The following is a 57,671-nucleotide window of genomic DNA, read 5'->3' on the forward strand; positions in this document are numbered from 1 at the left end:
CGGACTCCCCCGCCCCCCCCGCCCCAGCCGATCTATTCACGATCATCGTCGGCGACCACCAGCCGATCGGCTCGGTCACCGGCCCGAATCAGCCATGGGACGTGCCCATCCACATCGTCAGCCACAATCGCAGGCTGTTGGCGCATTTCGAGGCCGCAGGCTTTGTCCCTGGCCTGGTGCCGCCAGCGACGCCTTTCGGCCCCATGCACGCCATCACGCCGCTGCTCATCGAGGCGTTTGCAAGCCCACCCTGACACAGCCACAGCGCAAGCCAGCCGCATGCATAAACGCGCCAGGCGCTGGCCGCTCAGCCCGCGACCGGCCTGACCCTGCCCGCTGCCCGCTTGGCGCGCGCACGCGCCTCCTCGACGTCCGCGCCGTTGGCGACTGCGACGCCCATGCGGCGCTTGACGAAGGACTCGGGCTTGCCGAACAGGCGCAGATCGCTGCGCGGCACGGCGAGCGCCTCGGCGACGCCCTCGTAGCGCAGCGCCCCGGCATCGACGCCGCCGTAGATCACCGCCGACGCACCCGGCTCGCGCAGCGCGGTATCCACCGGCAAGCCGAGGATGGCACGGGCGTGGAGCTCGAACTCGGAGAAGCGCTGCGAGCACAGCGTGACCAGGCCGGTATCGTGCGGCCGTGGGCTCACTTCGGAGAACCACACCTGATCGCCGCGCACGAACAGCTCGACGCCGAACAGCCCGCGTCCGCCCAGGTTGCCCGTGACCGCAGCGGCGATCTCTTGTGAGCGCGCCAGCGCCGCCGGGCTCATCGCCTGCGGCTGCCACGACTCGACGTAGTCGCCCGCCACCTGCACATGGCCGATCGGCTCGCAGAAGTAGGTGCGGACCTCGCCGCCGGCATCGCGGGCACGCACCGTGAGCAGGGTGATCTCGTACTCGAAGTCGATGAAGCCTTCGACGATGACGCGCCCCTGATTGACCCTACCGCCGGCCGCGGCATGGTCCCAGGCCTTCTTCACGTCGTCCGGCCCGCGCAGCAGCGACTGCCCCTTGCCCGAGGACGACATCACCGGCTTGACGATGCAGGGATAGCCGATGCCGCCGTCGATTGCAGCCTGCAACTCGTCGAGCGAATCAGCGAAGCGGTAAGGCGAGGTGGGCAGGCCGAGGGTCTCGGCAGCCAGGCGGCGGATGCCCTCGCGGTTCATGGTGAGCTGGGTGGCGCGCGCCGTGGGAATGACCTCGGCGAGGCCGGCGGCCTCGATCTCGGCGAGCATGTCGGTCGCGATGGCCTCGATCTCCGGTACGACCAAGTGTGGGCGCTCCTGCTCGATCAGCGCACGCAGGGCCGCGCCGTCGGTCATCGGGATCACATGGGCACGATGGGCGACCTGATGGCCGGGTGCGTTGGCGTAGCGATCGACGGCGATGACTTCGACGCCCAGGCGCTGCAAGGCGATGATCACCTCCTTGCCGAGCTCGCCGGCGCCGAGCAGCATCACGCGCAACGCGGAGGGTGAAAGCGGGGTACCGAGGTCCATGCGGGCTCTCCTTGTCGGTATGGGGAACGCCGCATGTTAATACGCCACGCGTTCAGGCACGCGGAATCTGCGCCGGCTGCGAGGCTCTGCAACAGAGGCGCCGAGCTCGAAAGCTCGCGGCTTGCGCCGCTTCTACACGGGACGCATCGTGCATTTGGCTTTGCTGTGGGAGCGGCGCGAGCCGCGAGGGGTTAAAGGCGACGCGCAGCGCATACCCAGCGCAAAAAAAAAGACCCTGCGCGCTGCGATTGCCCTACTCGCGACGCTCGGCCGAATCGAGCGGCCCCCAGTGGGCATCGACGGGCACAGCCTCCTCGGCAGCCTGAGGGCGCTCGAAGCGGTACAGCAGGGCCTTGCACTTGGCGCAGGACACGAAGCGCTGGCTGTCCTTGCCGTGGCTAAGGCCTTCCTCCTTGAGATCGACAGCCCCGCAGGCGTGACACGAGGGCTCCGCCTGGCCGTGCGCCTGCAGGTAAACGTCAAGCTCGGGGAGCGCGCGCTTGGCTTTCTCGTGCTTGTGAAAAACGCGCATGATCATCCACATGGAGAAGAACACAGCCATGATGAAGAGGACCGGCAGAGGGAAGTCAGACATCGTGAGGGCAATCCGGGCGGGTTCTTGACCCCGCCGACCTTAGCGGAAGGCTGCTCCGCATTCCCTGTTCGAGGTCAAGTTTGGCGGCCCCCGCCAGCCTCCCCAGTCTCGCCATCTTCAAGCTGCACCGACTCGATCTTCTGGAAGTGCGCACTGATCTTGCGGCTGGAGGTCTGCACGTCCTGCACGTCGCGGCTGGCCTGCTCGATGTGGCGGGCGAGCGCCGCCATGCGCTCGTCGAAGCGGTGAAAATCCTTCGCCAGCTTGCCGAGCGCGTCCTGGATGACGTGGATCTGCTTGCGCGTCTCGACGTCCTTGAGCACGGCACGCGCGGTGTTGAGGACCGCCATCAGCGTGGTCGGCGACACGATCCACACCCGGCGCTGCTGGGCGTGGGCGACGAGCTCGGGGTGGTAGGCATGGATCTCGGCGAACACCGCCTCGGCCGGCAGGAACATCACCGCACCGTCCGAGGTCACCCCGGGCAGGATGTATTTGTCGGCGATGGCGTCGATATGGCGACGCACATCGGCGCGGAAGGCGGTCTGCGCGGCGCGCCGCTCCAGCCCGCCCGCATCTGCATCGAACATGCGCTGGTAGTTCTCCAGCGGGAACTTGGCATCCACTGCTACATCCCCGGTCGGCGCCGGCAGGCTGAGCAGGCAATCGACACGGCTGCCATTGGGCAGCGCTGCCTGGAAGGCAAAGGCATCGGGCGGCAGGATGTTCTGCACCAGGGCCTCGAGCTGGACCTCGCCGAAGGCGCCGCGGGCGCGCTTGTCGCCGAGCAGCGCCTGCAGGCTGACCACGTTGGTGGTCAGGCCGTCGATCTTCTTCTGCGCTTCGTCGATGGTGGCCAGGCGCGCCATCACGCTGGCGAAGGTCTCATTGGTCTTGCGAAAGCCCTCGTCCAGGCGCTGGCTGACCTGGCCCGACAAGGTGTCGAGGCGGCCGTCGACGCTCTGCGTCAACGCCTGCATGCCGCGCGACAACTGCATGGAGGCGGCTGTAAGCCCGCGCTGCAGCAGTTCGCGGTCGGCACGGGCGTGCTCGCCGATGCGATCGGTCTGGCGCGCCAGACCCTCATGCAGATCACGCAGGATCTCGCGGTGCTGCGCGCCTAGGCGCTGCTCGAGCTGTTCGGCAAGCACCTCGGACAGCTCGCCCTGCAAGCGGCGCTCGCTGCCGAAGCTGCGCGCCAGCAACCACGCCAGCGCAATCAGCGCCAGCAGCAACAAACCACCCAGCAGCATCTCCGCCTGGGTCAGCGTCAACGTCCCGATCTGCAAGCCCGCGCTCCTCAGGCCAGCGCACGCAAGCTGGCCAGCGGCGGGCGCGACAGCAGCTTGCGCGTACCCAGCCAGCCGCCGGCCACCACGCCAGCCGTGCCCAGCAGCACGGCCACCACGACCGGCGCCAGCGCAGGGACATAGGCCATGCGGAAAACCTGCTCGGCGAGCAGCCAGCCGATCGCGCTCGCCCCCACGCCCGCGAGTATGCCCGCCACGCTGCCGAGCACGAGGAACTCGGCGAGCAAGGCCTGGCGAACCTGGCGGTTGCGCGCGCCCAGCGTGCGCAGCATGGCGAGCTCGTACTCGCGCTCGTCGTGGGTCGACTGCAGGGCCGCATACAGCACCACCAGTCCCGCCAGCACCGCAAAGCCGAACACGAACTGCACGATCAGGATCAGCTTGTCAGTCATCGACTGCACCTGGGCGACCACCGCGGCGATGTCGATCACGGTGAGGTTGGGGAAGGCGCTGATCAGCCGGGTGGTGAAATCGTGGCGCTCGGCGGGCAGATGGAAGCTGGTGATCAGGCTGGCGGGATACGTCTCGAGCAGCCCCTCTGAGGCGATGAAGAAGAAATTGACCCGCATCGAATCCCACTCCAGCGTGCGCACGCTGGTGATCGGAGCCTCGACGCGCTCACCGGCAATCTCGAAGGTCACGCGGTCGCCGAGCTTGAGCCCGAAGGTCTGCGCCAGGCCGACTTCGACCGAGAACTGCGGCTCGCGCGCAGCGCCATGCCAGCGCCCGGCGCTGACCACGTTGGCGTCCGGCAGCGCGGCAGCATAGGACAGGTTGAACTCGCGCTCTGCCAGCCGCCGGGTGCGCTGGTCCTCAAACGCCTCGGGCGCGATCGGCGTGCCGTTGATGGCGACCATGCGGCCACGGATCATCGGCTGAATCGCCGGCTCGGGCAGCCCCTCGGCACCGAACAACGCGGCCACGCCCTGACGCTGGTCGGGCTGGATGTTGATGACGAAGCGGTTGGGCGCATCCGCCGGCGCCATGGCGCGCCAGTTGTCGAGCAGGTCGCCGCGCACCAGGGTCAGCAACAGCAGCGCGGTCATGCCCAGGCCGAGCGCCGCCGCCTGCACGACGCTGCCGCCCATGCGCCGGCCGAGCGCAGCCACACCGTAACGCCAGCCGCCGCCACGCAGGCTGCCCTGCCCCTTCAGCCGCCCGGCCAGGTGCAGCACCCACCACGCCGCAAGCGCGAACACGCCGAGCGCGAGCGCAAAGCCGAGTGCGACCATCAGGCCAAGCCGCATATCGGCGGCGATCCAGAAGATCAACCCGAGCAAGGCCGCCAGCCCGAAGGCCCAGGCCGCGCCCGACAGCGGTTCGGCGATCTCGAACTCGCGGCGCAGCACCCTCAGCGTGCTGACCTTGTGCAGACGCAGCAGCTGAGGCAGCACGAAGCCCGCCAGCAGCGCCATGCCGACCACCAGTCCATGCGCGATCGGCAGCAAGGAGGGGGCTGGCAACTCGGTAGCGAGGATCTCGCGCAGGCCGCCCGCCAGCCCCCATTGCACGCTCCAGCCCAAGGCGGTACCGGCCAGCGCTGCAGCCAGGCCGAAGATCAGGAACTCGCCGACGACGATGCCAAGCACCTGTGCCTGGCGCGCGCCGAGCACGCGCATCACCGCGCAGCCATCGAGGTGGCGTGCCATGAAGCGGCGCGCGGACAAGCCGACTGCTACCGCGGCGAGGATCACTGCCAGCAAGGCCGCGAGGCGCAGGAAGCGCTGCGCCTGGTCGAGTGCCGCGCGCACTTCGGGGCGGGCGTTCTCCACCGTCTCCACCGCCTGCCCGCGCCCCAGGTTGTCGCGCGCCCAGCGTTCATAGGCGTCGACCGTGGTCTGCTCGCCAGCAACGTGCAGGCGCCAGGTGGCACGGCTGCCCTCGGCGATCAGGCCGGTGCGCTCGAGTTCGTCCAGGTTGAAGATCGCCCGCGGCAGCAGGCTGAAGAAGTTGGCGCCACGGTCGGACTCGAAGCTCACCATGGCGCCGACGCGGAACGCCAGCTCGCCCATGCCGACCACGTCGCCGACCTTGACCCCAAGCTCGGCGAACAGGCGCTCGTCCAACCACAGCTCGCCCGGCGCCGGCACCCTGCCCGCGACGGCATCGTCCTGGTTGGGACCCGCTGCGATACGGATGGCGCCACGCAGCGGGTAGCCATCCTCCACCACCTTGACGCCGGCCAGCGCCGCGGTTTCCTCTGTGCTCGCCATGCTGGTGAACAGCACGGTGGTGGCGACCTGCAAGCCACGGTCGCGCGCCTCGTCGGCAAACGCCGCCGGCCACGGCCGGTCGGCACGCAGCAGGAGATCGCCGCCGAGCAACTGGTTGGCCTCGCGGTCGAGCGCACGACCGACGCGGTCGGCCAGGAAGCCAACGCTGGTCAGGCTTGCCACCGCGATCACGATCGCCAGCCCGAGCAGGTGCAGTTCGCCTGCGCGCAGGTCGCGCAGCATCATGCGAGCAGCGAGCAGCAGGGTACGCATCATGTCGCCGGCCTCACTTCGCGTTGCCGAGCAGACGCCGCGCCAGCTCGCACCAATAGGCAACGCCCGCCGGCATCACCCCGTCGTTGAAGTCGTAATGCGGGTTGTGCAGCATGCAGCCACCCTCACCCGGGCCGTTACCGATCCACACATAGGCACCTGGCTTCTCCTGCAGGAAGTAGGCGAAATCCTCCGCACCCATGCTCGGTCGGCGGTCGGTGAACACGCGCTCTGGCCCCGCCACCGCACGCGCAGCCTCGGCGCACAGCGCAGCCTCGGCGGCGGTGTTGATCGTCGGCGGGTAACCGCGGCGGAACTGGAAATCCACCTCCACGCCATGGCTGCGCGCGATGCCCTCGGCAACCTGGCGCAAGCCCTGCTCCAGGCGGTCGCGCACCGCGGCGGAGAAGGTGCGTACCGTACCGCACAGCTCGGCGCGGTCGGGAATCACGTTGTAGGCCTCGCCGGCGTGGAACTGCGTGACCGACACCACGCCGGCATCGATCGGGTCGAGCACCCGGCTGACCAGGGTCTGCGCGGCCTGCACGAAGGCTGCACCCGCCACTACGGGATCGACCCCCAGATGCGGCATGGCCGCATGTGCGCCCACACCGGTGAAGCGAATATCGAAGCGGTCTGCGCTCGCCATCACCGGACCGCTGTGGATGGCGAAGCTTCCCGCCTCCATGCCCGGCCAATTGTGCATGCCGAACACGGCCTCCATCGGGAAGCGCTCGAAGAGGCCGTCGGCGATCATCGCCGGCGCCCCGCCCTCGCCTTCTTCCGCCGGCTGGAAGATCAGGTACACCGTGCCATCGAAATCCCGCCGCGCAGCCAGCGCCTCGGCCGCGCCGAGCAGCATCGTGGTGTGGCCGTCATGGCCGCAGGCGTGCATGCAGCCCTGTACGGTTGACTTGTGTGCGAACTCGTTACGCTCGGTGATCGGCAGGGCGTCCATGTCGGCACGCAGGCCGATCGCGCGCAGACCACGCCCGCCACGCACCACGCCGACCACACCCGTACCCCCGATGCCACGATGAACCTCTATGCCGAGCGCCTCGAGCTGGCGCGCGACGAGCTCGGCCGTGCGGTGCTCCTCGAAGGCGAGCTCGGGATGGGCATGGATATCGCGCCGTATGGCGGTCAGCTTGTCCTGAAGGGGGCGTACACTTTCGATGAGGCTCATGGCTGCACCGTATCGTTGTGGGTCGTTGCGGGTGTCCGAGTGTATTACAGGCGGACGGGACGGCGGCTTGCGCGGCGCGCACTTTGCCTTGCTTTCGCGGTCTGAAGCCGGCACGCAGGCGAAGTTCCCGCACCTGCAGCAACCGCGGCAGCAGACTGGCGACCCGGCAACATTTCTGCTGACTATCGCGCTTCAGGACCGATAATTGCGCATGAACGAGATGACCACCCCTTCCGCCGGGCTCCCCGCCGCGGCCTCCGACCTGCCCTTCGACAGCCTCCCACTCGCCCCAGCGATGCTGGACACCCTCCGCCAGCTCGACTACCGCACGATGACCCCGATCCAGGCCGCCAGCCTACCGCTTGCGCTTGCCGGGCACGACCTCATCGCCCAGGCCAAGACCGGCAGCGGCAAGACCGCAGCTTTCGCCCTGCCGCTGCTGGCCCGGCTGGACGTGCGCAAGCTCGCCGTGCAGGCCATGGTACTGTGCCCGACGCGCGAGCTGGCCGACCAGGTCACGCAGGAGATCCGCCGCCTGGCGCGCTTCGAAGCCAACATAAAGGTGTTGCCGCTGTGCGGCGGCACGCCGATGCGGCCCCAGCGCGACAGCCTGGAGCACGGCGCCCATGTTGTTGTCGGCACGCCCGGACGAATCATGGACCACCTTCAACGCGGCAGCCTCGTGCTTGACGAGCTCAGCACCCTGGTGCTGGACGAGGCCGACCGCATGCTGGACATGGGCTTCCACGACGACATCGCCTTCATCGCCAGCCGCTGCCCCTCGGCACGGCAGACTCTGTTGTTCTCCGCCACCTACCCCGAAGGCATCGCCACCCTGGCCGCACGCTTTCTGCGCACTCCACAGGAGGTGAAACTGCTCGAGCAGCATGCGGGCAACAAGATCCGCCAACGCTTCTACGAGATCGAGCATCCGGCGCGCCTGCAGGCGGTCGCCCGCCTGCTGCGCCACTACCGCCCCGCCAGCGCGCTGGCTTTCTGCAACACGCGACAGCAATGCCGCGAGTTGGTCGATCTGCTGCGCGCCCAAGGCTTCGCCGCCCTGGCCCTGAACGGCGAACTCGAGCAGCGCGAGCGCGATCAGGTGCTGATCCAGTTCGCCAACCGGAGTTGCTCGGTGCTGGTCGCCACCGACGTCGCCGCACGCGGGCTGGACATTGCCCAGCTCGAAGCGGTGATCAACGTCGATGTTACCCCCGACCCCGAGATCCACATCCACCGTATCGGCCGCACCGGCCGCGGCGACGAGGACGGCTGGGCGCTGAGCCTGTGCAGCAGCGCGGACAAGCGCCGCATCTCAGGCATTGCACAGGCCATGGGCTTCGAACCCGAGTGGCATGCGCTTGACGAATTGCCCGAGGACGAAAGCCTGCCCGTGCCGGCGCCGATGGTGACGCTACTGATCCTGGGCGGACGTAAGGACAAGATCCGCCCCGCCGACGTGCTCGGCGCGCTCACCGGCGAGGCTGGCTTCAGCCGCGAGCAGGTGGGCAAGATCACCGTCACCGACCAGACGACCTATGTCGCCGTCGAGCGCGCGATCGCAGGCGAGGCGGTCCGTCGCCTGTCGGCCGGCAAGCTCAAGGGAAAGAAGGTGAAGGTGCGCGCACTCGAGATCTGAACCCTTCAGCCGGACGCCAGTCATCTTGAAGCTCTACTACGCGGATCATTTCGTCCTGCCCTTGCCCGACGGGCACCGCTTTCCGATGGAGAAATACGCACTGCTGCGCCAACGCCTGCGCGACAGCGGTTTTTTTGCCGAAAACGACTTCCGCGTGCCCGCCGCGGCGAGCGACACCGAGATCCTGCGCGCCCACGACGCCGGCTACCTGGCGAGGGTTGTGGCCGGCACGCTGGACGCAGCCGAGGTGCGGCGCATCGGCTTTCCGTGGACTGCCGCGATGGTCGAGCGCTCGCGCCGCTCGGCCGGGGCCACGCTCGCTGCTTGCCGCAGTGCGCTCGATGGCGAGGGCGGCAGCGCCTGCGCCGCCAACCTGGCCGGCGGCACCCACCACGCACACCGCGACTTTGGCTCGGGCTTCTGCGTGTTCAACGACGCCGCCATCGCCGCACTGGCGATGCGCGCCGAAGGCCGCGTCCGCCGCGTCGCCATCGTCGACTGCGACGTTCATCAGGGCGACGGCACCGCCACCATCCTCGCCGACTCACCCGAGATCTTCACTTGCAGCCTGCATGGCGCGAAGAACTTCCCTTTCCGCAAGCAGGCGAGCGACCTCGATATCGAACTGGCCGACGACACCGGCGACGAGGACTACCTCGCCGCGCTCGACGATGCGCTCGACACCGTGTTCAACCACGCGCGCCCCGAACTGGTGATCTACCTCGCCGGCGCCGACCCCTACGCAGGCGACCGCCTGGGCCGCCTGGCGCTCAGCATCGAAGGGCTGAAGACCCGCGACGAACGCGTACTCGGCACCTGCCGGGCAGCCGGCGTGCCGGTTGCGGTGGCGATGGCAGGCGGCTATGCGCAGCCGATCGAGGACACGGTGACGGTACATTTCAACACCGTGCACACCGCGGCGCGCATCTTCGGCGGGCGCCGCTGAGCCGGTCCGGCCCCTTGCGTCAGCCATAGCCATGGCTTCAACCCGGCCGACCGGTCTGCACACTCAACAGGAAACTGCCCGTGACACTACCTGCGCTCAGGCTGCTCGGCGTCGACTTCACCTCCGCGCCCCGCCGGGCCAAGCCGATCACTGTCGCCCACGGCCACCTGGCCGGTGCAAGTGTGACGCTCGACCGTTTCGAATTGTGCGAGGACTGGCCCTCCTTCGAAGCCGTGCTGGCGCGCCCTGGTCCCTGGCTGGGCGCCTTCGACTTTCCCTTCGGCCTGCCACGCGAAGCCGTAATCGACCTCGGCTGGCCGCAGGTCTGGCCGGCACTGGTACGCCACTGTGCAGACCTCGGCAAGCCAGGCTTTCGCGCCGCACTGGACGCTTACCGCGAGTCACGCCCCGTCGGCCAGCGCTACGCCCACCGTGCCACAGACCTGCCTGCGCGTTCCCACAGCCCACTCAAGCTGGTCAACCCACCGGTGGGGCTGATGTTCCTGGAAGGCGCAGCCCGCCTGCTCGCCGCAGGCGTACATCTGCCCGGCCTGCATGACGGCGACCCACAGCGCGTGGCCATCGAGGCCTACCCCGGACTGCTCGCCCGGCGCACCACCACTGCGTCGTACAAGAGCGACGAGCGCCGCAGGCAGACCGCGGAGCGGCGCGCGGCACGGGAGGGCATCGTCGATGCGCTGAGTTCTCGACCAGCAGGCGTTGCCGGCAAAGACGATGCCGGCGGCCTGCATGCGACAAGGACACAGCGCGAAGCCTTGATCGATGACGCCAGCGGCGATCTGCTCGATGCCGCACTCGCCCTGATGCAGGCAGCCGCCGCAGCGCGCGCGGGCCCGCCGCTGTTCGGCCTACCCGCCGGGATGGACCCGCTGGAAGGATGGATCGCCGGCTGCTAGCTCAGTCTTCGGAGAGCATCTGCAGCGCCTCGTCGTACCATGCGATCCAGTTCTGTTCGTACTGGATGCCGGCCTTGAGGATGAGATGGTGGATGCGGCGCTGGCGCGTGGGCTCGGCTTCGGACGGAAAATCACGCGCTTCGATGGCACGGTAGGCGTGCAGTTTGTCGGCGTGAAGCGAACGACGGCGCTCGAGCTCGGGGCGCAAGCCAAACGGTCCGGCCACGGCATCGGCGCGCAGGCGCACCATGAACTCGTCGCGCAACTCAGGCAGGGGCCCAGCCTCGCCAGCCCATCGGGCCAGCTCCTCGCGACCAGCAGGCAGCACGGTGTAACTGCGCTTGCGGGTGCGGCCGGCGTCGGGGTCGGCGTCGGATCGGATCCAGCCTGCCTTTTCCATCCGACCCAGCTCACGGTAGATCTGCTGGTGCGTCGCCTGCCAGAAATGGCCGATGGACTTGTCGAAGCGCCGTGCCAGTTCATAGCCGGACGAGGGCTGTTCGAGCAGCGAAGTGAGCAGTGCGTGGCAGAGCGACATGGCGCGAGTCTAAACGCCGCATCGCAAACCATGCAACGCGTTGCATGGTTAAGCAGGATCTTCTACATTAATGCAACTGGTTGCATAGGCGTACCGTGACACCTCCGCGGTCCGCACGCTTCTCCCTCCCCTCTGGCGGGCGGGCCATTCACGACGCGCCCATGCAACCAGCCCCACCCATAAAGAATGCGAGCGAGACGATGGCCACCTACACGAACCTGTTCCGCCCCCTGGACCTCGGCTTTACCACGCTGCCCAACCGCTTCCTGATGGGCTCGATGCACGTCGGCCTGGAAGAGACCGAGGGTGGCTTCGAGCGCATGGCTGCCTTCTATGGCGAGCGCGTGCGCGGCGGCGTAGCCCTGATCGTGACCGGCGGCATCGCCCCCAACGCCGAGGGCCGGCCATGGAGCGGCGGCGCCACACTGACCACGTCGGAAGAAGCCACCCGCCACCGCGTGGTGACCGATGCAGTCCATCGCGAGGGCGGCAAGATCGCCATGCAGATCCTGCACTTCGGCCGTTACGCCTACCACCCGGAGCTGGTCGCACCCAGCCCGATCCAGGCGCCGATCTCACCGTTCGTACCGCGCGAGCTGTCCGCCGCCGATGTCGAGCGCACGATCGAGGATTTCGTGCGCTGCGCCGAGCTCGCCCGCGAGGCCGGCTACGACGGGGTGGAGATCATGGGCTCCGAGGGTTATCTGATCAACGAGTTCATCGTCGCTCACACCAACAAGCGGAGCGACGAATGGGGCGGCCCCTACGAGAACCGCATTCGCTTCGCCACCGAGATCGTTCGTCGAACGCGCGCGCGCCTCGGGCGCGACTTCATCATCATCTACCGGCTTTCGATGCTGGACCTGATCGAGGACGGCTCGAACTTCGAGGAGGTCGTTCAGCTCGCACAGGCAATCGAGGCAGCCGGTGCCACGCTCATCAACAGCGGCATCGGCTGGCACGAGGCGCGCATCCCCACCATCGCAACCTGTGTGCCACGCGCTGGCTTCGCCTGGGTGACGCAGAAGCTGAAGGACCACGTCCGCATTCCGTTGATCGCCACTAACCGCATCAACACACCCGAGATTGCCGAAGGCATTCTTGCCGAGGGTAAGGCGGACATGGTGTCGATGGCCCGCCCCTTCCTCGCCGACCCCGATTTTGTGAACAAGGCGGCCGCCGGGCGCGGCGCCGACATCAACACCTGCATCGCCTGCAACCAGGCCTGCCTGGACCACACGTTCAACGGCAAGGTGACCTCCTGCCTGGTCAATCCGCGTGCCTGCCACGAGACCGAACTGGTGATCGAGCCCACCAGCTCGTCGCGCAGCATCGCGGTAGTCGGTGCCGGCCCGGCGGGCCTGGCCTTCGCCACCACCGCAGCCGAACGTGGCCACAAGGTCACCCTGTTCGAGGCCGGGGCTCGCATCGGCGGGCAGTTCAATATCGCGATGCAGATCCCCGGCAAGGAGGAGTTCTCGGAGACGCTACGCTACTTCGGCCGTCGCATCGAGCAGACCGGCGTCGTGCTCAAGCTCAACACCCGTGTCTCCGCCGCCGAGTTGGCCGGGAAGTTCGACGAAGTGGTGCTCGCCACCGGCATCGTTCCCCGCCAGCCCGACATCGAGGGCGTGGACCATCCCAAGGTACTCGGCTACCTCGACGTACTCAGGGACAAGAAGCCCGTCGGCCGCCGCGTGGCCATCCTCGGGGCAGGCGGCATCGGTTTCGACGTCGCCGAGTACCTCAGCCACGCAGGCGTGAGCCCGAGCCTGGAGGCATCGAAGTTCTTTGCCGAATGGGGCATCGATGCACGTTACGCGCGCCGCGGCGGGCTCATGACGCCCCAACTCGAAGCCGCCCCGCGTGAGATCGTGCTGCTGCAGCGCAAGACCAGCAAGGTCGGCGAGGGCCTGGGCAAGACCACCGGCTGGATCCACCGCACCGCGCTGAAGAACCGCGGCGTGAAGATGATCCCAGGCGTCACCTACCACCGCATCGACGACGCTGGCCTGCATGTGACGATCGGCGGCAAGGACGAGATCTTTCCGGTCGACAACGTGATCCTGTGCACCGGACAGGAACCCCAACGCGAACTTCAGGCAACCCTGCTCGAGGCCGGCATGCGGGTGCACCTGATCGGTGGCGCCGATGTCGCCGCCGAACTCGACGCCAAGCGCGCAATCAAGCAGGGGATGGAACTGGCCGCGACGATCGAGAACAGCTCGGCACTCACCCCTGCAGCGTCAACGCCTGGCCAACTTGGTGCTGCGGCCACCCGCAGCATCCCCCTGCCCCAGCTCGATACCCTGCGCATCGCCATCGAAGGCAAGGTGGCCGTGCTAACCCTGAACCGCCCCGACAAGGCGAACGCGATGAACCTGCAGATGTGGCACGACATCCGCACCGCGATGCAATGGGTCGACCGCACGACCGCGGTGCGTGTGGCGATGGTGCATGGTGCAGGCGACAACTTCTGCGCGGGGATCGACCTGCAAATGATGATGAGCATCCTGCCCAGCGTGAAGGATGCTTGCGAGGCCCGTACGCGCGAGAACCTGCGCAATCTCATCATCGACCTCCAGGACACACTGAGCAGTCTTGAGCGCTGCCGCAAACCGATACTCGCCGCCATCCACGGCGCCTGCGTCGGTGGCGGAGTGGACCTGGTCGCCTGCGCCGACATGCGTTACTGCTCGGCAGACGCGAAATTCTCGGTCAAGGAGATCGACCTCGGCATGGTCGCCGACGTCGGCAGCCTGCAGCGCCTGCCACGCCTGATAGGCGACGGCATGGTGCGCGAACTTGCCTACACCGGACGCAAGGTGGACGGCGCGGAGGCTGCGCGCATCGGCTTGGTCAATCGGGTCTTCGATAACCCTTCTGCCCTGCTGGAGGGGGTGCTGCAGATCGCTCACGCAATCGCCAGCAAGTCACCACTGGCGATCCGCGGCACCAAGGACATGCTCAACTACGCCCGCGACCATAGCGTTGCCGACGGTCTCGACCGTGTTGCAACCTGGAACGCCGCAATGCTGATGTCCGAAGACCTGCAGGCTGCGATCCGCGCCGGGATGACGCGTCAGGCACCGACGTTCAGGGACTGAGCGCGCCGAAGCCGAAGCCGAAGCCGAAAATGGCAGGGCCCGGGGGATACCCGGGCCCTGCAAGTTCTGGTGGGTGCTGACGGGCTCGAACCGCCGACATTCGCCTTGTAAGGGCGACGCTCTACCAACTGAGCTAAGCACCCGCGCTGTCGCCATCGAGCAGATGACGAAGCTGCAAAGCCTGCTAGTTTACAGCATCTTTGAGCCCTTTACCAGCGCGGAATTTAGGTACCTTGGCTGCCTTGATCTTGATGTTCTTGCCAGTGCGTGGGTTGCGTCCGGTTCTTGCTGCTCGGTCACCGACGTAAAACGAACCGAAACCGACCAAGGTCACGGTATCGCCTTGCTCGAGTGCCTCGGACACCGAGGCGAGCGTGGCATCGAGTGCGCGCGCCGCATCCGCCTTGGTCATCGACGCCTTATCCGCAATGCTTGTGATGAGTTCTTGTTTATTCACTTGGACCCTCCGAATGGATGCTGCGATCAGGTACTGCGATGGACTCGAACCGACAGCCCGTCGGGCAGCATGACGCACTGATGCACGGCAGGGCTTGCAAACCTGCGATCGTTATAGCGCGCGCAATTCCACGCTGTCAACGACGAAGCCGCAAGGCCCTCGCGGACATTGCGGCTTCGAAGACGCGGGCCTGAGCGGCCCGCGACCACCCCTCCAAGGGGCCTCAGTGCGCGCGCAGATTCGCTGCGGCCGATCCACCCGCTGCATGCTCGCCGGTCACGCCGGTCTGCGCCACCGGCTCATCGCCTTCCGGCAGCGGCTCGGGCTTGCGCTCGAGCGCAAGTTCGAGCACACGGTCGATCCACTTGACCGGAACGATCTCGATCGCGTTCTTGATGATGTCCGGAATCTCGGCGAGATCCTTCACGTTCTCCTCCGGAATCAGCGCGGTGCGGATACCCCCGCGGACGGCAGCCAGAAGTTTCTCTTTCAGGCCTCCGATCGCAAGGACCTCGCCACGCAGCGTGATCTCACCCGTCATGGCAACGTCGCAACGCACCGGAATCCCAGTCAGCACGGACACGAGCGCTGTCGAGATCGCAATACCTGCAGACGGACCGTCCTTCGGGATCGCCCCTTCCGGCAGGTGGATGTGAATGTCGCTCTTCTGGTAGAAATCGGGATCGATCCCGAGCGACCGAGCGCGCTTGCGCACCACAGACAACGCCGCCTGGATCGACTCCTGCATGACCTCACCCAGTTTGCCGGTGGTGACCACCTTGCCCTTGCCCGGCAGCTGGACGGCCTCGACAGTCAGCAGTTCGCCGCCAACCTCGGTCCAGGCCAGGCCGGTGACCTGGCCGATCTGGTTCTCTTTCTCCGCCATACCGAAGCTGTACTTGCGCACGCCGAGGAACTTGTCGAGGTTCTTGGCATTGACCACGACCTTCGTGCTGCGGCTACGCAGCACCAACTGCTTGACCACCTTGCGGCACACCTTGGAAATCTCGCGCTCGAGACTACGCACACCCGCTTCGCGCGTGTAGTAACGCACGATATCGCGTACTGCTTCCTCGGTGACCGACAGCTCGTCACGCTTGAGCCCATTGTTCTTCATCTGCTTGGGCAGCAAATAACGCTGGGCGATGTTCACCTTCTCATCCTCGGTGTAACCCGAAAGACGAATGACCTCCATACGGTCGAGCAGCGCCGCAGGAATGTTCAAGGTGTTTGCCGTGGCAACGAACATCACGTCGGACAGGTCGAAATCGACCTCGACATAGTGATCCTGGAAAGTGTGGTTCTGCTCCGGGTCCAGCACTTCGAGCAGCGCGGAACTCGGATCGCCACGGAAATCCATGCCGAGCTTATCGACCTCGTCGAGCAGGAACAGCGGGTTCTTCACCCCGACCTTGCTCATGTTCTGCAGGATCTTGCCCGGCATCGAGCCGATGTAGGTACGGCGATGGCCGCGGATCTCGGCTTCGTCGCGCACGCCACCGAGCGCCATGCGAATGAATTTGCGGTTGGTGGCCTTGGCAATCGACTGCCCAAGCGAGGTCTTGCCCACTCCGGGCGGTCCGACCAGGCACAGGATGGGCGCCTTGACCTTGTCCACGCGCTGTTGCACGGCAAGGTACTCGAGGATGCGTTCCTTTACGCGCTCGAGGCCATAATGGTCCTTGTCGAGCACCGTTTCGGCCTCGGCCAGGTCCTTGCTGACGCGCGACTTCTTCTTCCAGGGCAGACCGACAAGCGTGTCGATGTAGTTCCGTACCACCGTGGCCTCGGCCGACATCGGCGACATCAGACGCAGCTTCTTGAACTCGGCCTCGGCCTTGGCGAGCGCCTCCTTGGGCATGCCCGCGGCCTTGATCTTCTTGTCCATTTCCTCGAAGTCGGCACCTTCCTCGCCTTCCCCGAGTTCCTTCTGGATCGCCTTGACCTGTTCGTTCAGGTAGTACTCGCGCTGGCTCTTCTCCATCTGGCGCTTGACGCGTCCACGGATGCGCTTCTCGACCTGCAGGATGTCGAGTTCGCCCTCCAACTGGGAAAGCAGGCGCTCGAGGCGCTCGGCGGTATCGAACATCTCCAGCACTTCCTGCTTCTGCTCGAGCTTGAGCGGCAGATGTGCGGCAATGGTGTCGGCAAGCCTGCCGGCTTCGTCGATGCCAGCCAGCGAGCTGAGGATCTCCGGCGGAATCTTCTTGTTGAGCTTAACGTACTGGTCGAACTGCGCGATGATCGCGCGCCGCATGGCCTCGAGCTCGTTGTTGCCGGCCTCGACCGGCACGACCGGACGCGCGGTGGCGACGAACACGGTGCGCAGGTCGCTAACCGAATCGATATGGGCACGCTGCACGCCTTCGACAAGCACCTTGATGGTGCCATCAGGCAGCTTGAGCATCTGCAGGATGTTGGCGATGCAGCCGATCGAATACAAGTCCTCGACCGCAGGCTCGTCCTTGGCGGCCGACTTTTGTGCGACGAGGAGGATGCTCTTGCCGTCCTCCATCGCGTTCTCGAGTGCCTTGATGCTCTTCGGACGACCGACGAAGAGCGGAATCACCATGTGCGGGAACACCACCACGTCGCGCAAGGGCAACAGCGGCAATTCAATCGCTTCTTTGGGGAGGTCAGCAGGACCCGGCATTTTTTATTTCCTTCATGAAAGGGTTCCGCTCATCTATGGGCGGGCCCCAGGAATTCAAGTGGCGGGCTGCAACAAAGGCCCCGCGCTCAAGGCGCGGGGCATCAAGCCTCAATTGGCTCCCGACACCTTCTGCTGATCAGCATAGATCAGGAGCGGCTTGCCACCTTCCTCGATGGTCGATTCGTCCACGACAACCTTCTCCACACCGTCCAGCGTCGGCAGGTCGTACATGATGTCGAGCAGGGCCGCCTCGAGGATGGAGCGCAGACCGCGCGCCCCCGTCTTGCGCTTGATGGCCTTGCGCGCCACTGCGTGCAGTGCTGCGGGGCGGATCTCGAGCTCCACGCCTTCCATCGAGAACAGCTTCTGGTACTGCTTGACCAGTGCGTTCTTCGGCTCGACGAGGATCTGGATCAGTGCCTCTTCATCCAGTTCCTGGAGTGTCGCCACCACCGGAAGGCGGCCGATCAGCTCGGGAATGAGACCGAACTTGATGAGATCTTCCGGCTCCACCTGACGGAAGGTGTCGGTAAGGCTCTTGGTGTCCTTGCTCTTCACCTCGGCACCGAAACCGATCCCGACCTTCTCGGTACGGTTGCGAATCACCTTCTCGAGCCCGTCGAAGGCGCCACCGCAGATGAACAATACGTTGGTGGTATCGACCTGGATGAAATCCTGGTTCGGGTGCTTGCGCCCGCCTTGCGGCGGAATCGAAGCCACCGTGCCCTCGACGAGCTTGAGCAGGGCCTGCTGCACGCCTTCGCCCGAAACGTCACGGGTGATCGAAGGGTTGTCGGCCTTGCGCGAGATCTTGTCGATCTCATCGATGTAGATGATGCCCTGCTGCGCCTTGTCCACGTCGTAGTCGCACTTCTGCAGCAGCTTCTGGATGATGTTCTCGACGTCCTCACCGACATAGCCAGCTTCGGTCAGGGTCGTGGCGTCGGCCATCACGAAGGGCACGTCGAGCAGGCGGGCAAGTGTCTGCGCGAGCAGCGTCTTGCCCGAACCCGTCGGCCCGATCAGCAGGATGTTGCTCTTGGCCAGCTCGACGTCGTCCTGCTTGGCCTCGACATGGCGCAGGCGCTTGTAATGGTTGTATACCGCCACCGCGAGGTTGCGCTTCGCCTGCCCCTGCCCGATCACGTACTGATCGAGGATCTGGCAGATCTCGCGCGGCGTCGGCAGCGAGCCCTTGACGCCCTCGGGGTCGGACTTGCCAACGATCTCGTCGCGGATGATGTCGTTGCAGAGCTCGATGCACTCGTCGCAGATGAAGACCGAGGGGCCTGCGATGAGTTTGCGGACCTCGTGCTGGCTCTTGCCGCAGAACGAGCAGTACAACAGCTTCTCGCTGCCTGCCTTCTTGTCCGACATTGGGAAAATCTCCTGAATCAGGTGTCGTCGCGGCTGGTGAGGATCTTGTCGACCAGGCCGTACTCCACCGCGGCCGCGGCGGACATGAAGTTGTCGCGGTCGGTATCCTTCTCGATGCGCTCCATGCTCTGGCCGGTGTGCTTGGCCAGCATGCCGTTCAGGCGCTCGCGCAGGTAGAGGATCTCGCGCGCATGGATCTCGATGTCCGAGGCCTGGCCCTGGAAGCCGCCGAGCGGCTGGTGGATCATCACGCGCGAATTGGGCAGGCAGTAGCGCTTGCCCTTCTCGCCCGCTGCCAGCAGGAACGCACCCATGCTCGCCGCCTGACCGATGCACAATGTGCTGACGTTCGGCTTGATGAACTGCATCGTGTCGTAGATCGCCATGCCGGCGGTGACCGAACCGCCGGGCGAGTTGATATAGAAGTAGATGTCCTTGTCCGGATTCTCGGACTCGAGGAACAGCAACTGCGCAACGATCAGGTTGGCGGTGACGTCATTCACCGGGCCGACGAGGAACACCACCCGCTCCTTCAGAAGGCGCGAATAGATGTCGTAGGCGCGCTCGCCGCGACCACTCTGCTCGACCACCATCGGGACCAGGCCGAGACCGACCGGGTTCCAGTCGCTGCTGTGCTGGGGTGTTCCTTGCATCATTCGTCAGACCCTTTGCGACTTTAAGCCGCGTTGCCCATCAATTCGTCGAACGCCACTTCCTTGTCGGTGGCATCAGCCTTGCTGCTGACCCAGGCGACGACGTTGTCTTCGATGACCACCGCCTCGGCTTGAGCCAGACGCTCGGGTTGAGCGTAATACCAGCGCATGAGTTCCGCGGGATCCTCGTAGCTCTGCGCCATTTCCTCGACCAGCGCGCGCACCTGCTCGGGCTTGGCATGCAGTTCGTTGACCTTGACCAACTCGGCCATGATCAGGCCCAGCTTGACGCGGCGCTCGGCCTGCTCACCGAACCAGGACGGATCCACCGGGATGTCCTTGGTCTTGAGGCCGCGCATCTCGAGGTCGCGGCGTGCGTTCTCAGCGAGTTGCTGCGCCTCGGCCTGCACCAGCGCCTTGGGCACTTCGATCGGCGTCACAGCGATCAGCGCTTCCATCACCTGCTCCTTGACGCGAGCCTGGATGCGGCGCTTGACCTCGCGCTCGAGATTGGCCTTGACCTCCTCGCGCAGCTTGGCAACTTCGCCATCGGCAACGCCAAGCGACTTGGCGAAGTCGGCATCGACCACCGGCAGCACGGCCTCTTCGACCGCCTTGACGGTCACTTCGAACTGAACCGCCTGGCCGGCCAGGTGCTGGGCATGGTAGTCGGCAGGGAAGCTCATGTCGAAGGTCTTGCTCTCGCCCGCCTTGAGACCGAGCACAGCGGTCTCGAAATCCTTGAGCATGGCGCCAGCACCGATTACGAACGGGAAGTCCTGGGCCTGACCACCCTCGAACACTTCGCCGTCCTTGCGACCGGTGAAGTCGATAAGAACGCGGTCACCGTCAGCGGCTGCACGATCGACCGCGCTGAAGGTGGTGCGCTGCTTGCGCAGCACATCGATCGTCTTGTCGACCTCGGCATCGCCGACGGCAAGCACCGGACGCTCGATCTTCTGGCCGGTCAGTTCGCCGATGGTGACTTCGGGGTACACCTCGAACACGGCGCTGAACTCGAGCGCGCCCTCGCCCTGCGCCTCCTTGGGCTCGATGCGCGGGTAGCCCGCCACACGCAGCCCTTGTTCGCGCACCTTGTCACCGAACGCCTTCTCGACCGCCGCACCGACGGCCTCACCGCGGGCCTGGCCGCCATGCGTCTGCGCCACGATCTTCATCGGCACCTTGCCCGGCCGGAACCCCGGCATCTTCACCGTGCGCGCCATGCGCTTGAGGCGTGCATCCACCTCCTTCTCGATGTCAGCCAGCGCGACGGTGATGTCGATACGGCGCTCCAGCGCGCTCGGGTTTTCCTGGTTCTGCTCCATTAAATCGATCCTGAGAAGTCAATAAGTGCCAATGAATGCGTCACGGCCGTCGCGCTTGCGCACCCGCAAAGTCTTGCGTTCGCAACGTCGCCAGCATGAACACGATGAACGAAGAGCGGAATTCTAGCACAGCCCCTGCGGCGCACCGGAGGCGTGATCGCGAGTGAGAAAAGCGACACACTTCCTGCGAAAAAAAGCCGCGCACAGACTGGAACTCACCCCCGCCGAACTGTTCTCATCTACTGACCCGGTCGGCATGTCCAATGCCCCGGCGAAGGCCGCGCAGACGGCCCCCCTGCTGAACCATCCGAAATGGCGGCCGGACCTTGTATACGCGCCGCCCTGGCTCGCACAGGAGAGACGCCATGACCATCTTCAATGCCTACCAGGCGCGCTATGAGGCTGCACGCGAGGAAGAGATGTCCCTCCAGGACTACCTCGAACTCTGCCGCGCCGACCGCATGGCTTACGCGACCGCTGCCGAGCGCATGCTCACGGCCATCGGCGAACCCGAGCTTGTCGATACGCGGCTCGACCCCCGCCTGTCGCGCATATTTTCCAACAAGATCATCAAGCTCTACCCCGCCTTCCGCGATTTCTACGGCATGGAAGAGGTCATCGAGAACATCGTGTCCTACTTCCGCCACGCCGCCCAGGGCCTGGAGGAGAAGAAGCAGATCCTCTACCTGCTCGGCCCTGTTGGCGGCGGAAAATCCTCACTCGCCGAGAAGCTCAAGAGCCTGATCGAAAAGGTGCCCTTCTATGCCATCAAGGGCTCGCCGGTCAATGAGTCGCCACTCGGGCTGTTCAACGCCGCCGAGGACGCGCACATCCTCGAGGGCGACTTCGGCATCCCGCGCCGCTACCTCAATACCATCATGAGCCCGTGGGCCGTCAAGCGCCTGCACGAGTTCAACGGCGACATCACCCGCTTCCGTGTGGTCAAGCTCAACCCCTCGGTACTGCGCCAGACCGCCGTCGCCAAGACCGAGCCGGGCGACGAGAACAACCAGGACATCTCATCGCTTGTCGGCAAGATCGACATCCGCAAGCTCGAGCAGTACTCGCAGGACGACCCGGATGCCTACAGCTACTCGGGCGGCCTGTGCCTGGCCAACCGCGGACTGCTCGAGTTCGTGGAGATGTTCAAGGCGCCGATCAAGGTACTGCACCCACTGCTTACCGCCACCCAGGAAGGCAACTACAAGGGCACCGAAGGATTCGGCGCGATCCCGTTCGACGGCATCGTAATGGCCCACTCGAACGAATCCGAGTGGGTGGCATTCAAGAACAACAAGAACAACGAAGCCTTCCTCGACCGCATCTACACCGTCAAGGTGCCCTACAGCCTGCGGGTGTCGGACGAGATGCGCATCTACGAGAAGTTGCTGGCGCACAGTTCGTTGTCCGAAGCGCCGTGCGCGCCCGACACCCTGAAGATGATGGCCCAGTTCGCCGTGCTGTCGCGCCTCAAGGAACCCGAGAACTCGAGCATCTTCTCCAAGATGCGCGTCTATGATGGCGAGAACCTCAAGGACACCGACCCCAAGGCAAAGAGCTACCAGGAGTACCGCGACTATGCGGGCGTCGACGAGGGCATGACCGGGCTGTCCACCCGCTTTGCCTTCAAGGCGCTGTCGAAGATCTTCAACTTCGACCACCGCGAGGTCGCCGCCAATCCGGTGCACCTGATGTACGTGCTCGAACAGCAGATCGAGGCCGAGCAGTTTCCTGCCGAGACCGAGGCGCGCTATCTCGGCTACATCAAGGAATACCTCGCGCCGCGCTACGCCGAGTTCATCGGCAAGGAGATCCAGACAGCCTACCTCGAGAGCTACTCCGAATACGGCCAGAACATCTTCGATCGCTATGTGATCTACGCGGACTTCTGGATTCAGGATCAGGAGTTCCGCGACCCCAACACCGGCGAGATCCTCGACCGCGCCGCGCTCAACGAGGAGCTGGAGAAGATCGAGAAGCCGGCCGGCATCAGCAACCCGAAGGACTTCCGCAACGAGGTGGTGAACTTCGTGCTGCGCGCCCGCGCCAAGCACGACGGCCGCAACCCGAGCTGGACCTCCTACGAGAAGCTGCGCGCGGTGATCGAGAAGAAGATGTTCTCCAACACCGAGGACCTGCTGCCCGTGATCAGCTTCAACGCCAAGGCCAGCGCCGACGAGCAGAAGAAGCACCAGGACTTTGTCGACCGCATGATCGACAAGGGTTACACCGAGAAGCAGGTGCGCTTGCTGTGCGAATGGTACCTGCGCGTTCGCAAGTCATCCTGACGTTGCCGGCCGGGCGGAGCGGGGCTTGACGCCCCGCCCGCCTCTTGCGTGATACGGGGAGGAGACATGGTCCGCATCATCGATCGACGCTTCGACAGCAAGAACAAGAGCGCGGTCAACCGCCAGCGCTTCATGCGCCGTTTCAAGCAACAGATTCGCAAGGCGGTGAGCGGAGCCATCCAGGGGCGCTCCATCCGCGATCTCGACAACGGCGAAGAGGTCTCGATCCCCGCACGCGACCTGGCCGAGCCGTCCCTTCATCACGGCCGTGGCGGTGTCTGGGAGCAGATCTTCCCGGGCAATGACCAGTTCAGCAGCGGCGACCGCATCAACAGGCCGCTCGGTGGGGGCGGAGACGGCTCGGGCAAGGGCAAGGCCAGCAACGAGGGCGAACATGAGGACGACTTCGTGTTCCAGCTCTCGCGCGAGGAGTTCCTCGAACTCTTCTTCGAGGACCTCGAGTTGCCACGCCTGATCCGCACGCAGCTTGCCAAGGTCACCGACTACAAGACACAGCGCGCCGGCTTCAAGTCCGACGGCGTGCCTGCCAACATCAACATCATCCGCTCGATGCGCGGCGCGCTTGGCCGCAGGCTTGCGCTCGGCTCGCCCTACGCCGCACGCATTCGCCAGCTTCAGGAGGCCCTTGACGATGCACTGGCCCGCCAGGAGGCAGATGAGGACAGCGACGAAGACACGCTGCGCGCCCTGCGCGAGGAACTCGCCGCGCTACGCGCCAAGGTCGAACGCATCCCCTTCATCGACAGCTTCGACCTGCGCTACAACAACCGCATCAAGGTGCCACGCCCCACCACCCAGGCGGTGATGTTCTGCGTGATGGACGTGTCGGGCTCCATGGACGAGGAGCGCAAGTCCATAGGCAAGCGCTTCTTCATGCTGCTCTACCTGTTCCTTACCCGGACCTACGAGCACATCGAAGTCGTCTTCATCCGCCACCACACCGTCGCCAAGGAAGTCGACGAGGACGAGTTCTTCCACTCCCGCGAGTCCGGCGGCACGGTGGTATCGAGTGCACTGGTGATGATGCGCGACATCGTGCGCGAGCGGTATGCCAACGGGCAGTGGAACATCTACGGTGCGCAAGCCTCGGACGGTGACAACTGGGACAACGACTCTCCAGTGTGCGGCCGGCTGCTGGCAAATGAGATCCTGCCCTGGTGCCAGTACTTTGCCTACGTCGAAATCACCGCTGGCGAGCCGCAGAACCTGTGGCGCGAGTATGCCCGCCTCGGTGCCGAGCACGACAACTTCGCCATGCAGCGCATCGAGTCGCCGGCTGACATCTACCCGGTGTTTCGCGAACTGTTCAAGAAGACGATCGCATGACCACCATGACCTCCAGAGCGAAAGCGCCCGCACGCAAGCCCCCCCTGCCCTCAGGCTCCGAATGGACCGCGGAAGCAATCGAGCGCTACAACGCGGAGATCGCGCGCGTGGCGGCCGCCTACCGGCTCGATCTGTACCCGGTGCAGATCGAGATCATAACCGCCGAACAGATGATGGATGCCTACGCCTCGGTGGGCATGCCGGTCAACTACCACCACTGGTCCTTCGGCAAGCACTTCCTCTCCACCGAGAAGGGCTACAAGCGCGGCCAGATGGGTCTGGCCTACGAGATCGTCATCAACTCCAACCCCTGCATCGCCTACCTGATGGAGGAGAACACGCTGACGATGCAGGGCCTGGTGATCGCCCACGCGGCCTACGGCCACAACAGTTTCTTCAAGGGCAACTACCTGTTCCGCACATGGACCAACGCAGACGCGATCATCGACTACCTGGTGTTTGCACGGAACTACATCAGCGAATGCGAGCAGCGCCATGGCGAAGAGGAAGTGGAACTGCTGCTGGACTCCTGCCATGCGTTGATGAACCTCGGCGTGGACCGATACAAGCGCCCGCCCAAGCTGTCGCTGGCCAAGGAAAAGCTGCGCCAGCAGGAGCGCGAGGAATACCTCCAGGGACAGGTCAATGACCTCTGGCGCACGCTGCCTGCCCATGACACCCGCAGCGGCCCGCGCGAAGCACCCCGCTTCCCGCCCGAGCCGGAGGAGAACCTGCTCTACTTCATCGAGAAGAACGCACCGCTGCTCGAACCCTGGCAGCGCGAGGTCGTACGCATCGTGCGCAAGATCGCGCAGTACTTCTTCCCGCAGCGCCAGACCCAGGTCATGAACGAGGGCTGGGCCACATTCTGGCATTACACCCTGCTCAACCACCTCTACGACGAAGGCCTGCTGGCCGACAGCTTCATGCTGGAATTCCTGCAGTCGCACACCAACGTCGTGTACCAGCCGCCCTACAACAGTCGCTGGTTCAACGGCATCAACCCGTATGCGCTCGGCTTTGCGATGTGGCAGGACATCCGCCGCATGTGCGAGCACCCCGACGACGAGGACAGGCGCTGGTTCCCCGAAATCGCGGGCAGCGACTGGCTGGACACCTTCGACTTTGCGATGCGCAACTTCAAGGACGAGAGCTTCATCGCCCAGTACCTGTCGCCGAAGGTGATGCGCGATTTCCGCATGTTCGCGGTACTCGACGACGACCGCCAGGACAAGCTGGAAGTCTCGGCCATCCACGACGACAGCGGCTTCCGCCGTGTGCGCGAGATCCTCTCCGACCAGTACAACCTTGGCGCACGCGAGCCCAACGTCCAGGCCTGGAACGTCGATCTGCGCGGCGACCGTTCGCTCACCCTGCGCCACCAGCCTCACCGCCGCCGGCCGCTGGGAGGCAGCACCGACGAGGTCATGCGCCACCTGGCTCGGCTCTGGGGCTTCACCGTGCGCCTGGAATCCGTGGACGAGGACGGCAACATCGAACTCAAGCATGAAATCCGCGCCGAGCGGCGCCGCAACGGCAACTGAGCGCGGCTGCATGCGGCCGCGAACGGCGTAGAATCCGGGCAACTTTCCGGGAGTCTTCGCATGTTCAGCCCCTTGCGCCCCATTTACCCGGTCGCCGGCATCCGCGCGATCGAGAACAAGCTCATTCCGAGCGCACGCCCACCCCTGATGGAACGCGCCGGACGCGCCGCTGCAGAGGATGCGGTGCGCCTGATCATGGACCGACCGGGCCCGATCCTGATCGCCTGCGGCCCCGGCAACAACGGCGGTGACGGCTTCGTCATGGCACGCCAGCTCGCGCAGGCGGGACGAGAGGTCATCGTCGCCTTCGCCGGTCCCGCCGACAAACTCCCGGCCGAGGCCGCCAAAGCGCATGCCGACTACCTCGCAGCAGGTGGCACGGTTGTCTCCGACCTCCCCGCTGCGCCCGCCAATGGCTGGGCCCTGGTGGTCGATGCCTTGTTCGGCATCGGTCTCGGCCGCCCGATCGAAGGCCGTTACTCGAGCTGGATCAACACGCTCAACGCCCAACCCGGCCCGCGCATGGCACTCGACGTGCCGAGCGGACTTGACGCCGACACCGGCCAGCCCCTGGGCACCACTTTCTGCGCCACGCACACCACCACCTTCATCGCCCTCAAGCCCGGCCTGCTCACACTCGACGGCCCCGACTACTGCGGCGAGATCAGCGTTCAGCGCATCGACATCGACGCCCCGGCCTGGCTCCAACCACACGGCCACGCGATCGCCCCCTCGTTGTTCCGCCACATGCTGAGGCCGCGGCCGCGCAACTCGCACAAGGGCCTCTACGGCGATGCCGCCATCGTCGGCGGCAACACCGGCATGGTGGGTGCCGCACTGCTCGCCGGCCGTGCCGCGCTCTGGCTGGGAACCGGCCGGGTCTATGTGGGCCTGGCGGATCCGGATGGCCCTGCCGTCGACCTCGTACATCCCGAGCTGATGCTGCGCCAGGCCACAGAGGTGCCCGAGCGCCTGAGCGCCATGGCAGTGGGCCCCGGCCTTGGCACCGACACCACCTCCACCGCCCTGCTGGCAGCGGCGCTGCGGCGCGACATACCACTCGTACTCGACGCCGATGCGCTCAACCTCGTCGGCGCAGACCCCGCGCTGGCGAAGGCGCTCGGCACGCGCGCCGCGCCCACCGTGCTCACCCCGCACCCGGCCGAGGCTGCGCGCATGCTCGGCTGCGACACGGCCAGCGTGCAGGCAAACCGCCTCAGCGCCGCCATCGAGCTCGCCCGCCGCCACCAGGCGCTGGTCGTGCTCAAGGGCTGCGGCAGCATCATCGCCACCGCAGACGGGCGCTGGTTCATCAACGGCAGCGGTCACTCGGGGATGGCCAGCGCCGGCATGGGCGACGTCCTTACCGGACTGACTGTCGGCCTGCTTGCCCAGGGTTGGCCCACCGAAGCAGGCCTGATGGCCGCGGTGCATCTGCACGGTGCCGCCGCCGACCGCCTCGCGCGCGAAGGCATCGGTCCGGTTGGGCTTACCGCGAGCGAGACCATCGACGCCGCACGCGGCGTCTTCAACGGTTGGCTGATCGAGGCACAGCGCGACCCGCGCCAGGCGGCCGTGCGCCCGCTGCGCTGACTTGGCAAGGCATCGGCAGCCCGTCTGCCGGTGCTAGAATTTTCACCCGTTTCCAGTCTTGGTCGATCACATGCTTTCTGAACAACTCCGCGTCGAAATCCAGCGCAACGTTGCCGCCTCGCTCGCCGAGGACATCGGCACTGGCGACCTCACCGCGCGCCTGATCGCCCCCGACACCGAGGCCCGCGGGCGAGTGATCACCCGCGAGCATGCCATCGTCTGCGGTACGGCATGGTTCGATGCCGCCTTCGCCGCACTCAGCCCGGCAGCCGTGGTGCACTGGCATGTGCGCGATGGTGACCGCGTCGAGCCCGGCCAGACGCTGTGCGAGATCATCGCGCGAGCACGCGTCCTTCTCACCGCGGAGCGCACCGCACTCAACTTCCTGCAGCTGCTGTCGGGCACGGCAACGGTGACACGCCGCTTCGTCGATGCCATCGAGGGCACGCAGGCGAAGATCGTCGATACGCGCAAGACGCTACCCGGGCTGCGGCTCGCGCAGAAATACGCGGTCGCAATCGGTGGCGGCACCAATCACCGCGTCGGCCTCTACGACGGCATCCTGATCAAGGAAAACCACATCATTGCGGCCGGTGGCATCCGCGAGGTGGTCGAGCAAGCACGCAGCATCGCACCCTCGAACGTCTTCATTGAGGTCGAGGTCGAGACCCTTGAGCAGTTGGAGGAAGCCCTCGGCGCTGGGGTGAACATGATCCTGCTCGACAACATGAGCCTCGACGACATGCGCACTGCCGTGGCGATCAACGCCGGCCGTGCCGAACTCGAAGCTTCCGGCGGTGTCAGCCTGGAGCGCGTGCGCGCGATCGCGGAGACGGGCGTCGACCGCATCTCGATCGGGGCGCTGACCAAGGACGTGCGCGCACTCGACCTGTCGCTGCGCCACATCGAGGACTGAACACCAGGTTGAGACCGGACGACGAGGCGCCCATGCCTGCCCCTGCAACCGACGCTCTGCACTGGCCGTCCGTTCCAGCCTGCTACGGATGGCTTGCGCTCGACGCCCGCGGGCAATGGCGCTTGCGCGACGAGCGCATCACCCACCCCGGACTCAACGCATTCCTCAACGCCAACTACACCTGCGACGCAACGGGCAACTGGCTTGTAAACAACGGCCCACAGCGCGTCTACGTCCGTCTCGAGCGCGCACCGCTGGTACTGCGCCTGGAACGAGACGGCAGCATGATCGACCACACCGGGCGCCGAGTGCAGGCGCAGCCCCCTGTCTGCATCGACGAGGAAGGCCACATCGTCCTCGCCACCGATGCCGGCCCCGGTACCGTTGACGATCGCGACCTCGCCGCCTTCATCACCGAGATGCTCGATGCAGACAGCAGGCTTCCCAGCGAGGACGCGCTGCTTGCCTGCATCGGTGGCGACACCCGCATCGCGCTGACCTGGCGCGGTCTGCCTGTCGAGCCCTGCAGCTGCACGGAGCTGCCCGCCCGCTTCGGCTTTCGACTCGATCCGCAGCCCGGCAGCGACGAACGATCGGCCTGTTGACGTAGCCCGGGCATCAAGGCTATAGTCCGCGCCCTCGTACAGCAGCGCTTGCAGCATCCCTCGAACAAGCCCCGCTGCTGATCACGAATGCCTTGGTGGTGAAATTGGTAGACACGCTATCTTGAGGGGGTAGTGGCGAAAGCCGTGCGAGTTCGAGTCTCGCCCAAGGCACCATCTCCCGGCCGTTCGGCCGCGAGTCTCTCAGCCAGAAAGTCGATCAGCATCCTTACGCGGTGCGGGACGTGGCGGTTGCTTGGCAATACCGCGAATACCCCCAGCTCGGGCGGCGCGTAGTCTTCCAGCACGCATTCGACGGCACCGGCCGAAAGTGCCTCATCGGCGATAAAATCCGGCTGTACCGAGATGCCCAGCCCTCTTACCGTCGCCGCCATCACCGCGTCGCCGTTGTTGGCATTGATGCGGCAGCGCGGCGTGTGCGTCTCGGCACGACCATCGACGGTAAAGCGCCACAGCTGGCTGCCGAGCCGCGTCATGTAGCCCAGGCACTCATGATGGGCGAGCTCGCCCGGATGCCTTGGCCTGCCGTGACGCGCCAGGTAATCCGGTGCGGCGACCACGTAGAGGCGGCAGCTGGCAAGTCTGCGCACGATATCGCCCGGCTCGAGCTGCGCAGTGATGCGCACGGCAAGATCGAACCCTTCCTCGATCAGGTTCACCCGACGGTCGGCGTACTCCATGTCCAGCCCCACCTCGGGAAACTGCTGTGAGAAATCGAGCAGCAGCGGCGCAAGCCGGCGCAGGCCATAGCTCAGCGGCAGGCTCAGACGGATGCGCCCGCGCGGCGTCGCAAGCTCCTGCGCAACGCCAGCCTCGGCAACTTCGACCATGTTCAGGATGACACGGCAGCGCTCAAGAAAGGCCGTACCCGCAGTCGTCAGCGTCAGGCGGCGGGTGCTGCGTTCCATGAGCTTGGCACCAAGATGCGACTCCAGGGCCGCCACCTTGCGTGTCACCACTGAACGCGCCACGCCGAGTTGCTGGGCTACGGTCGAAAAACTGCCGGTCTCGGCCACACGCACGAAGAGCTGCATCGCTTCCAGCCGATCCATTGTTGTCATTCCTGCAACAGAAATAACTTGATTGTGCGGTATATGTGACGGAGCCGGAAGCCTATAGTGCATTCAACGCACACGTGAGAATGGTTTCCAACATGCAAGCACGACAGACCAGCCCTCGGCAGCCCGCCCTCTTCGTCCCCCACGGCTCGCCCCTGTTCGCGCTTGCGCCGGGCGCGGCCGGCGCGGCGATGGCCGGTCTTGCAAACCTCATGGTTCAACCCCGCGCGGTGGTCATCGTGAGTGCGCACTGGGACACCACCATCCCGACCGTCGGTTTTGCCGAGCGACCTGAAACCATCCACGACTATTACGGTTTCCCACCCGAACTCTATCGCCTGAACTACCCCGCCACGGGTTGCAGCGAGGTCGCCGAGGAGCTTGTACAAGCGATCGGCGCCGCCGGCCTGCCGGTCGCACGATCGGCGACCCGCGGCCTCGACCATGGAGCCTGGATACCGCTGCGCATCATGTTCCCGGACGCGGACATCGCCGTCGTACCGCTCTCGATTCAAAGCCGTGGCGGACCAAAGGCCGCCTGGCAGCTTGGGCGCAGCCTTGCACCGCTGACGGCCCGCGGCATCCTCGTCGTCGGCTCGGGCAACCTCACCCACAACCTCGCCGATTTCCGCTTCGGTGCCAGCCGCGGCGCGACCGACGTGCCCGCCTACGTGCGCCGCTTTGCCGACTGGTTCGGCGACCGCCTGGCCGCGGGTGATACCGCGGCCTTACTGGACTACCGCCGGCAGGCACCCGAAGCCATGCGCGCCCACCCGAGCGAAGAGCACCTGCTGCCCCTGTTCGTCGCCCTCGGTGCCGCAGGCGATGAACCCTACGCAAGTCGGCTGCACGCCGGCATCGACGATCACGCGCTGGCGATGGACATCTTCGCCTTCGAGCCAGGAGCCCCCGCATGACCCCGAAGCCCCCCACCCCCCAGGACCGCTCACCCCGACGTGCCGATACCTCCTACACGAGCACGGCCAAAGTGATGCATTGGTTGATGGCCGTACTGATCCCGGCAACGATGGCCCTTGGCATGTACTTGGAAGGCCTGCCCTTTTCGCCCGAAAAACTCAAGTTGATCGCCTGGCACAAGTGGGCCGGCGTCAGCCTTTTCCTGCTCGTGGCACTGCGGCTGACGTGGCGCCTGTTCCATCCACCGCCGCCGCTTCCCGCAAGCATGGCGCCCGCATTGCGCATGGCGGCGCATGCCGGGCACGCCCTGCTGTACGTGCTGATGTTTGCCATCCCGCTCACCGGCTGGCTGATGAGCTCTGCCAAGGGCGTACCGACGGTGTGGTTCGGCGTGGTGCCGATTCCTGACCTTCTGGGCAAGGACGAAGCCCTCGGCAAGCTGCTGCAGGCCACCCACATGTACCTCAACTGGCTGCTCGCAGCGACACTCGTCGGCCATATCGCAGCCGCACTCAAGCATCACTTCCTCGACCGGGACGACATCCTGACCCGCATGCTGCCCACCATCAACCGCAAGGACAGAACATGAGAACCCTGCTTGCCGCCGCAGCGCTTGCCGCCGCTATGCCCCTCGCCGCTCACGCAGCCGACTACACACAGCTGCAGACCGCGCGCAGCAAGGTCGGCTTCAGCTTCACCCAGATGGGCGTAACCCTGGACGGTCACTTCGAACGCTTCGACGGCGAACTGCGCTTCGATCCCGCCGCCCCGGAGTCCGCGCGCGCCGTCGTCGAAGTCGAACTGGCAAGCATCCGCACCGGCATGCCGGATGCCGATGCCGAGGTCGCCGGCCGCAGTTGGTTCAACATTGGCGAGTTCCCCAGGGCGCGCTTCGAATCGAGCAGCGTCAAGGCCCTGGGCGGCGAGCGCTTCGAGGTCAGCGGCGCACTCACCATCAAGGGCCGCAGCCTGCCCGTCGTCGTACCGGCCAGCTTCGCGGTGCGCGACGGCGTCGGCGTGTTCGAGGGCGAGTTCGTCATCCGTCGCGGCGACTTCGCGGTTGGCGAGGGCGCCTGGGCGCACTTCGACGTGGTCGCCAATGAAGTGCGCGTGCGTTACCAGATCAGCGCGACGCAGTAATCCCGGCGGCGCCTAAAGGCCTCGGCGCAATCGTCCCATCCACCACCAAAGCACGATCACCCTCAACAGGAGCTACACCATGCATTCCACTTTCCGCAAGTTCGCTGCCAGCCTCAGCCTCGTCGCCGGCGCCTCCCTCGCCCTGCCGGCGCTTGCCGCGCCGCAGACCTACGTGGTCGACGGCTCGCACACCTTCCCGCGCTTCTCCTACAGCCACTTCGGGCTATCGACCCAGATGAGCCGCTTCAACACCACCACCGGCACCGTGGTGCTCGACCAGGAAGCGCGCACCGGCTCGGTGGACATCGAAATCGACATGCGCTCGGTCGACACCGGCTTTGCGACCTTCAACGAGCACATCCAGGGCGAAGACTTCTTCCACACCGCGCAGTACCCGACCGCAACCTTCAAGTCGACGCGCGTGGTGTTCGAGGGCGACAAGCCGGTTGCAGTCGACGGCGAGCTCACCATCAAGGGCGTGACGCGCCCCGTCACCCTGAGCCTGAGCTCGTTTACCGCCATGCAGCACCCGATGGTGCCCAAGCAGGCCATCGGCGCCAATGCCAGCGTGACCGTGAAGCGCAGCGACTTCAACGCCGGCAAGTACGCCCCCCACGTCAGCGACGAGGTCACCATCGACATCGCCCTCGAGGCCGTCGCCCCGTAAACGCAGCTGCCGAAGCGAGAACGCCCGCGGGCCGTCGTGGCCCGCGGGCGTTCTCGCGTTCGGTCTGCACACAGGCGCCATTGCCGGACGCCTGGGCGGCCAAGTCAGCCTCGGACGCGCTCGGTGATGAAGCGCTTGATCGCGTCGACGTCGGGCGCCATCACCTCGACACGCTGCGGCAGCGCCTCGATGCCGGCAAGGTCGGCGGGACGCTCGGGCTCACGGCCGAGGGCCTCGACGATGGTCTCCGAGAACTTCACCGGCAGCGCCGTTTCCAGCACCAGCAGCGGCACACCGGCCGGCACCGCGCCGGCAAGCTCCCAAGCCACCTTCACGCCGTCGGCGGTGTGGGTGTCGATCATCACGCCATACTGCTCAAACACCTTGCGGATGGTCGCCAGGCGGTCGGCATGGCTGCTCGCACCGGAGAGGAAACCAAACTCGGCAATACGCGCGAATTCAGCCGAGGCCGACAGGTCGAAGGCACGGCCAGCATCGACCTCGGCCCACAGGGCGGCGACCTTCTGCGGGTCGCGACCAACCAGGTCGTAGACGAAGCGCTCGAAGTTGGACGCCTTGGAGATGTCCATCGACGGGCTCGAGGTGACATGGGTCTCGGCCGCCTTGCGCGGACGGTAGACGCCGGTGCGGAAGAACTCGTCGAGCACGTCGTTCTCGTTGGTCGCAAGCAGCAGCTTCGCGACCGGGAGCCCCATCTGGCGCGCGATGTGGCCAGCACAGATGTTGCCGAAATTGCCCGAGGGCACGCAGAACGCGACCTCCTGGTCGTTCGACGACGTGGCGGCGAAATAGCCCTTGAAGTAATAAACGACCTGGGCGGCGACGCGCGCCCAGTTGATCGAGTTGACCGCACCGATCTTGTGCCCGGCCTTGAAAGCGTGGTCGTTGGACACTGCCTTCACGATGTCCTGGGCATCGTCGAACATGCCGGTGACGGCGATGTTGAAGATGTTCTCGTCCTGCAGCGAATACATCTGCGCACGCTGGAAGGCACTCATCTTGCCGTGCGGCGACAGCATGAACACGCGCACGCCCTGCTTACCGCGCATCGCGTACTCGGCGGCAGAGCCGGTATCACCCGAGGTCGCGCCAAGGATATTGATGCTCTCGCCGCGCTTGGCCAGCACATACTCGAACAGGTTGCCGAGCAACTGCATCGCCATGTCCTTGAAGGCGAGCGTGGGGCCATTGGAGAGCTCGAGCAGGCCGAGCCGCCCAGGCTCGAGCCAATGCACGGGCGTGATGTCGGCGGCACGATCCCCCGCGCGCGCATGGCAATACACCTCGGCCGTGTAGGTCTTCGCGCAGATCGCGCGCAGGTCGGCTGCAGGGATGTCGGTGATGAACTTCGACAGGATCTCGAAGGCCAGTTCCGCATAAGGCAGCGCACGCCAGGCGTCCAGCTCGGCACGCGTGACACGGGGGTAGGACTCGGGCAGGTAGAGCCCGCCATCGGGCGCCAGGCCCCCGAGCAGGATGTCGCAGAACTCGGGGTTCGTGGGCTGGCCGGCATGGCCACGGGTGGAGATGTACTTCACGACGCAATCCTTGAAGAAGGCACGGCCGGACGGAGATGCCCGGCTGGGCGAGGCGGAAAGGCGTGATTCTAACGAATCCGGGCCGGGCTTCGCAGGTCCGGGGCAGCAGACAGCGGCGCAATCTGCTGAAACGCCAAGTCCGTTGAGGCGTCAGGTGCGCCACTGCCCTCGCAAGCTCACGGCTGACGCCGCTCCCGCAGTGCGATTCCAGGCATGTGCGGACCGACGGTGGGAGCGCCTGATGCGCCCTTCTGGACGGAACCCGGACTCAATCGGTCTCCAGGCGGAAGCCCACCTTCAGCGTGACCTGGAAATGGGCGACCTTGCCGTCGACCACATGGCCGCGGGTCTCGATCACCTCGAACCAGTCGATGTGGCGGATCGTCCTTGCGGCGGTCTCGATCGCGTTTCGGATGGCATCGTCAGTCCCGGCGGTTGACGAGCCGACGAGTTCGACCATCTTGTAGACGTGGTTGGACATGGCTTTCTCCCTAGTGTTCGGGGTCGGTCGATCTCCCGGGCAGCGTAGCCGTTGGCGGCAACTCGGCGGCCTCGAAGCGGCGTACCGCAGCGCGGTATCCCCGCATGCCGAGCACGGCTATGATGATCAGGATGAGTGTGAAGGTGACAAGTTTGAATGCCATCGGGTGGACTCAAGGAATGCTGCCGAAGACCCGGGCTGCAGTCAGCGGGGAGGCGCAAGGACAACTGCAGTGTAGCTCGCAGCACACAGATCTGCCGCGAGGCCTTGGCAAGGCAGTCGACTTCTGCGCCAGGACTTCGCGCTCATCAGCGCGCCGCGCCGTTGCGCTCGAGCCAGTCCGCACGCTCGCGGCAACGCTCGGCCTTGTCCGGAGCAAGCCCGGGCGCAGCAGCGATCCGTCTGAGCACTTGCGGGTCGGGACGGTGGGCAAGCACGGCATCCCAGTAGTCCGCTAGCGTCAACGCGGGGCTGGGCCGCTCCTCGAGCTCAATGGTGTCGCCTGGCGCCAGTTCGCCCGGCGTGAGCACCGCGTAATACCAGCCCGTCACCCCGGCAGCCTCGACGAAGCGCGACGCCCCATCCACCTTGATGCGGCGGTCGATCTTCCAGCACGGCGCGCGCGGTTGCGAAACCTGCACACGCGCACTGCCCATGCGCAGGATGTCGCCGATGCACAGGTCGTGCTCGGTCAGTCCATGGGTACTGACGTTCTCGCCCAGCACGCCGGCGGCCAGCAGATCGGCGGCCTGCGGCCACTCCTGAGCCAGCACGGCATAGTGCTCGGCCGGGTAGTGGTGCAGGGCTTTCCACGGGCCGCCGTGATGGCGCAGGTCGGCTTGCTCATCGCCTTCGAGACCCGTCGCACCCAGGCGCAGCGGACGATCCACTGCCGTCTTGTAGATTCCTGTGGGCTCGCACTCGGGCAATAGCGGCCGCACACGGCCGATGAACAGTTGGTCGATCGTGGTCTTCATGGCTCCATCCCAAACCCATTCCCATACCGAGGTACGAGCTGCCCCACCCCAGATGTCAAAAGGCCGCGCCCCGAGGCACGGCCTTTTCTTCTGCAAGCACCGCGATCAGAGGCTCTCCATGCGCAGCTTGGTCACCTGTCCCTGTACCACCGGCAGCGCCTCGATGCGACCGATGGCTGCATTCGCGTCACGCTCAACGGTCTGATGGGTGAGCATGATGATGTCGGTGTGGCTCTCGCCCTCGGCCGCTTCCTTCTGGATCAGGGCCTCGATCGAGATGTCGCTGTCGGCGAGGATGCGGGTGATGTCGGCGAGCACGCCAGGCTTGTCCGCTACGCGCATGCGCAGGTAGTAGGAGGTGATGACCTCCTCGATCGGCAATACCGGCAGCGCCTGCACCTGATCGGGCTGGAAAGCGAGGTGCGGTACGCGGTGCTCCGGGTCGGCCGTGTGGAGGCGGGTCACATCGACGAGGTCGGCGATGACCGCGGAAGCCGTCGGCTCGGCACCTGCGCCCTTGCCGTAATAGAGCGTCGCACCGACGGCATCTGCCTGTACCAGTACCGCGTTCATCGCGCCTTCGACGTTGGCGATCAGACGCTTGGCCGGGATCAGCGTCGGGTGCACGCGCAGTTCGACGCCGGAGTCACGCTTGCGCGCAATGCCGAGCAGCTTGATGCGGTAGCCCAGCTGTTCGGCGTAGGCGATGTCCACCGCATCGAGCTTGCTGATGCCTTCGACGTAGGCCTTGTCGAACTGCATCGGGATGCCGAAGGCAATCGCGCTCATGATCGTCGCCTTGTGGGCAGCGTCGACGCCTTCGATGTCGAAGGTCGGATCGGCCTCGGCGTAGCCGAGCGCCTGCGCCTCCTTGAGCACTTCGGCAAACGGCAGGCCCTTGTCCCGCATCTCGGACAGAATGAAGTTGGTCGTGCCGTTGATGATGCCGGCCAGCCACTCGATGCGATTGGCGGTAAGGCCCTCACGCAGCGCCTTGATGATCGGGATGCCCCCTGCCACCGCAGCCTCGAAGGCCACCATGACGCCCTTCTTCTGCGCTGCCGAAAAGATCTCGTTGCCATGCACCGCAAGCAGCGCCTTGTTGGCCGTGACCACATGCTTGCCGTTCTCGATGGCCTTCATGACCAGTTCGCGAGCGATGCCATAACCACCGATCAGTTCGACGACGATATCGATTTCCGGATTGGACACGACGGCGAAGGCGTCATCGGTAAGGGCGACCTCGCCCCCGGTCACGCTGCGCGCAAGCTCCAGGTTCTTGTCGGCCACCATGGTGATGCGGATCGGACGTCCGGCGCGGCGGCTGATCTCTTCCGCGTTGCGCTTCAGAACGGTGTAGGTACCGCCACCGACGGTGCCGATGCCGAGGAGGCCAACATTGATCGCTTTCATGCAGTGAGTTCCGTGATTCAGGGTGGGTTGAAATCGGGTGCCGGGGGCAAGGGTCGGGCGTACAGCCTCAGGTACCGTGGCGGCGGCGGTAGTGCTCCAGGAAGCGCGCGACACGGCCGATGGCGTCGCGCAGGTCGTCCTCGTGCGGCAGGAAGACGAGACGGAAGTGGTCGGGGTGGGGCCAGTTGAAGCCCGAGCCCTGGACGAGCAGCACGCGCTCCTCCTCGAGCAACTCGGCGATGAAGGCCTGATCGTCCTCGATCGGGTACACCTTGGGATCGAGCCTCGGGAACATGTACAGGGTGGCCTGCGGCTTGACGCAGCTCACGCCCGGAATCTGGTTGATCAGCTCCCACGCCAGGTCGCGCTGGCGGCGCATGCGCCCGCCCTCGGCGACCAGGTCGTCGATGCTCTGGTAGCCGCCAAGCGCGGTCTGGATGGCGTACTGCCCCGGCACGTTGGCGCACAGACGCATTGAGGCCAGCATGTTGAGACCTTCGATGTAATCCACGGCGCGGCGCTTGTCGCCGCACACCACCATCCAGCCGGCGCGGTAGCCGCAGGAACGGTAGTTCTTCGACAGGCCGTTGAAGATGATGGTCAGCACGTCCTCGGACAATGCAGCCATCGAGGTATGGGTGATACCGTCGTACAGGACCTTGTCGTAGACCTCGTCCGCGTACAGGATGAGGTCGTGCTCGCGGGCGAGCGCGACGATCTGCCGCAAGGTTTCTTCCGGGTACACGGCGCCGGTCGGGTTGTTCGGGTTGATGACCACGATCGCGCGCGTGTTAGGGGTGATCTTCGCGCGCATGTCCTCGATGTCGGGCAACCAGCCCTTGGATTCGTCGCACAGATAGTGCACCGGCTTGCCGCCGGACAGACTCACTGCCGCAGTCCACAGCGGGTAGTCAGGCGCCGGCACCAGCACCTCGTCACCCGCATCGAGCAAGGCGTTCATCGCCATCACGATGAGTTCGGAGACACCGTTGCCAATGTAGATATCCTCGATATCCACGCCCTTGATGCCCTTCTGCTGCGTGTAGTGCATCACCGCCTTGCGCGCCGAGAAGATCCCCTTCGAGTCCGAGTAGCCCGCCGCGTTGGGCAGGTTGCGGATCATGTCCATCTGGATCTCTTCGGGCGAATCGAAGCCGAACGCGGCAAGGTTGCCGATGTTGAGCTTGATGATCTTGTGGCCCTCGTCCTCCATCTGCTTCGCGCGCACGAGCACCGGTCCGCGGATGTCGTAGCAGACTTCGGCAAGCTTGGCAGACTTGCGGATCGGCCGCGCGCCGGCAGCGCCCGCCTCGGCCTTCACGGTCGGTTCGGAGGGGGGCGTCGCAAGCTCGAGGGTCTTCACCGCTTTCATCGTCGTCTGTCCTGGCAAGGAAATGGCGCAGGGCGGCCTGTCCGCCACTGCCAAAAGATTGTTATCTTAGCCCCGCTGCCGCACTGCGGCAATTTCGCCATGCAGGCGGGCGGCAGCCTCCCTGTGCAAACCTCCCGATGAGCCTGACATCAGCATGAAGCTCTACCTCGACAACCTCTCCAGCATCAACGTCATCAGCGGCTACGGCGAAGACCATGTGATGGTCGGCAAGGAACGCCACGAGGGCAACCTACTGCTCTCGGCCAATCGCATCGTCACCGGCTGGGCACCTGAGGCACGCGGCAGTCTGGAAGGCCTGCGTGCCGAGGACCTTGCAGAGGCCACCGGACTCGGGGCCGAAATCCTCATCGTCGGTACGGGCAAGCGCCAGCGCTTTCCGCAGCCGACCTTGCTGAGGCCGCTCATCGAAGCCCGCATCGGGTTCGAGTTCATGGACTTTGCGGCAGCCTGTCGCACCTACAACATCCTGGTTGGCGAAAGCCGCGCCGTCGCACTCGCCCTCATCTACGAGGGCTGATCGAGCCTACCCCGACTTGCGGTCGCACAACCGTGCCCCGACACAGCCCGCGATTGCAGCCACCGCCGCCCATCGGCTACCCTGAGGCCGGCCGCAGAGGCCACGAAATGAGGCCACGAAATGCCGACCGCAGCAGGCGCTTGCACGCACACTGCGGCGAGTCGCGCATTCCTGGATCGTTGGGCCACCCCATCCACCACGACAGCAGGAGAAGGCATGAGCGAACGCCCCGCACCGGATTTCACGCTATCGGCAACCGGCAACCAGAGCATCACCCTGTCCGCGTTGCGCGGACGCAAGGTGGTGATCTACTTCTATCCCAAGGACAACACGCCGGGCTGCACCAACGAAACGCGTGATTTCGCCACCCTGCATGCCGCGTTCGCCGAGGCCTCCTGCGAGATCTTCGGCATCAGTCGCGACAGCCTGAAGAGCCACGAGAACTTCAAGGCCAAGCTGGCCCTGCCCTTCGAGCTGATCTCGGACCCCGACGAAGCAGCCTGCGAAGCATTTGGCGTGATGAAGCTCAAGAACATGTACGGCAAGCAGGTGCGCGGTATCGAACGCAGCACCTTCCTGATCGACAGCGCAGGCAACATCGCCCGCGAGTGGCGCGGGGTAAAGGTGGCGGGCCACGCCGAAGAGGTGCTTGCCGCAGCGCGTGGGCTCTGACCCCACCCTGCGCACGCGACGCAATCACACCCGAAGCCAACGCCTCCCTACCTCAGGCCCGACAAGATGCCCGCCACCCGCAAAGACTCGACCAATGACCAGCCCGCCGGCGCAGCCACCATCAAGCCCGCCGCCGCCCGACGCGCTACCCGCCGCAGCGCGCCCAAGGGCGTGAGCCGCAAGCTGTTCGTTCTCGATACCAACGTGCTGATGCACGATCCCACCAGCCTGTTCCGCTTCGAGGAGCACGACCTCTACGTGCCGATCATGACGCTGGAGGAACTCGACAACAACAAGAAGGGCACAACCGAACTCGCACGCAACACCCGCCAGGCCAGCCGTCTGCTCGACGAGATCGTCAGTGCGGCGCCGAACGGAATCGACGCTGGCATCGCCCTCGATCAAGCCTCGCGGGGGATGGCCACCGGTCGGCTTTACCTGCAGACCGAAGCCATCGATGTCCGCCTGCCTGCGGCCCTGCCCACCGCGCGCGGCGACAACCAGATTCTCGCAGTGGTGATGTACCTCGCGGACAAGCACCCTGGGCGCGGAGTCATCCTGGTGTCCAAAGACATCAACATGCGCATCAAGGCGCGTGCACTCGGCCTGGCAGCGCAGGACTACTTCAACGACAAGGTGCTCGAGGACAGCGACCTGCTGTACACCGGCATACGCGAGCTGCCCGCCGATTTCTGGGATACGCACGGCAAGGGCATGGAGTCGTGGAAGGAAGAAGGACAGACCTACTACCGCATCAGCGGCCCGCTCGCTCCGGACATGCTGATCAACGAGTTCGTCTACCAGGATGGCGACAGCCCCCTGCAGGCCTGGGTACGCGAGAAGCGCGGCCGTAGCGTCGTACTCGAGACCCTGATCGACTACGGCCACCAGAAGAACAACGTTTGGGGCATCACCGCGCGCAATCGCGAGCAGAACTTCGCCCTCAACCTGCTGATGAACCCCGACATCGACTTCGTGACACTGCTTGGCCAGGCAGGTACGGGCAAGACCTTGCTCACGCTCGCTGCGGGACTCACCCAGGTGCTGGAGAGCAAGCGCTACAGCGAAATCATCATGACGCGGGTGACCGTGCCCGTCGGCGAGGACATCGGCTTCCTGCCCGGCACGGAGGAAGAAAAGATGGCACCCTGGATGGGCGCTCTCGAGGACAACCTCGAAGTACTCAACGGCACGGCAGGTGAAGGCGGCGACTGGGGCCGTGCCGCCACCCGCGACCTGATCCGCAGCCGCATCAAGATCAAGAGCCTGAACTTCATGCGTGGGCGGACCTTCCTCAACAAGTACCTCATCATCGACGAGGCGCAGAACCTCACGCCCAAGCAGATGAAGACCCTCATCACCCGCGCCGGCCCCGGCACCAAGGTGATCTGCATGGGCAACATCGCGCAAATCGATACGCCCTACCTCACGGAAGGTTCTTCGGGCCTGACCTTCGTCGTCGACCGCTTCAAGGGCTGGGAGCACTCGGGGCATATCACCCTTCAGCGCGGCGAGCGTTCGCGCCTGGCCGACCACGCGGCAGAGGTGCTCTGAGCGCGCGCAAGAACGCAAGAGCCTGTTCATAAACGGGCTTTTGCGTGCAATAAGGCGGTCTGGCGGGCGCGGCCGTATAATCGCGCCACTTCACCGACGACAAGCCCGTCATGACCGCAACCGCCGCCGCCCTCCTGCAGGGGGCCAGCACCGATTTCCTGCGCAATCACTCGCCCTTCAATCGCATGGAGCCCGAGGCGCTCTCCTTCCTGGCAGAGCGTGCAGTCCTCGGCTTTCATCCTCGCGGCAGCGAGATCCTGACCCCAGAAATGGGGGTGCCCGCGCATTTCTACATCGTGCAGCGGGGCAAGGTCCAGGCCCGCCAGACAGGCGCGGCCGTCGTCACGGAGTATGCCAGCCTGGCAATCGGCCCTGGCGAGTGCTTCCCGATCGGCGCCATTTCAGCGCGCAGGCCATCGACCAATGCCTACGTCGCGAGCGAAGACAGCTTCTGCTTCCGGATCGCGGCGGACGACTTCCTGCAGCTCATGCAGATGAGCCCGGCCTTCCACCTCTTTTGCACCCAGTACATCGCGAGCCTGCTCAACCAATCGCGCCAGCAGCTGCAGACCACGTTCACCCAGCGCGCAGCCGAACAACAGACGATGACCACCTCGCTGGGCAAGCTCATCAAGCAGGCCCCCTTCGCGGTGAGCGCCGAGAGCACGACGCGTGAAGCCCTCGAGCGCATGAACGAGCTCCAGCTCGGCTGCGTTGTCGTGGTCGACAGCGAGCGCCATCCGGTCGGCGTGCTGACCCAGAGCGACCTGCTTCCTCGCGTCATCCTCGCCGCTTTCGATCTCGATCGCCCGATCGGCGAAGTCATGACAGCCAACCCGCACCAGCTCGGAGCCAGCGCCTCGGCCTACGATGCCGCGCTCGAGATGGCAACCCATGGGGTGCGTCACCTGCTCGTCGTGGATGCCGAGGGGCGTCTCGAAGGTGTGGTGTCCGAGCGCGATCTGTTCTCCCTGCAACGCATCAGCCTGCGCCAGATCCGCGCCGGCATCGAGAGCGCCGCCGATATCGAGGCGCTGCAGCGTGCAAGCAAGGACATCCGCCAGCTGGCGCTGAACCTCATTGCACAGGGCATCGGTGCCGAGCAGCTCACCCAGTTCATTTCCGCACTGAACGACGCCCTCACCCGCAGAATCATCGAACTGGCGCTGGCACAACACGACCTCGCAGGCATCGACTTCAGCTGGGTCGCCTTTGGTTCCGAAGGCCGCCACGAGCAGACACTATCCACCGACCAGGACAACGGCATCATCTGGCGCGCACCCGAGATGGCCAATGGCGGACAGGTCAAGAAGCGTCTGCTCGCCTTTGCAGGCGTGGTGAACAGCCATCTTGCCGCCTGCGGTTTTCCGCTCTGCAAGGGCAACATCATGGCAAGCAATCCGGAGCTGTGCCTTACGCTCGAGGAGTGGAAAGCGCGCTTCGGGTCCTGGATCCGCGAACCCGACCCCCAGGCCCTGCTCAACGCCTCGATCTTCTTCGACTTCCGCGTCTTGTATGGCAGCGAGCGCCCGGCAAGCCAGCTGCGCACCTGGCTGAACAAGACCGTCAAGGGCAACTCCACCTTCCTGCGCATGATGGCGGTCAATGCCCTGCAAGTCATGCCCCCGCTCGGCCGAATCCGCGACTTCGTGCTTGAGGACGACGGCAGTATCGATCTCAAGAAATCCGGCGCCCGCCTTTTCGTCGACGTCGCTCGCATCCTTGCCCTGCGCACCGGGGTCGATTCGAGCAGCACGGTTCAGCGCCTGCGCCAGGCCGCGGCGCGGATGGGGGTACCGGCCGAGGAGGTGTCCGCCATCATCGACGGCTTCAACTTCATACAGTTGCTGCGCCTGCGCTCGCAGCACCTCGAGACCGAACACGACGCGCCAGGCGACAACCGGGTGAATCCCGACTCTCTCAACGAGCTCGATCGCCGCATTCTCAAGGAAGCCTTCCGCCAGGCGAGAAAACTCCAGCTGCGCCTGAAACTGGATTACCAACTATGACTGGCTGGCTCTCCCGGCTCATACCCTCGCGCAGCGGCCCACAGCCTCTGAGCGCGCGCGCCGCCGCCACCATGGAACAGTGGCAGTCCCTGCCCGACGTCGATCTTGCGCGCGCGCATTACGAGACGCGCTACACCGTGGTCAACACCGAGGCCACGGGGCTGGACCTGGAACGTGACCGGTTGCTCGCTGTGGGGGGCATCGCCGTAGACTGCGGCCTCATCCACCTCGACGCGGCCTGCTATGAGAAGCTCGATCCTGTTCCGGCGGAGGCCCTGAGCGCCCTGCTCGGCCTCGCCGGCAAAGGGCCCCTGATCGTATTCAACGCGCCCTTCAACCGCGGCATGATCGAGCAAGCCCTGTTGCAGCACCTGGGCCTGAGTCATGCCTTTACCTGGATCGATCTCTACCTTTTGATGCCGGCGCTGTTTCCAGAGCGCTTCGAACGCCCCGTCCGCCTCGCCGAATGGATGGCGAGCTTCGGTATCGAGACCTTCCAGCGCCATCACGCGCTGGGCGACGCCTGGGCGATAGCGCAGCTATTCCTCGCTGCGGAAGCACGCGCCCTGTCGATGGGCCTGAGCACCGCACCCGCGCTCGTTGAACAAGAGCGCGCATACCAGCAGCGTCTCAAGATCTGAGCCTGCCCAGGGGCCGCTCAACTGCGGCGACAGCACGCAACTCGCGAGCCCGCCAGGTACGACAGGACCACAACGCAGCCCGCAACGCCGGTCGGGGCTCCATCGGCATCCCGCCGGTCTCGGGTGCTGCATCGAACAGCTTGCTGTGACACGTCTCGACCTCTCCGGTTCCTCGACCTAGGGTATACCTATTTACAAGCGCCATTCGCATGCGTATATTCCGCCGAATGTTTTTGCGCCGACTCACTCTCACTCTTGTCGCGGCCCTTGCGCTTGCGCCCTTGGCCGCCCACACGGCCGAGCGGCCTGTCGCAACCGCCACCCAAGCGCAACGGTCGGCGCTGGAAGAATATGCGAGCACTGCCGAACAGCTCGTCGATGAAGCGTTGTCTTACCTGGGCATCCGCTATCGCCGTGGTGGCACTTCACCAGAAACGGGACTGGACTGCAGCGGGCTCGTACTCAACGTGTTCCGGAATGCGATCGGACTCGACCTGCCCCGCACGGCACGCGAAATGGCCAATCTGGGTGACAAGGTCAGCCGCCAGGAATTGAAGCCCGGCGATCTGGTGTTCTTCAATACCATGCGCCGCACCTTCTCCCACGTGGGCATCTACCTCGGCGACGGCAAGTTCGTCCATGCGCCTTCGACAGGCGGCAAGGTGAGGGTCGAGAGCATCGCCACTCGCTATTGGGCGCAACGCTTCAACGGTGCCCGCCGCCTGGTGGACGACGACGCCACCACCGACTTCATGCCTTCGCTCTCGGCGATGCGCTGATACCCCTCCTGCTACACACAACGTTCGATGCCCCGCTCCGATGCGGGGCATCGAACGTTTACGGCCCGGGTGATGCCAGCTGCGCTCAGTGCGTCTTGCGACATGCCCCCTTTGCGTGCGCCGGACACTGCTGACAGCGCTCATCGAACCGCTTGCCCAGGGCTTGCTGCAGGGCGCAGGTCGATCGCCGGCAGCACACGAACATCACGCCCTCCCGCGTTGCCGCCTCACGGAAGCGCTGCATCACGTTATGACCGAGGAAATCAGTGAAGAGGATCACCATGCCGATCCCGCTCGGCAGAGACGCCGATCGCCTTTGATGGCTGGTATCGCGACCACTGACATGGCTCGCGATGCGAATACCGTAGCGGTCGAGTACATCAGGTATGTTTCCGAGACGATCGGCACCCACCAGCAGTGCATCCATGACATTTCCTTGTTGCGAATGATTCGCAACAATAGTGCACGCAATGAGACCAATTTGCAACTGCGAATCTTTATCGTTATTATCCGCTCACCCATAACAACCCTCAGGGGCCCTCGAGCATCATGAAGAAAGTCGTCCTCGCCTCCCTTCTTTCCGCCCTCGGCCTGGCTGCAACGGCTCACGCGGCCGAACTCAACATCTACTCGGCCCGCCACTACCAGACGGACGAGCAGCTGTATGGCAACTTCACCAAGCAGACCGGCATCAAGATCAACCGCATCGAGGCCAAGGAAGACGAACTGCTCGAGCGCATCCGCACCGAAGGCGCCAACAGCCCGGCAGACATCTTCATCACCGTCGACGCTTCTCGCCTTGGCAAGGCCGATGAGATGGGCATCTTCGCGCCGGTGAAGTCGGCCGAGATCGAGGCTCGCGTCCCGGCCCACCTGCGTGCCGACAACTGGGTGTCCTACTCCACTCGCGCGCGCATCATCGTGTTCAACCCGACGATGGTGAAGGAAGAGCAGGTCAAGACCTACGAGCAGCTCGCCGACCCCGCCCTCAAGGGCCAGGTGTGCACGCGTTCGGGCAGCCACCCCTACAACCTGTCGCTCGGCGCGGCCATGATCAAGCACAACGGCGCCGAAGCGACCGAGAACTGGGCCAAGGGCATCGTCGCCAATTTCGCTCGCGCTCCGAAGGGTGGCGATACCGATCAGATCCGCGCGGTAGCGGCGGGCGAATGCGGCGTCGCCATTGCCAACAGCTACTACCTCGCGCGTCTGATGAACTCGACGAAGCCCGAAGACCAGGCCGCGGTTGCCAACATCAAGGCCGTATGGCCCAACCAGGACAGCTGGGGTACGCACATCAACGTGTCGGGCGCCGGCATGCTCAAGAACGCGCCCAACAAGGAAGCAGCGGTCAAGTTCCTGGAATACCTGGCCTCCGACGAAGCCCAGGCCTACTTTGCCAACGGCAACAACGAGTGGCCGGTGGTGACGACGTTCAAGATCGACAATGCCGCGCTCAACACGCTCGGCGAGTTCAAGGCCGACACCTTGCCGATCGGCGAGCTGGCTGCAACCGTTGCCGAAGCACAGCGCATCTTCGACCGCGCTGGCTACCGCTGAGCCCGATGGCCCGTCGCCGCATGCGACGGGAGCCCATCAACCCGGGCTGACCGACACGGCCCCGCCTTCGAAAGACGGCGGGGCCGTGTCACGTTCACGCGCCAGGACGGCGCGATTGCGCCCACCATGCTTTGCTGCATAGAGCGCCTCATCGGCACGCGAATACGCCTCGTCATGGGCCTGGTCAGCCTCATGCAGCATCGCCACCCCCACACTGACCGTGAATGACAGCGGCTGGCCGTCGACCATTGCCGGGCTCGCGGCTACCACGCGGCAAAGCCGCTCCGCCACCCGCATCGCGCCGAGCGCATCAATGCAGGGCAGCAGGACGGCAAACTCCTCCCCCCCCATGCGCGCGAACACATCGGCCTCGCGCAGCTGCACGTCGACCACGTTAACGAAGTGCCGCAGGACGATATCGCCCGCTGCATGGCCGTGAGTGTCGTTGACCCGCTTGAAGTGGTCGAGGTCGAGCAGAAGCAGCGCGGCCTGCGATTGGCCACGACGGACGCGACCAAGCTCTCCGCGCATCATCTCGGTGAAGTGGCGCCGATTCCACAACCCCGTCAGCGGGTCGCTCGTCGCCAACTGCAGCAAGCTCTCCTCCATCGTCTTGCGCTGCGATATGTCCTGATGGATCCCGACCACGCGCGCTGCTGCACCTTGCTCGTCACGATCGAGCACGCGCCCGGCAGCCATCACCCACACCCAGTGGCCGTCTTGATGGCGGATGCGATACTCCACCCGGTAGCTCTCGGTCGCACCTCCAAGGTGGGGCTCGAGCGCAGCACGGATGTCACCCCAGTCTTCGGGATGTACGCGCTCCTCCCAGGCCGACACGTGCGCCGGGAGCTCGTCCGCACGGAAACCGATCATCTCGCACCAGGTGGGGCTGAACACGCAGCGCCCGCTGCGCAGGTCCCAGTCCCATACGCCCAGCCCGGCGCTCTCCACGGCAAGCATCACACGCTGCTCGCGCTCGGCGATCTGCTCTCGCATCTTGCGGCGCTCGGTGAAATCGCGACTGATGCGGATCTCGCCAAGGGTGACGCCATTCTCGTCACGATAAGGCGTGCGCAGGGTGTCAAGCAGGCGAAGTCCGCCATCGACCGTCTCCAGCCATTCCTCGTGATGCTCGGGGGTACTGACCACACCTCCGTCAGCCCCCGCTCCGTCGAGATTGCCCGCAGCACGCATGGCCGTCTCCTCGCGCAGGCCGACGAGATCGCACTCGCGCACGCCATAAGCCTTTGCGTACGCCTTGTTGCAGCCCAGGTAGCGCCCCTGCGGATCCTTGAAGGCAATCAGGTCCGGCACCGAATCGATCAAGGCACGCAGCAGCGCCTGCTCACGCCTGAGCGCCTGCTGAGGTTCACGCACGCCGGACACGAACACGGCGCGGTAGATCATGGCGTAGGCTGCGAACTTGTAGAGATGCCCAGCCACATTGAAGAGGTCGCTCACATCGACGTACAGGGTGAAATACAGCTCAGCGAGCGCGAGTACCCAGGCAGCGGCGGCCAGCCATCGAGCAGAGGCATCCCGATCGCGCAGCGCCCGTTGCCAAAGCATCAGGGCGGCCAGCACATAGAGCGCCGCAAGAACGTACTCGGCGCCGACCTTGAAGGGGGTGACCCCTTCACCGGGGATGAAGCTGACCGGGAGCCAGTCCTGATGCCACAGCACGACCCACATCGTCAGCAGCGCAATGCCGAGCGCGGCAGCCGTCACCCCGTCCGCACATGCAGGTGGCCAGCGCCGTTCGGGCAGCAGTGCAAACACAAGCAAGCCAACCACCAACAGCAGGCGCGCTGCAAGCCAGAACTGTATGGCCTTGTCGGCCCCGCTTGGGGTAACGAACACAGGCATGCCTGCGTATGACAAGGTGTGGGCAAAGTCGATCAGACCGACGCCCAGGAACACTGCCCCCAGCCAGACCAGACGTCCGCCCCGCGTGGTGTGGCGCAGATTCCAGCCGAGCGCGAACACCATGGCCGCCACCGCGATCGAGAAGAACTCGAGCGCCGTATGCAATGCGAGATAGTGCTCCGGGTCCGAGAACAGCCTGCCTGGCGGCATGAAGCCGCTGAGGATGAACACGACACCGAGCACGATCGACCAACTGACGGGTTTGCTGACGGACTTGATCGACACGGGACGCTCGTATGCGAGAACTGAGTGCGGTTTAGCTACCCGGATTATCTCCCACCGTGCCCATGGCATGGGACCACGTAAGACCCACTTTCCACCGCCATTTCCGCACTCACGGCTTCCAGCACCGCAACCGCTGCGCAAGCGCGCTGCTAACGCCGTCGGGCGGCCAGGATCTGCCTCGAGATCACGATCATCGGCAACAAGCCCACCGCAACGATGATCAGCGCCGCAGTCGAAGCTTCCGCAAGCCGTTCGTCTGCGGCCAGCGTATGCGCCTGAGTTGCCAGCGTATCGAAGTTGAAGGGGCGTATCACCAGTGTGGCGGGCAGCTCCTTCATCACGTCGACGAAGACCAGCAGGCCGGCCGTGAGCAGGCTGCCCCTGAGCATCGGCACATGCACGCGGGCCAGCGTCGCCCACTTGCCATAGCCCAGACTGCGCGACGCGTCGTCCATGCTCGGCGTGATCTTGCCCAGACTCGAATCGACCGTCTGCAAGGCAACCGCCAGGAAACGCGCAAGGTAGGCATACACAAGCGCGGCGATGCCGCCGGTGAGGATGAGTCCGGGGTTGCTGCCCGAGACCACCGTCCACACCTGCGCCAGCCAGTTGTCGAGGCGAGTCAGCGGGATCAGCACCCCCACCGCGATCACCGAGCCTGGCACCGCATAGCCCATGCCGACGACACGGTTGAGCGCCTGCGGCAGACGCGATCGCGCCAGCCGCGCGGCATAGGCCAGCAATACGGCAAGCAGCACCGCAATGACGGCTGTGACCGAGGCAAGCACGAAGCTGTTGCGCGCGAGCTGAACGAAGCGCGGTCCGAACTGGGCATCACCCTCCGCGAACGCCATCTGCAGCAGCAGCCCTGCGGGCAGCAGGAAGCCGAGCAGCAGGGGCATGAAGCACGCGAATGCGGCAAGCAGCCCGGGCAGCAAGGCGAGGCGATGCCGCACCGGCAGCTTGCTCTGACGCGAAGTGTTGTTGAAACGCGCCCGGCCGCGTGAGATGCGCTCGAGCGTGAGGACGAGGATCACGAAGGCAAGCAGGGCCGCCGACAGTTGCGCAGCGGCAATGCGGTCACCAAGCGAGAACCAGGCCCGATAGATCCCGGTGGTGAAGGTCTGTACGCCGAAATAGGAGACCGTGCCGAAGTCGGCCAGCGTCTCCATCAAGGCCAGCGCCGTACCGGCGACAACCGCCGGACGCGCCAGCGGCAGAGACACGCGAAAGAAAGAGCCCCAGGGGCCGAGCCCGAGCGAGCGCCCGGCCTCGAGCATGCCCCCGGCACGCTCCAGAAAAGCCGCGCGTGCAATCATGTATACGTAGGGATAGAGCACGAACATGAACATCGCAACTGCACCACCCACCGTGCGCACGTCCGGAAACCAGTAGTCTCCACGCCGCCAGCCGAAGGTCTCGCGCAGGAAGCTCTGCACCGGGCCGACGAACTGCAGGAAATCGGTGTACACGTACGCCATCACATACGCAGGCATCGCCAAGGGCAGCACCAGCGCCCACTCGAAGAAGCGGCGCCCCGGGAAGTCCAGCATCGTGGTGAGCCACGCCGTGGTCACGCCGATCGAAGCCACGCCCAAGCCGACGCCGACACAGAGAATGACCGTATTGACAACGAACTCGCCCAGTACGGTGTCGGCCAGGTGCCCCCAGGTATCGCTGGTACCGCCGATGAAGACGTTGGAGAACACCGACAGCACGGGCGCCGCGATGAGCGTCGCAATCAGCACCGCACTCAGGGTCAGTGTCGACCACTCCAGGCGCGCGGCGCCCTGCCCTCCCATTCCGTTCATTCCGTATCCATTGTTGTGGGGCGCCGAGGATCGAGCACGCCCGCTTGTCGGGGCGAATTATAATTGATCGCATTTGGAACGCCCCGGTGCAATAATCGCCCGTACAAAAAATCTCGGCAGCCGTAAAAGCCATGTCACATCTGCAACTCGACGACATTGATCTCGCCTTCGGCAAGCACTCGGTCGTGCGCAAGCTGTCGCTTCGCCTTGAAAAAGGCAGTATCGGCTGCCTGCTGGGCCCCTCCGGCTGCGGCAAGACCACGGTCCTGCGCTGCATTGCAGGGTTCGAACGCCTGGCCGGCGGTCAGATCCTGCTCGACGGCAACATCGTCAGCACGCCCGAGCACAGCCTTGCCCCCGAGCGCAGGCGCATCGGCATGGTGTTCCAGGACTACGCCCTCTTCCCCCACCTGTCGGTCGCTGACAACATCGCCTTCGGACTGCGCGGCGAGAACGCTGCGAGCCGTCGTGAGCGCGTTACGGAACTGCTCGGACTGGTCGGTCTGGCCGAGCACGGCACCAAGTATCCACACGAGATTTCGGGCGGACAGCAGCAACGTGTAGCGCTCGCGCGTGCACTCGCACCACGCCCGAGCCTGCTGCTGCTCGATGAGCCGTTCTCGAACCTGGACGTCGAACTGCGCGAGCGCCTGTCCTACGAAGTCCGCGACATCATCAAGGCCACCAACACCACGGCCATCCTGGTCACGCATGACCAGCACGAAGCCTTCGCTGTTGCCGACGAGATCGGCATCATGCACGAAGGACGCATCCAGCAGTGGGACACGCCTTACAACCTTTATCACAAGCCGGTTAACCGTTTCGTCGCGGACTTCATCGGCCAAGGCGTATTCCTGCGTGGCCGCGTTCTGAATGACCGCCAGGTGCGCGTCGAACTCGGCATCCTCAACAGCGCGCTGCCGCTTGTTTGCGGAGAGGACTGCGGTGGCTGCGCACACGGCAGCGACGTCGACGTGCTGCTGCGCCCGGACGACATCGTCCATGACGACGACAGTCCGCTCAAGGCCGAAGTCGTGCACAAGGCCTTCCGAGGCGCCGACATCCTGTACACCCTGCGCCTCGGCAGTGGCGCACGCGTGCTTTCATTGGTGCAGAGCCATCACAACCATGCCATTGGCGAACACATCGGCATACGCCTCGGCGTCGATCACGTGGTGACCTTTCAGGACGAAAGCACGGGCTTGAACATGGTCGCCCACCCACTCGCCTTGACGGCATGATCCCCTGGCTGGACGCGCCCACCTTTCCACCGCTCGAGCGCGCCCTCGCTGAACCGAATGGCTTGCTCGCCGCCGGCGGCGCCCTTTCACCCGAGTGGCTCCTGGCGGCATACCGCCGGGGCGTATTCCCGTGGTTCAGCGCAGGAGAACCCATCCTGTGGTGGAGTCCGGACCCCCGGCTCGTCCTTATCCCCGAGCGCGTGCACATCAGCCACTCGCTGCGCAAGGTGCTGCGCAGGCGCCGTTTCGAGGTCAGGCTGGACACCGCCTTCGCCGCCGTGATGCAGGCCTGTGCCGCACCCCGTGCGAACGCCTCCGGGACCTGGATCACCGCCGAGATGCAGGGCGCCTACCTGCACATGCATGAACTGGGTTACGCGCACAGTGTCGAATGCTGGCGAGACGGAAGGCTGGTGGGCGGGCTTTACGGAATTGCACTTGGAAGGGTGTTTTACGGCGAGTCGATGTTTGCACACGAGACAGATGCGTCCAAGGTGGCGCTCGCGCATCTTTGCCGGCTGCTCGGCTTACGTGCTTATGGCATGATCGACTGCCAGATGACGACACCGCACCTACTTTCGATGGGGGCTTGCGAACTGCCACGAAAGGTCTTCTCCGCTGCTCTCGAACGCTGGACCGCCGAGGGCCCCTCACCCCAACGCTGGGCGGCAGACGCCGCTTCCGACTTCGACTGGACCTGAACCGAACGCTCACTCGGCAGATCACGCGATGCAGCAGGACTACCCCTACGCCCTGATCCAGTTCTACGCCACGGCGCCCTACGCCTGCTCCTACCTGAGCGATCGTAGCGCGCGTTCACAGGTAGCAACGCCCGGTCATCTGATCGACCCTCAGGTCTATAGCGAACTCGTGCGTCGTGGCTTTCGCCGCAGCGGCGTATTCACCTACCGCCCCTACTGCGACCATTGTCGCGCCTGCGTTCCTGTTCGCATTGTCGCCTCGGGCTTCCACCCCAGCCGCAGCCAACGCCGCGCCTGGAAGCAGCATGCCGGCCTGCGCGCAAGCGAGCATGCGCTAGAGTTCCGCGAAGAGCACTACCTGCTCTATCAGCGCTATCAGGCCGCTCGGCATTGCGGCGGCGGCATGGACCTGGACAATCGCGAGCAGTACAGCCACTTCCTGCTGCAAAGCCATGTCGACACCCGGCTCGTGGAATTCCGCGACGGCGACACCCTGCGCATGGTGAGCATCATCGACCGACTGGCAGACGGGCTGTCCAGCGTCTACACCTTCTACGAGCCTGACCTGCCACGTGGCGCTCTGGGCACCTACGGCATCCTTTGGCAGATCGAGGCCTGCCGCCGGCTCGATCTCGCCCATGTCTATCTCGGCTACTGGATCGCGCAAAGCCCGAAGATGGCCTACAAGTCCCGCTTTGCCGCGCTCGAGATCCTTCAGGAAGGCGAGTGGCGCCCCTTCAGGGCGGACGTCTGAGACGAATACGCTGAGGTGGCGACCCGGCGCGCGGTGCACCTCGCCGCGACCCGCACGAATCGCTACAATCGTGCGATGCTCTACGATCTCGCTCGCCCGCTGCTGTTTTCGCTCGACGCCGAAAACGCCCACGAATTCGCTCTCCACGCCCTGCACTACGCCGGCAAGCTGCTGCCGGCCGGAACACCCGAACCGGCAACACCGGTCGAGGTCATGGGCTTGAGCTTTCCGAACCGAATCGGTCTCGCTGCAGGTCTCGACAAGAACGGCGAGGCCATCGACGGCTTGGCACGCATGGGATTCGGCTTCATCGAGATCGGCACCGTCACACCGCGTGCGCAACCCGGCAATCCGCGCCCGCGCATGTTTCGCCTGCCCGAGGCCCGCGCCATCATCAACCGCATGGGTTTCAACAACCATGGCGTCGATGCGCTGCTGGCGCACGTGCGGTCGGCACGCTACCAGGGCATCCTGGGCATCAATATCGGCAAGAACTTCGACACGCCAATCGAACAAGCCGTCGACGATTACCTTGCATGCCTGCAGAAGGTGTACGCGCTGGCGAGCTACGTCACCGTGAACATCTCCTCACCGAACACGAAGAATCTGCGCCAACTGCAAGGCGAGTCCGAACTCGATGAGTTGCTCGGGCGCCTCAAGCAGGCCCAGACACGGCTCGCCGACAGCCATGGCCGCTACGTGCCGCTGACACTCAAGATCGCGCCCGATCTCGATGACGCCCAGGTGACGAACATCGCCGATGCGCTTCGACGTCACCGTATCGACGGCGTGATTGCCACCAATACGACGATCGCGCGTGACAAGGTCGAAGGCATGCGTCACGGCAACGAACAGGGCGGACTATCCGGCGCACCGGTCTTCGAGGCCTCCACTGCCGTAGTGCGCAAGCTCGCTGCAACGCTGGGCGGCGAGTTGCCCATCATTGCCGCCGGCGGCGTCCTCGACGGCGCCGGCGCACGCGCCAAGCTCGACGCTGGGGCAAGCCTCGTCCAGCTCTACAGCGGCCTCATCTACCGCGGGCCAGGACTGGTCCGCGAATGCGTTCGGGCCACCGACACAAACATGGCCTGATCACTGCAAGCGGCCACCTCGCGGCAACACTCCGCACCATCGCATACCACCCAACAAGGAGATTTCCGATGCGCCATCGTCGTCAGTTCATCCTGTCCGCTGCCGCGCTCGCGGTCGCCGCATCTCTTCCGCTCAGCGCTGCCGCCGAGGCGCCCGCCAAGATCGGCTTCGTCTATGTGAGCCCGATCGGCGATGCCGGCTGGACATACCAGCACGACGAGGGACGCAAGGAAATGGAGGCAGCCCTTGGCAACAAGATCGAGACACGCTACGTCGAGAGCGTGGCGGAAGGTGCCGACGCCGAACGCGTGATACGCGAGTTTGCAGCGAGCGGCAGCAAGATCGTGTTCGCCACCAGCTTCGGCTACATGAACTATGTCGAGCGCGTGGCGCGCCAGTTCCCCAATGTCACTTTCCTGCATGCCACGGGCTACAAGTCAGCGAAGAACTTCGCACCGTACAACGCCCGCTTCTACGAGGGCCGCTACCTCAATGGCGTGATCGCCGGCAAGATGACCAAGTCCAAGGTGCTGGGCTACGTCGGCGCCTTCCCCATTCCCGAGGTACTGCAGGGTATCAACGCCTTCACGATGGGCGCGCGCAGCGTCAACCCGGACATCGAAGTCCGCGTCATCTGGGCCAACAGCTGGTACGACCCGGGCAAGGAACGCGAAGCCGCGATGACACTGATCTCCCAGGGTGCGGACGTGGTTACCCATCACACCGACTCGACCGCCACCGTGCAGGCCGCGGAAGAACGCGGCGTATACGCCTTCGGTTACCACTCGGACATGTCCAAGTACGGCCCCAAGGCACAACTCACCGCCACCACCCATCACTGGGGCGAGTTCTACACGCGCACCGTGAACGACGTGCTTGCCGGCACCTGGAAGCCGGAGAGCGTCTGGGGCGGCATCAAGGACGGCATGATCAAACTCGCCCCAATGAACCCCGCAGTGCCGGAGGACGTGCAGGCCATGGTCCGCGACCTGGAAGGGCGCATCCGCGACGGCAGCTTCCACCCCTTCACCGGCCCAGTGGTCGACCAGGCGGGAACGGAACGCCTCGCCGCTGGCGCAGTAATGGACGATGCCACGCTCGGGCGCATGGACTATTTCGTCCAGGGCGTCTCGTCGCGCCTGCCCAGCTCGCGCTGATCGCCAAGGCGGCCCTGGACAGCCCTGGGCCGCCGGCACTCAAGGCGACCGTCGATCCGCCGTCGCCTCATCGTCAGCCGGCACACCGTGGCCCAGGCACGCCGCCAACGCGGTCGCAATACCGTCAGCCATGCGTGCCTGACGCTGCGGATCCCGCAGCAGCAACTCCTCATCCCGGTTCTTCAGCACGCCGGCCTCGAACAGCACGGCCGGCATGCGCGCGTGGCGCAACACGGCCAGCCCATCGAAATAGTGCACGGCATGCTCGAAGTCCACGTACTCACGCCGGCGGCCATTCTTGTGCGTAGGCTCGAAGCCCATGCGCTGCAGGCGCGCACCCATCACCCGCGCGCACAATATGCTCATCGCGGTGTCCGGATTGTCGCGTGACACGAACAGCGAGTGGCCTGCAAAGTCGTCGTTGTAGTCGAGGGCCCTGCCCGCCCATTGCCAGGGCCTCAGTTCGAATGCATTGACCGAGTCGTGGTGGATGGACACCAGCAAACGCGCCCCCTCGGCGGCACGAGGGCGTGCCTGCAGACTCTCGATACGGCCGTCGGCGTTGATCAGCCTGGCCTCCATGCCCCGTGCGGAAAGGGCATCGACGAGCGCACGCGCCAGGTCGAGATTGAATTCGAACTCGCTTCGCCCGCGCGCACTGATGGCCCCTGGCGCCACCAGCGTGTGCCCGACATCCACCGCAATCCAGCCCTCACCGCTTGCCGCAGCAGGTAAGGCCAGCACGGCCGCAGCGCCCACCGCCAACAGGCCGCGGCGCACATCTGCCAAATCTCGCCACATCGTATCGACACTCCAGTGTTGCCTGACATCCGCAGGTCATGCCCCGTGAATGCCAGGACCTCGTTCCCGCACCGCCGCAAGGCACGCTGCGGGCCGCGCCGACGCGCCTTCCGGGCAATCTTGATTCAAATCATGGAGGCCCGGGGACGCCGATCCGACAATTCGGCCACCATCGGTTCATCCCTGTTCCGGTGCAACCCCTGAACCACCCAGCCAACCTGACACCAATCCAGACAAAACGAGACTAGCGATGAGGAGTACTCCATGAGCGGTATCTTCACAAAATCCATGGCGCGGAACATCTTCTACGGGGGAACGGTGTTCTTCTTCCTCCTGTTCCTGGCGCTCACCTTCGACACCGAACGCGAACTGCCGAATCGCGACAACCGGCAAAACCTCACCCCCGAAGTCGCCGCCGGCAAGCACATCTGGGAAACGCGCAACTGTCTGGGCTGCCACACCCTGCTGGGTGAAGGCGCCTACTTCGCACCGGAACTCGGCAACGTCTATACCCGCCGCGGACCGGAGTTCATCAAGGCGTGGATGATGTCCCAGCCCACGGGCGCCCCGGGTCGTCGCCAGATGCCGAACTTCCACCTCACCGATGAAGAGCTCGACCAGCTCGTGGCGTTCTTCAAGTACACAGCTGGCATCAACACTGCCAACTGGCCGCCCAACATCGAAGGTTGACCGGAAACCTGGAGACCACAAGGGGATCACACATGCAATACAAATCACAAGCGGTCGCCATGCCCTACTTCATAGCGGCGATCGGGCTATTCGTGGGGCAAATCATCTTCGGCCTGATCCTGGGCATGCAGTATGTCGTCGGCGACTTCCTGTTCCCGGAAATCCCGTTCAACGTCGCCCGGATGGTGCACACCAACCTGCTGATCGTGTGGCTGCTGTTTGGCTTCATGGGCGCAGCCTACTACCTCATCCCTGAGGAAACCGAGACCGAACTGTACAGCCCGAAGCTGGCGCTGATCCTGTTCTGGGTCTTCCTCGTCGCCGGTGCGGCCACCATCCTCGGCTACCTGCTGGTGGATTACGCCACGCTCGCGTCGATGACCGGCAACGACCTCCTCGCCACCATGGGCCGCGAGTTCCTCGAGCAGCCCCTGCTGACGAAGATCGGCATCGTTGTCGTCGCGCTGGCGTTCCTGTTCAACATCACCATGACCGTGCTCAAGGGCCGCAAGACCGTCATCAGCATCGTGCTGCTGCTCGGCCTGTGGGGCCTGGCGATCTTCTTCCTGTTCGCCTTCTACAACCCGGTCAACCTCGTCCGCGACAAGTTCTACTGGTGGTGGGTTGTGCACCTTTGGGTGGAAGGCGTGTGGGAACTGATCATGGCTGCCATGCTCGCCTTCGTGCTGATCAAGGTGACCGGCGTCGACCGCGAAGTGATCGAGAAGTGGCTGTACGTGATCATCACCCTGGCGCTTTGCACCGGCATCATCGGCACCGGCCACCACTACTTCTGGATCGGTACGCCGGAGTACTGGCAGTGGTGGGGCTCGATCTTCTCCGCACTGGAGCCGATCCCGTTCTTCGCCATGACCGTGTTCGCCTTCAACATGGTGAACCGCCGCCGCCGCGAGCACCCGAA

At 65.1% G+C, this 57,671-nt stretch carries 50 protein-coding genes, 2 tRNA genes and 1 pseudogene (1 of these 53 running past the window's edge); 30 read left to right on the forward strand and 23 right to left on the reverse strand.

Features of this window, described 5'->3' with window-relative positions:
* Positions 1–254: hypothetical protein (locus C662_RS07980; RefSeq protein WP_002927043.1), on the forward strand; the 254-nt coding region annotated here is incomplete at its 5' end.
* Between the two features lie 53 nt (positions 255–307).
* On the opposite strand, the gene purT is transcribed toward C662_RS07980, so the two are convergent.
* The 5 genes from purT to C662_RS08005 form a co-directional block, all read right to left on the reverse strand.
* A complete protein-coding gene (purT, locus tag C662_RS07985; RefSeq protein WP_002927044.1) occupies positions 308–1,507 on the reverse strand; it encodes a formate-dependent phosphoribosylglycinamide formyltransferase in 1,200 nt (399 codons plus the stop codon).
* Positions 1,508–1,760: 253 nt separating this feature from the next.
* Positions 1,761–2,102, reverse strand: a complete 342-nt coding sequence (locus C662_RS07990; RefSeq protein WP_002927048.1) for a hypothetical protein — start codon at positions 2,100–2,102, stop codon at positions 1,761–1,763.
* A 74-nt stretch (positions 2,103–2,176) separates the two neighbouring features.
* Positions 2,177–3,385, reverse strand: coding sequence for a DNA recombination protein RmuC (locus C662_RS07995; protein ID WP_232431413.1), 1,209 nt, complete (start codon positions 3,383–3,385; stop codon positions 2,177–2,179).
* Positions 3,386–3,402: 17 nt separating this feature from the next.
* A complete protein-coding gene (locus C662_RS08000; RefSeq protein ID WP_002927056.1) occupies positions 3,403–5,901 on the reverse strand; it encodes an ABC transporter permease in 2,499 nt (832 codons plus the stop codon).
* 10 nt (positions 5,902–5,911) lie between these two features.
* Positions 5,912–7,084: a M20 aminoacylase family protein gene (locus C662_RS08005; protein ID WP_002927057.1), complete on the reverse strand. Its 1,173-nt coding sequence runs from the start codon at positions 7,082–7,084 to the stop codon at positions 5,912–5,914.
* A 220-nt stretch (positions 7,085–7,304) separates the two neighbouring features.
* On the opposite strand from C662_RS08005, the gene dbpA reads away from it, so the two are divergent.
* From dbpA to C662_RS08025, 3 genes are all read left to right on the forward strand, one after another.
* The gene (gene dbpA / locus C662_RS08015; protein WP_002927059.1) at positions 7,305–8,723 is read left to right on the forward strand and encodes an ATP-dependent RNA helicase DbpA; all 1,419 of its coding nucleotides are present in this window, start codon (positions 7,305–7,307) and stop codon (positions 8,721–8,723) included.
* Positions 8,724–8,748: 25 nt separating this feature from the next.
* Positions 8,749–9,669, forward strand: coding sequence for a histone deacetylase family protein (locus tag C662_RS08020; RefSeq protein ID WP_002927062.1), 921 nt, complete (start codon positions 8,749–8,751; stop codon positions 9,667–9,669).
* 80 nt (positions 9,670–9,749) lie between these two features.
* Positions 9,750–10,586, forward strand: a complete 837-nt coding sequence (locus C662_RS08025) for a DUF429 domain-containing protein (RefSeq protein WP_002927063.1) — start codon at positions 9,750–9,752, stop codon at positions 10,584–10,586.
* A 1-nt stretch (position 10,587) separates the two neighbouring features.
* On the opposite strand, the gene C662_RS08030 is transcribed toward C662_RS08025, so the two are convergent.
* Positions 10,588–11,124: a PadR family transcriptional regulator gene (locus tag C662_RS08030; RefSeq protein WP_002927064.1), complete on the reverse strand. Its 537-nt coding sequence runs from the start codon at positions 11,122–11,124 to the stop codon at positions 10,588–10,590.
* A gap of 200 nt (positions 11,125–11,324) precedes the next feature.
* On the opposite strand from C662_RS08030, the gene C662_RS08035 reads away from it, so the two are divergent.
* Positions 11,325–14,231 (forward strand): crotonase/enoyl-CoA hydratase family protein, encoded by a 2,907-nt coding sequence (locus C662_RS08035; protein WP_002927065.1) that lies wholly within the window; start codon positions 11,325–11,327, stop codon positions 14,229–14,231.
* Positions 14,232–14,298: 67 nt separating this feature from the next.
* Here C662_RS08035 and C662_RS08040 read toward each other — a convergent pair.
* The 6 genes from C662_RS08040 to tig form a co-directional block, all read right to left on the reverse strand.
* Positions 14,299–14,374 (reverse strand) — tRNA-Val (locus C662_RS08040).
* A gap of 41 nt (positions 14,375–14,415) precedes the next feature.
* Complete coding sequence (locus C662_RS08045; protein ID WP_269745231.1) at positions 14,416–14,718, reverse strand: HU family DNA-binding protein; 303 nt, start codon at positions 14,716–14,718, stop codon at positions 14,416–14,418.
* 193 nt (positions 14,719–14,911) lie between these two features.
* Positions 14,912–17,341, reverse strand: coding sequence for an endopeptidase La (gene lon / locus C662_RS08050; protein WP_002927077.1), 2,430 nt, complete (start codon positions 17,339–17,341; stop codon positions 14,912–14,914).
* A 108-nt stretch (positions 17,342–17,449) separates the two neighbouring features.
* Positions 17,450–18,718: an ATP-dependent Clp protease ATP-binding subunit ClpX gene (gene clpX, locus C662_RS08055; protein WP_002927079.1), complete on the reverse strand. Its 1,269-nt coding sequence runs from the start codon at positions 18,716–18,718 to the stop codon at positions 17,450–17,452.
* A 17-nt stretch (positions 18,719–18,735) separates the two neighbouring features.
* Positions 18,736–19,374 (reverse strand): ATP-dependent Clp endopeptidase proteolytic subunit ClpP, encoded by a 639-nt coding sequence (gene clpP / locus C662_RS08060; RefSeq protein ID WP_002927081.1) that lies wholly within the window; start codon positions 19,372–19,374, stop codon positions 18,736–18,738.
* 20 nt (positions 19,375–19,394) lie between these two features.
* A complete protein-coding gene (gene tig / locus C662_RS08065) occupies positions 19,395–20,699 on the reverse strand; it encodes a trigger factor (RefSeq protein WP_002927083.1) in 1,305 nt (434 codons plus the stop codon).
* Positions 20,700–21,064: 365 nt separating this feature from the next.
* Here tig and C662_RS08070 point away from each other — a divergent pair, with 365 nt between their 5' ends.
* From C662_RS08070 to C662_RS08100, 7 genes are all read left to right on the forward strand, one after another.
* Positions 21,065–22,987, forward strand: coding sequence for a PrkA family serine protein kinase (locus tag C662_RS08070; RefSeq protein ID WP_002927085.1), 1,923 nt, complete (start codon positions 21,065–21,067; stop codon positions 22,985–22,987).
* Positions 22,988–23,053: 66 nt separating this feature from the next.
* Positions 23,054–24,334 (forward strand): YeaH/YhbH family protein, encoded by a 1,281-nt coding sequence (locus tag C662_RS08075; RefSeq protein ID WP_002927087.1) that lies wholly within the window; start codon positions 23,054–23,056, stop codon positions 24,332–24,334.
* Complete coding sequence (locus C662_RS08080) at positions 24,331–25,878, forward strand: SpoVR family protein (RefSeq protein WP_002927089.1); 1,548 nt, start codon at positions 24,331–24,333, stop codon at positions 25,876–25,878. The genes C662_RS08075 and C662_RS08080 overlap by 4 nt, the downstream gene beginning before the upstream one ends.
* A 60-nt stretch (positions 25,879–25,938) precedes the next feature.
* Positions 25,939–27,471: a bifunctional ADP-dependent NAD(P)H-hydrate dehydratase/NAD(P)H-hydrate epimerase gene (locus tag C662_RS08085; protein ID WP_002927091.1), complete on the forward strand. Its 1,533-nt coding sequence runs from the start codon at positions 25,939–25,941 to the stop codon at positions 27,469–27,471.
* Positions 27,472–27,541: 70 nt separating this feature from the next.
* Complete coding sequence (gene nadC / locus C662_RS08090) at positions 27,542–28,387, forward strand: carboxylating nicotinate-nucleotide diphosphorylase (RefSeq protein ID WP_002927095.1); 846 nt, start codon at positions 27,542–27,544, stop codon at positions 28,385–28,387.
* Positions 28,388–28,419: 32 nt separating this feature from the next.
* On the forward strand, positions 28,420–28,992 hold the full coding sequence (locus C662_RS08095; RefSeq protein WP_002927098.1) for a DUF2946 family protein: 573 nt from the start codon (positions 28,420–28,422) through the stop codon (positions 28,990–28,992).
* An 89-nt stretch (positions 28,993–29,081) separates the two neighbouring features.
* Positions 29,082–29,166: transfer RNA gene (locus C662_RS08100), tRNA-Leu, on the forward strand.
* An 80-nt stretch (positions 29,167–29,246) separates the two neighbouring features.
* On the opposite strand, the pseudogene C662_RS20025 reads toward C662_RS08100, so the two are convergent.
* Positions 29,247–30,134, reverse strand: a pseudogene (locus C662_RS20025) (LysR family transcriptional regulator); the annotation flags it as partial.
* Between the two features lie 29 nt (positions 30,135–30,163).
* Here C662_RS20025 and C662_RS08110 point away from each other — a divergent pair.
* From C662_RS08110 to C662_RS08125, 4 genes are all read left to right on the forward strand, one after another.
* Entirely contained in the window at positions 30,164–30,985 is an 822-nt protein-coding gene (locus C662_RS08110; RefSeq protein ID WP_002927102.1) for a DODA-type extradiol aromatic ring-opening family dioxygenase, read from the forward strand.
* Complete coding sequence (locus tag C662_RS08115; protein WP_002927103.1) at positions 30,982–31,575, forward strand: cytochrome b; 594 nt, start codon at positions 30,982–30,984, stop codon at positions 31,573–31,575. The genes C662_RS08110 and C662_RS08115 overlap by 4 nt, the downstream gene beginning before the upstream one ends.
* Positions 31,572–32,126 (forward strand): YceI family protein, encoded by a 555-nt coding sequence (locus C662_RS08120; protein WP_002927104.1) that lies wholly within the window; start codon positions 31,572–31,574, stop codon positions 32,124–32,126. The genes C662_RS08115 and C662_RS08120 overlap by 4 nt, the downstream gene beginning before the upstream one ends.
* A gap of 79 nt (positions 32,127–32,205) precedes the next feature.
* Positions 32,206–32,793, forward strand: coding sequence for a YceI family protein (locus C662_RS08125; RefSeq protein WP_002927112.1), 588 nt, complete (start codon positions 32,206–32,208; stop codon positions 32,791–32,793).
* Positions 32,794–32,897: 104 nt separating this feature from the next.
* Here C662_RS08125 and thrC read toward each other — a convergent pair whose 3' ends face one another.
* From thrC to C662_RS08150, 6 genes are all read right to left on the reverse strand, one after another.
* A complete protein-coding gene (gene thrC, locus C662_RS08130; protein ID WP_002927113.1) occupies positions 32,898–34,352 on the reverse strand; it encodes a threonine synthase in 1,455 nt (484 codons plus the stop codon).
* A 268-nt stretch (positions 34,353–34,620) separates the two neighbouring features.
* The gene (locus C662_RS08135; protein WP_002927114.1) at positions 34,621–34,833 is read right to left on the reverse strand and encodes a dodecin; all 213 of its coding nucleotides are present in this window, start codon (positions 34,831–34,833) and stop codon (positions 34,621–34,623) included.
* 10 nt (positions 34,834–34,843) lie between these two features.
* Positions 34,844–34,996: a hypothetical protein gene (locus C662_RS20440; RefSeq protein ID WP_002927115.1), complete on the reverse strand. Its 153-nt coding sequence runs from the start codon at positions 34,994–34,996 to the stop codon at positions 34,844–34,846.
* Between the two features lie 145 nt (positions 34,997–35,141).
* Positions 35,142–35,810: an MOSC domain-containing protein gene (locus C662_RS08140; protein ID WP_002927116.1), complete on the reverse strand. Its 669-nt coding sequence runs from the start codon at positions 35,808–35,810 to the stop codon at positions 35,142–35,144.
* 105 nt (positions 35,811–35,915) lie between these two features.
* On the reverse strand, positions 35,916–37,223 hold the full coding sequence (locus C662_RS08145) for a homoserine dehydrogenase (protein WP_002927117.1): 1,308 nt from the start codon (positions 37,221–37,223) through the stop codon (positions 35,916–35,918).
* Positions 37,224–37,290: 67 nt separating this feature from the next.
* Positions 37,291–38,595: a pyridoxal phosphate-dependent aminotransferase gene (locus C662_RS08150; RefSeq protein WP_002927118.1), complete on the reverse strand. Its 1,305-nt coding sequence runs from the start codon at positions 38,593–38,595 to the stop codon at positions 37,291–37,293.
* Positions 38,596–38,749: 154 nt separating this feature from the next.
* Here C662_RS08150 and C662_RS08155 point away from each other — a divergent pair, with 154 nt between their 5' ends.
* The 6 genes from C662_RS08155 to C662_RS08180 all read left to right on the forward strand — a co-directional run bounded on the left by C662_RS08155 (position 38,750) and on the right by C662_RS08180 (position 44,788).
* The gene (locus C662_RS08155; protein ID WP_002927121.1) at positions 38,750–39,133 is read left to right on the forward strand and encodes an Mth938-like domain-containing protein; all 384 of its coding nucleotides are present in this window, start codon (positions 38,750–38,752) and stop codon (positions 39,131–39,133) included.
* Between the two features lie 216 nt (positions 39,134–39,349).
* Entirely contained in the window at positions 39,350–39,805 is a 456-nt protein-coding gene (locus C662_RS08160) for a peroxiredoxin (protein ID WP_002927123.1), read from the forward strand.
* A 66-nt stretch (positions 39,806–39,871) separates the two neighbouring features.
* Entirely contained in the window at positions 39,872–41,359 is a 1,488-nt protein-coding gene (locus C662_RS08165) for a PhoH family protein (RefSeq protein WP_002927125.1), read from the forward strand.
* 110 nt (positions 41,360–41,469) lie between these two features.
* On the forward strand, positions 41,470–43,368 hold the full coding sequence (locus C662_RS08170) for a DUF294 nucleotidyltransferase-like domain-containing protein (RefSeq protein ID WP_002927127.1): 1,899 nt from the start codon (positions 41,470–41,472) through the stop codon (positions 43,366–43,368).
* Complete coding sequence (locus tag C662_RS08175) at positions 43,365–44,009, forward strand: 3'-5' exonuclease (RefSeq protein WP_002927131.1); 645 nt, start codon at positions 43,365–43,367, stop codon at positions 44,007–44,009. Before C662_RS08170 ends, C662_RS08175 begins: the two co-directional genes overlap by 4 nt.
* Positions 44,010–44,236: 227 nt before the next feature.
* On the forward strand, positions 44,237–44,788 hold the full coding sequence (locus tag C662_RS08180) for a C40 family peptidase (protein WP_002927133.1): 552 nt from the start codon (positions 44,237–44,239) through the stop codon (positions 44,786–44,788).
* 85 nt (positions 44,789–44,873) lie between these two features.
* On the opposite strand, the gene C662_RS08185 is transcribed toward C662_RS08180, so the two are convergent.
* Positions 44,874–45,215, reverse strand: a complete 342-nt coding sequence (locus tag C662_RS08185; protein WP_002927134.1) for a DUF2325 domain-containing protein — start codon at positions 45,213–45,215, stop codon at positions 44,874–44,876.
* 122 nt (positions 45,216–45,337) lie between these two features.
* Between C662_RS08185 and C662_RS08190 the strand changes: the two genes are divergently transcribed.
* Entirely contained in the window at positions 45,338–46,348 is a 1,011-nt protein-coding gene (locus C662_RS08190) for a Fe(3+) ABC transporter substrate-binding protein (RefSeq protein ID WP_002927143.1), read from the forward strand.
* Positions 46,349–46,384: 36 nt separating this feature from the next.
* Here C662_RS08190 and C662_RS08195 read toward each other — a convergent pair whose 3' ends face one another.
* Positions 46,385–48,502 carry a sensor domain-containing diguanylate cyclase gene (locus tag C662_RS08195; protein WP_002927147.1) on the reverse strand — a complete coding sequence of 706 codons (2,118 nt, stop codon included), beginning with the start codon at positions 48,500–48,502 and terminating at the stop codon, positions 46,385–46,387.
* Positions 48,503–48,651: 149 nt separating this feature from the next.
* Positions 48,652–50,304 (reverse strand): ABC transporter permease, encoded by a 1,653-nt coding sequence (locus C662_RS08200; protein ID WP_002927148.1) that lies wholly within the window; start codon positions 50,302–50,304, stop codon positions 48,652–48,654.
* Between the two features lie 140 nt (positions 50,305–50,444).
* On the opposite strand from C662_RS08200, the gene C662_RS08205 reads away from it, so the two are divergent.
* The 5 genes from C662_RS08205 to C662_RS08225 all read left to right on the forward strand — a co-directional run bounded on the left by C662_RS08205 (position 50,445) and on the right by C662_RS08225 (position 55,258).
* Positions 50,445–51,554, forward strand: a complete 1,110-nt coding sequence (locus C662_RS08205) for an ABC transporter ATP-binding protein (protein ID WP_002927149.1) — start codon at positions 50,445–50,447, stop codon at positions 51,552–51,554.
* Entirely contained in the window at positions 51,551–52,255 is a 705-nt protein-coding gene (gene aat, locus C662_RS08210; protein WP_002927150.1) for a leucyl/phenylalanyl-tRNA--protein transferase, read from the forward strand. Before C662_RS08205 ends, aat begins: the two co-directional genes overlap by 4 nt.
* Before the next feature lie 28 nt (positions 52,256–52,283).
* Positions 52,284–53,009, forward strand: coding sequence for an arginyltransferase (locus C662_RS08215; RefSeq protein WP_002927151.1), 726 nt, complete (start codon positions 52,284–52,286; stop codon positions 53,007–53,009).
* Positions 53,010–53,084: 75 nt separating this feature from the next.
* Positions 53,085–54,101, forward strand: a complete 1,017-nt coding sequence (locus tag C662_RS08220; RefSeq protein WP_037982151.1) for a quinone-dependent dihydroorotate dehydrogenase — start codon at positions 53,085–53,087, stop codon at positions 54,099–54,101.
* Between the two features lie 68 nt (positions 54,102–54,169).
* Positions 54,170–55,258 (forward strand): BMP family ABC transporter substrate-binding protein, encoded by a 1,089-nt coding sequence (locus C662_RS08225; RefSeq protein WP_002927158.1) that lies wholly within the window; start codon positions 54,170–54,172, stop codon positions 55,256–55,258.
* Between the two features lie 39 nt (positions 55,259–55,297).
* Here the strand turns inward: C662_RS08225 and C662_RS08230 are convergent, their stop codons facing one another.
* Complete coding sequence (locus tag C662_RS08230; protein ID WP_002927164.1) at positions 55,298–56,059, reverse strand: N-acetylmuramoyl-L-alanine amidase family protein; 762 nt, start codon at positions 56,057–56,059, stop codon at positions 55,298–55,300.
* A 264-nt stretch (positions 56,060–56,323) separates the two neighbouring features.
* On the opposite strand from C662_RS08230, the gene C662_RS08235 reads away from it, so the two are divergent.
* Both C662_RS08235 and C662_RS08240 read left to right on the forward strand, forming a co-directional pair.
* Positions 56,324–56,749, forward strand: a complete 426-nt coding sequence (locus C662_RS08235) for a c-type cytochrome (RefSeq protein ID WP_002935609.1) — start codon at positions 56,324–56,326, stop codon at positions 56,747–56,749.
* A 32-nt stretch (positions 56,750–56,781) separates the two neighbouring features.
* Positions 56,782–57,671, forward strand: the 5' portion of a protein-coding gene (locus C662_RS08240) for a cbb3-type cytochrome c oxidase subunit I (RefSeq protein ID WP_002927169.1). The gene runs 490 nt beyond the window's last position; only the first 890 of its 1,380 coding nucleotides appear in the window; it begins with the start codon at positions 56,782–56,784; its stop codon lies beyond the right edge, outside the window.

Origin of the sequence: Thauera sp. 28 (assembly GCF_000310145.2) — a bacterium.
Lineage (GTDB): Bacteria > Pseudomonadota > Gammaproteobacteria > Burkholderiales > Rhodocyclaceae > Thauera > Thauera mechernichensis.

Bases quoted from the DNA above. Each gene is read 5' to 3' on its own strand.
- purT (WP_002927044.1), bottom strand. From the start codon at position 1,507: ATGGACCTCGGTACCCCGCTTTCACCCTCCGCGTTGCGCGTGATGCTG.
- C662_RS07990 (WP_002927048.1), bottom strand. From the start codon at position 2,102: ATGTCTGACTTCCCTCTGCCGGTCCTCTTCATCATGGCTGTGTTCTTC.
- C662_RS08000 (WP_002927056.1), bottom strand. From the start codon at position 5,901: ATGATGCGTACCCTGCTGCTCGCTGCTCGCATGATGCTGCGCGACCTG.
- C662_RS08005 (WP_002927057.1), bottom strand. From the start codon at position 7,084: ATGAGCCTCATCGAAAGTGTACGCCCCCTTCAGGACAAGCTGACCGCC.
- dbpA (WP_002927059.1), top strand. From the start codon at position 7,305: ATGACCACCCCTTCCGCCGGGCTCCCCGCCGCGGCCTCCGACCTGCCC.
- C662_RS08030 (WP_002927064.1), bottom strand. From the start codon at position 11,124: ATGTCGCTCTGCCACGCACTGCTCACTTCGCTGCTCGAACAGCCCTCG.
- C662_RS08035 (WP_002927065.1), top strand. From the start codon at position 11,325: ATGGCCACCTACACGAACCTGTTCCGCCCCCTGGACCTCGGCTTTACC.
- lon (WP_002927077.1), bottom strand. From the start codon at position 17,341: ATGCCGGGTCCTGCTGACCTCCCCAAAGAAGCGATTGAATTGCCGCTG.
- clpX (WP_002927079.1), bottom strand. From the start codon at position 18,718: ATGTCGGACAAGAAGGCAGGCAGCGAGAAGCTGTTGTACTGCTCGTTC.
- clpP (WP_002927081.1), bottom strand. From the start codon at position 19,374: ATGATGCAAGGAACACCCCAGCACAGCAGCGACTGGAACCCGGTCGGT.
- tig (WP_002927083.1), bottom strand. From the start codon at position 20,699: ATGGAGCAGAACCAGGAAAACCCGAGCGCGCTGGAGCGCCGTATCGAC.
- C662_RS08070 (WP_002927085.1), top strand. From the start codon at position 21,065: ATGACCATCTTCAATGCCTACCAGGCGCGCTATGAGGCTGCACGCGAG.
- C662_RS08075 (WP_002927087.1), top strand. From the start codon at position 23,054: ATGGTCCGCATCATCGATCGACGCTTCGACAGCAAGAACAAGAGCGCG.
- C662_RS08080 (WP_002927089.1), top strand. From the start codon at position 24,331: ATGACCACCATGACCTCCAGAGCGAAAGCGCCCGCACGCAAGCCCCCC.
- C662_RS08085 (WP_002927091.1), top strand. From the start codon at position 25,939: ATGTTCAGCCCCTTGCGCCCCATTTACCCGGTCGCCGGCATCCGCGCG.
- nadC (WP_002927095.1), top strand. From the start codon at position 27,542: ATGCTTTCTGAACAACTCCGCGTCGAAATCCAGCGCAACGTTGCCGCC.
- C662_RS08095 (WP_002927098.1), top strand. From the start codon at position 28,420: ATGCCTGCCCCTGCAACCGACGCTCTGCACTGGCCGTCCGTTCCAGCC.
- C662_RS08110 (WP_002927102.1), top strand. From the start codon at position 30,164: ATGCAAGCACGACAGACCAGCCCTCGGCAGCCCGCCCTCTTCGTCCCC.
- C662_RS08115 (WP_002927103.1), top strand. From the start codon at position 30,982: ATGACCCCGAAGCCCCCCACCCCCCAGGACCGCTCACCCCGACGTGCC.
- C662_RS08120 (WP_002927104.1), top strand. From the start codon at position 31,572: ATGAGAACCCTGCTTGCCGCCGCAGCGCTTGCCGCCGCTATGCCCCTC.
- C662_RS08125 (WP_002927112.1), top strand. From the start codon at position 32,206: ATGCATTCCACTTTCCGCAAGTTCGCTGCCAGCCTCAGCCTCGTCGCC.
- C662_RS08135 (WP_002927114.1), bottom strand. From the start codon at position 34,833: ATGTCCAACCACGTCTACAAGATGGTCGAACTCGTCGGCTCGTCAACC.
- C662_RS20440 (WP_002927115.1), bottom strand. From the start codon at position 34,996: ATGGCATTCAAACTTGTCACCTTCACACTCATCCTGATCATCATAGCC.
- C662_RS08140 (WP_002927116.1), bottom strand. From the start codon at position 35,810: ATGAAGACCACGATCGACCAACTGTTCATCGGCCGTGTGCGGCCGCTA.
- C662_RS08145 (WP_002927117.1), bottom strand. From the start codon at position 37,223: ATGAAAGCGATCAATGTTGGCCTCCTCGGCATCGGCACCGTCGGTGGC.
- C662_RS08150 (WP_002927118.1), bottom strand. From the start codon at position 38,595: ATGAAAGCGGTGAAGACCCTCGAGCTTGCGACGCCCCCCTCCGAACCG.
- C662_RS08155 (WP_002927121.1), top strand. From the start codon at position 38,750: ATGAAGCTCTACCTCGACAACCTCTCCAGCATCAACGTCATCAGCGGC.
- C662_RS08160 (WP_002927123.1), top strand. From the start codon at position 39,350: ATGAGCGAACGCCCCGCACCGGATTTCACGCTATCGGCAACCGGCAAC.
- C662_RS08165 (WP_002927125.1), top strand. From the start codon at position 39,872: ATGCCCGCCACCCGCAAAGACTCGACCAATGACCAGCCCGCCGGCGCA.
- C662_RS08170 (WP_002927127.1), top strand. From the start codon at position 41,470: ATGACCGCAACCGCCGCCGCCCTCCTGCAGGGGGCCAGCACCGATTTC.
- C662_RS08175 (WP_002927131.1), top strand. From the start codon at position 43,365: ATGACTGGCTGGCTCTCCCGGCTCATACCCTCGCGCAGCGGCCCACAG.
- C662_RS08180 (WP_002927133.1), top strand. From the start codon at position 44,237: ATGTTTTTGCGCCGACTCACTCTCACTCTTGTCGCGGCCCTTGCGCTT.
- C662_RS08185 (WP_002927134.1), bottom strand. From the start codon at position 45,215: ATGGATGCACTGCTGGTGGGTGCCGATCGTCTCGGAAACATACCTGAT.
- C662_RS08190 (WP_002927143.1), top strand. From the start codon at position 45,338: ATGAAGAAAGTCGTCCTCGCCTCCCTTCTTTCCGCCCTCGGCCTGGCT.
- C662_RS08200 (WP_002927148.1), bottom strand. From the start codon at position 50,304: ATGGGAGGGCAGGGCGCCGCGCGCCTGGAGTGGTCGACACTGACCCTG.
- C662_RS08205 (WP_002927149.1), top strand. From the start codon at position 50,445: ATGTCACATCTGCAACTCGACGACATTGATCTCGCCTTCGGCAAGCAC.
- aat (WP_002927150.1), top strand. From the start codon at position 51,551: ATGATCCCCTGGCTGGACGCGCCCACCTTTCCACCGCTCGAGCGCGCC.
- C662_RS08215 (WP_002927151.1), top strand. From the start codon at position 52,284: ATGCAGCAGGACTACCCCTACGCCCTGATCCAGTTCTACGCCACGGCG.
- C662_RS08220 (WP_037982151.1), top strand. From the start codon at position 53,085: ATGCTCTACGATCTCGCTCGCCCGCTGCTGTTTTCGCTCGACGCCGAA.
- C662_RS08225 (WP_002927158.1), top strand. From the start codon at position 54,170: ATGCGCCATCGTCGTCAGTTCATCCTGTCCGCTGCCGCGCTCGCGGTC.
- C662_RS08230 (WP_002927164.1), bottom strand. From the start codon at position 56,059: ATGTGGCGAGATTTGGCAGATGTGCGCCGCGGCCTGTTGGCGGTGGGC.
- C662_RS08235 (WP_002935609.1), top strand. From the start codon at position 56,324: ATGAGCGGTATCTTCACAAAATCCATGGCGCGGAACATCTTCTACGGG.